Below are 55,840 nucleotides of genomic sequence, written 5' to 3'. Positions count from 1 at the left end.
CGCTGAACCCGTCCTCGGGCACGGTCCAGCAGGGCGCCTCGGTCTCCACCACCGTCGCCACGACCGTCACCACCGGGGTCGCCCAGTCGGTGACGCTGACCGCGACCGGCCTGCCCGCCGGGGTGAGCGCCACCTTCAACCCGGCCACCGTGCAGTCCGGCCAGTCCTCGACGCTGACCCTGACCGCCACCGCGAACGCCGCGCCCGGCGCCTCCACCGTCGTCGTCAAGGGGCAGGGCACGACCCTCTCCCACACCGTCGACTACGCGCTGAACGTCGGCGGTACCCAGCCCGGCAACGACCCGCCGGACATCAGCGTCGCCAACGTCCAGGCGCACCTGACCCAGCTCAACACCATCGCCTCGCAGAACGGCGGCAACCGCCGGGCCGGCAGCGCCGGCTACACCCAGTCGCTGGCGTACGTGAAGGGCAAGCTGCAGGCCGCCGGCTACACCGTGACCGAGCAGAACTGCTCCTCCTGCACCTACCCGTCGAACAACCTGATCGCCGACTGGCCGGGCGGTCCCGCCGACCAGGTCGTCATGTTCGGCGCGCACCTCGACAGCGTCTCGGCCGGCCCCGGCATCAACGACAACGGATCGGGCTCCGCGACCCTGCTGGAGAACGCCCTCGTCCTCGCCCAGAAGAACCCCACCATGACCAAGCACGTCCGCTTCGCCTGGTGGACGGACGAGGAGCAGGGTCTCAACGGTTCGGAGTTCTACGTCGGCCGCCTCGGCAGCGCCGACAAGGCCGCCATCAAGGGCTACTACAACTTCGACATGGTCGGCTCCCCCAACGGCGGCTACTTCATCAACAACCTCAACTCCGCCACCGCCGCCCCGCTGAAGGCGTACTGGACCTCCCTGAACCTCGCGCCCGAGGAGAACACCGAGGGCCAGGGCCGCAGCGACGACTACTCCTTCCAGCAGGCCGGCATCCCCACCTCCGGCTACGCGGCCGGTGCCAGCGCCCGCAAGACCTCGGCGCAGGCGGCGAAGTGGGGCGGCACCGCGAACGCCGCCTACGACGCCTGCTACCACAGCGCCTGCGACACCACCAACAACATCAACGCCACGGTCCTGGACCGCAGCGCCGACGGCGTCGCCTACGCCGTCTGGAAGCAGGCCGTCGGCGGTGAGACGCCCGCCCAGGACTTCTCGATCGGCGTCAGCCCGTCCGCGGGCACCGCGGCACCCGGCGGCTCCACCAGCGCCACCGTCAACACCGCCACCGTCAGCGGCGCCGCCCAGACCGTGGCGCTGTCCGTCTCCGGCGCCCCGGCCGGCGTGAGCGCAACCCTCAGCCCCGCCTCCGTCCAGTCCGGCAGCTCCTCCACCCTCTCCGTGCAGGTGGGCGCGAGCACCGTCCCGGGCACCTACACCCTGACGGTCACGGGCTCCGGCACCGTCAGCCACACCACCACCTACACGCTGACCGTCACCGGCAGCGGCGGCTGCACCCCGCGCCAGCTCGTGGCCAACGGCGGCTTCGAGAACGGCTCCAGCCCCTGGAGCGCGACGGCGGGCGTCATCACCAACCAGTCCGGCCAGGTCGCGCACGGCGGCAGCTACATGGCATGGCTGAACGGCTACGGATCGACCCACACCGACAGCGCCTCGCAGTCGCTGTCCATCCCGGCGGGCTGCTCCTCGTACCAGCTCGCCTTCTTCCTCCACATCGACACGGACGAGACGGAGAGCGTCGTCTACGACCGGTTCACCGTCTCGGTGGGCGGCCAGACCCTGGCGAACCTGTCCAACCTGGACGCGAACTCCGGCTACACGCAGAAGACCTACGACCTGTCCCGGTTCGCCGGACAGACCGTCACCCTGAAGTTCGCCGGCACGGAGGACCAGTCCCTGCAGACCTCCTTCGTCGTGGACGACGTCACGGTCCAGGTGAGCTGAGGCTCCCCGGACGCCCGGAAGGGCCTGGCCCGGTTCCCGCTGCGCGGGGCCGGGCCGGGCGCTTTCCTACGCCGGCGACTGGGGGGCGACGAGGGCCGTCAGCCCCGGGTCCAGCTCGGAGCCGTCGACGAGCAGTTTCTCGACCGTACGGGTGGCCGGGTCGATGTCGGCCTCCATGCCCTGCCCGACGTAGCGGGGATAGCCGGAGACGCCCGTCTCGCCGGTGGCCTCGACCACGGCCGACCGCAGGGGGCGGTCAGGCCCGGGAGCACCGGTCCGGTCCTTGACGTGCTCGGGCACCAGCAGGATCTCGAAGCGCTGTGGGTCGGTGGTCATGTCCCGACGCTGACACCGTCGCTCCGGCCGTGCAACTCGCGCCAAAGAGCCTCCCGCCGTCCACCAGGACGGAACGGGAGGCTCTGTGACGTGAGGACCGGTGCCCGATCCGCCGGCCTCGCGGCCGGCTTCGTACGCCTGCGGTGCGGACGGATCCGTGGATCCGGGGAGAACAAGCCGGGGCCCCGTGGGCACTCGCGCAGGCGTCGGAGGCCCCGGCTCGCGGAGGGATCTGCCTCAGCTGCCGGCCGAGACGTTGCCCGACAGGATCGGGATGTTGCTGAGGATGTGCGAGAGCGTCTCGTCACCCTTGGCCTGGGTGGAGTTCTCGGTGCACTGCTGGTTCTGCGGGTTCGACGCGATCGGGATGTCCTGGACACCGACGTTGATGAGGGCAAGGACCGACTGGACGTTGACCTTGGCCGGCAGGCCGATGCAGGGCTTGTTGAGGGTGCCCTGGACAAGGCCGAGCTGGGGGCTCAGGTCGCCGTGGGTCTTCTGGTTGCCGTAGATCTGCTGGGAACCGTTGCCGTTGACGGTGGTGACGCCGTTGTCGTTCCCGATGGCCATGGCCGGGGAGGCAAGGGCGGCACCCGCACCGAGAACGGCGGCGGTGGCGGCGGCGGTGGCCATCATCTTCTTGATCATCATTGGTCCTTCTGTTGCACGAGTGCACGGTGGTAAGCGCCTTGATCAACGGCCGGATCGCCGCCAGGTTCCGCCGCTTCACCCGATCAGCCCTGCGCGGGGGACCGCGCCGCCCGGTCAGTGCGCGGCCGCGTAGGTCCAGAACTCCCGCATGAGGGCCGGCGGGGTCGGGCCGCTCAGCTCCCGCTGGGTGAGGAGGACGGTGACCGAGCCGGTGGCGGGGACCACGTGGGCGGCGGTGCCAGTGCCGCCGATCCAGCCGTAGCGGCCCGGTAGGTTCCAGGGGTCGGTGCGGTCGATGTCGACCGAGCCGCCGAATCCCCATCCCTGGCCTTCCAGGAAGAGCGCGCCGTCCTCGCGCTGTGCCGCGGTGAGGTGGTCGGTGGTCATCTGCCGTACGGAGGCGGGCGCGAGCAGGCGGCCGCCCTCGTACGCGCCTTCCGCGAGCAGCATCCGGCCGAAGGCGAGCAGGTCGTCGGCGGTGGAGACCAGTCCGCCTGCTGCGGAGGGGAAGGCGGGCAGGGTGGCCCACTGGCCGTCGGGTGCGTCGACGAGTTCCAGGGCCCCGTCGTCCTGGGCGGCCCGGTAGTAGCTGCTGAAGCGGTGGAGTTGGGACCGCGGTGCGGCGAAGCCGGTGTCCTTCATGCCGAGCGGCTCGAAGACGCGCTCGGCCAGCAGGTCGGGGAGCGGCCGGCCGGCGGCGCGGGCGATGAGGACTCCGAGGATGTCGGAGCAGGTGTTGTACAGCCAGGCACGGCCGGGCTGGTGGAGGAGCGGGATGCGGGCCAGGGCCGCCATCCACGCGTCGGGCGCCGCGACCTGCCCGGGCTGCGGCGGGCCCTGCTTGAGCTCGCTGAAGAGCGGGCCCACGGCGGGCAGCGAGAAGTCGGAGGGGAAGCCGTATCCGGCCCGGAAGGTGAGGAGGTCCTCGACGGTGATCGGGCGGTCGGCCGGAACCACGTCGTCGACGGGTGCGGACGGGGTGCGGACGACCATCGGCGCGGCGAGTTCGGGAAGCCAGCGCGCCACCGGGGAGTCGAGGGAGAGCAGGCCGTCCTCGATCAGCGTCATCGTGGCCGCCGCGGTCACCGGCTTGGTGAGGGACGCGACGCGGAAGAGGGAGTCGCGTGCCATGGGGGCGGTGCGGGCGGTGTCGTGGGAGCCGGCGACGGCCACCTCGACGTCCTCGCCGCGGGCCACGAGGCCCACCGCTCCGGGCACGGACCCGTCCTCGACATGGGCGTTCAGGAGGCTGTGCAGGTCGCTCATGGTCCACCTTCCGGTACGTGCGGCGCGCCGGGAGGAAGGGGCCGGCGCGGTTGCCCGTAAGGAAGACTGCCGCCGACTCGCGGATTCATCGGTCCGACACGACTCGGTACGAAGGTGTGCGACCCAGGTCGGGACCGCCGCCGCGGCCCCGCACGGCGCGGGAGGCGCGGCCGCTACGCGGCGGGGACCACCGAGGCCCTTATCGCCGCGGCCCACTCCTCCAGGAGCGCCGCGTGCCGGACGCGCTCCGCGTCCGACAGGCGTCCTTCGGCGCGGGCGAAGAGGCCGCGGATGTCGGCGTTGATCTCTGCGAGGGGACGGTCCGGAGTGTCGCTGTCCGGGGTTTCGAGGATGTCAGGGGTCGAACTCACGTGATCAAGAGTAAGCGGGGGGTCCGACAACCGTGACCGGTGTCCGTCATGCGGACGGCGGACGGGGGTCGGTCCTGCGCCTACTGAGGGGTGAGTTTGCCCCGCTTGAGCCGCAGGACCTCGTCGGAGGCCGCGGCGACCTGCGGGGAGTGGGTGACGACGATGACGCACTTGCCCTCGTCGTGAGCCAGTGTGCGGAACACCTCGATGATGCCGGCGGCGGCCTCGTGGTCGAGGGCGCCCGTGGGTTCGTCGGCGAAGAGGACGTCCACCTCGCAGGCGAGCGCGCGGGCGATGGCGACGCGCTGCTGCTGGCCGCCGGAGAGCTGCAGGGTGCGGCGGTTGCGGTCGGCCCGGTCGATGCCGAGGAGGTCCAGCAGTTCTGCCGCGCGCCGCTTGTGGCGGCGGCCCTTCACCCGGGTGATCTCCATGGCGGAGGTGATGTTCTGTACCGCCGTCATGTAGGTCAGCAGGTTCAGGGACTGGAAGACGGTCGCCGCGTGCCGGTTGCGGTAGGTGCCGAGGCCGAGCTCCCGTACGTCGCGGCCGTTGAAGCGGACGGTTCCGGCGGTGGGCGTGTCCAGGCCGCTGGCCAGCGACAGCAGGGTGGTCTTGCCGCTGCCCGAGGGGCCGACCACCGCGTACATCCGGCCGGCTTCGAATCCGTGGTCGATGTCTTTGAGGACCGTGCGCCGGCTGGTTCCGGAGCGGTAGGTGTGGCTCACGCCGGCCAGTTCGAGGATCGCCGCCATGGTCAGTTGCCCTTCGAGAGGATGTCGCGCGGGGTGAGGCGCAGGACGCGGATTCCGGGGATGAGGGTGGCCAGTGCGGCGATCCCGAGACCGGTCGCGCCGATCCGGCCGACGTCGGCCGGTCCGACGCGGATGTCCATCCGGTCGATGGGCTCGGCCTCCTCCCCTTCTGCGCCCGGGGACTTCGGGCCGCCCGTGGTGTTGCCGTGGTCCGGTCCCTGCCGGTCGGCGGCGGCCTGCTCCCTGGCCGAGGAGACCTCGCCCGCGAGCAGCGCGTCGCCGACGGCCCGGGACACGGCCCCGCTGCCCGCCGCCGCCAGGCCGATGGCGACCACCGCGCAGGCCGCGACCTCCACGAGGTGCTGGCCGAGGAGCCTCGGCTTCTTCTCGCCGAGGGACATCAGGATGCCGAGCTCCTGGCGGCGCTCGCGCAGGTTCGAGGCCACGATCAGCGCGAGGATGGCGGTGCCGGCGAGGGCGACGAGCCATACGGTGACGGTGGCGAAGGAGGCCGTCTTGGTGATCGGGCCGACCAGCGTCTTGTACGCCTTGTCGTTGACGGTCAGGGGGAAGACGTTCAGATCGGCGCCGGTCGCCTCGGCGGCGGCCTTGAGCCGGTCGAGGTCCGCCGGGCTGCGCAGGGTAAAAGTGGCGGACTTGACGACGCCGCCGCCGGCCCCGGTTTCCTTGCCCAGCAGCCGGCTGCCGCCCTCGGGGGTGACGTAGATCCGGTTGGCGGGATCCATCATCGCGGGGACGTACCGGCCGGAGTCGGGGGTGGCGCTCCGGTAGATGCCCGAGACCACGAACTCGAACTGCCGCGTGTCCCGTTCCTCGCCCGGAGCGGGGGCGTTGCCGACCTGGAGGCTGATCCGGTCGCCGACCGCGAGGTGGTTCGCGGTGGCGAGGCGTTCCTCGATGACGACCATGTCGCCCGCGCTGTCCGGCTTGATGCCCTTCCCGGAGACGAGCTTGTCGTCGCCGTTGCGGAAGGAGGGCAGGGCGTCGAGGTCGCGGATGCCGTCGGCCTTGAAGAAGTCGAGGCCGTCGTCCTTCTGTCCGGCGGGCAGCGGGACCGGCTTGTAAAGCTTCATCCGGTCGGTGGGCGCGGCGCCGGAATCGGTGCTGTAGTTGCACTGCGCGACGACGGAGGAGCGGCATATCCGGTCGACCAGATCGCGGTGGAGGTCTCCGCCGGGGCCGATGAGTCCGGGGCTCGCGCCGTCGTTCCCGGTCCCCTTGCCGGAATTGAGCAGGGCATTGAGATCGAGCTGCATGGTGGCGACCGCGCCCACGCTCTGCTTGGCGCTCTCGGCGGCGCGCGCGGCCGCGGCCCGGATGAGGAACCCGGACAGGACGAGGGTGCAGATCACGAAGAAGAGCCCGGTCAGCATGACGGTCCTGCCGAGCCGGGACGCCAGCCGCCACCATGCCCGTTTCAAGAAATTCATCGCTTTCTCATCCTTCCCATAACTGCCCGAATTCGTTTCGCGCAGCGGAGAACCACGCTAGATTCCCGGGGATTTGAACCGCATTTCGGCTGGCGGAGGCGACCGGGCCGCAATCAAACACCGCTCATATCCGTGCTCTGATATCCAGATCGGCGACGGAGTCGAGGACGAAGACGGACCGGGGACGGACGGGGACGGGGGCGCGGGCACGTGCGCGTACTGGTGGTGGAGGACGAGGAGTTCATGGCCCGGGTCCTGGAGATCGGGCTGCGCCGCGAGGCCATGACCGTCGACGTCGTGCACGACGGGCGGGCCGCCCTGGACCACCTGGCCGTCCACGACTACGACGTGGTGGTGCTGGACCGGGACCTGCCGGAGGTGCACGGGGACGAGGTGTGCCGGCGCCTGCAGACCCTCGATCCCGGCTGCCGGATCCTCATGCTGACGGCGGCGGGCCGGCTGGGGGACAAGGTCGCCGGGCTGTCGCTCGGAGCCGACGACTACCTGGCCAAGCCGTTCGACTTCCCCGAACTGGTGGCGAGGCTGCGGGCGCTGTACCGGCGCAGCCCGGTCGCGTACGCGACCGTTCTGCGCTTCGCGGACGTCACCTTCGACACCCACCGGAGGCGGGTCGCGCGGGCGGGCTGCGACATCCGGCTGACGCCGAAGGAACTCGCCGTGCTGGAGCTCCTGATGCGGGCCGAGGGCGGGGTGGTGAGCGCCGAGCACCTGCTGGAGAAGGCGTGGGACGCGCATGCCGACCCCTTCACCAACGCCGTACGCCTGGTGGTGCACACGCTGCGCAGGAAGCTGGGCGAGCCGCAGCTCGTCCGGACCGCCGTGGGCGTCGGCTACTACCTCGGCGAAGCGTGAACCGCCGGCCCGGGGCTCGGATCCGGTGGCGGTGCCGGCGGAGCCGGTGGCGCTCGCCGCGGGGGCACCGACTGGGCATCCGCGGGCGGCTGTTCACCGGTTTCGCGGGCGCCCTCACCGTGTGCGCGGCGCTGATGGTGGCCGTGATCTACGCCGGAATCCGCTACCTCCCCACCTACGACCTCGCCCCCGTGCAGCGGGTACCGGCGGGCGCGCCGGCGGCCGCCCCGCAGGAGCTTCGGAACCTCACCCAGGGCACCCCGTTCGACGACGTGGCCACCACCAAGCCGGTCCGTACGAAACAGGACGTGTGGGCGGCGGTGCTCGGCATCTCCACCGCCGGGGTGCTGGTCATCATGGCGGTGGGCCTGGGCGCCGGCTGGATCGTCACCCGCCGCCTGCTGGCCCCGCTGCACGAGGTGAGCCGGGCGGCCGCGAAGGCCCGCGACGGCGACCTCGCCTACCGCATCGCCGCCACCGGCCCCGACGACGAACTGCGGCAGCTGGCCGACACCTTCGACGCCATGCTGGAGCGGCTGGAGGAGTCGTTCGCGGCGCACCGGCGGTTCGCGGCGAACGCCTCGCACGAGCTCCTCACGCCGCTGGCCACCACCCGGGCGATCCTCCAGATCGCCGCCGAGGACAGCAGCGGCGCGGAACTGGCCGAACTCGCCCCGATGCTGCGCGAGACCAACGAGCGCAACATCGGACTGGTCAAGGCCCTGCTCGACCTCGCGGGAGCCGAGCACGCCGACTTCGATCCCGATCCGGTGGACCTGGCCGCGCTGGTCCGGCAGGTCGCGCGGGAGGCCGAGGCCCCGGCCGCGGAGCGCGGGGTGACCGTACGGACCCACGCACCGGCGGGCGCCCTGCTGTCCGGGAACGCGGTGCTGCTGCGCCGGCTGGTGACGAACCTGCTCGACAACGCGACGGGCCACAACCTGCCGGGCGGGGAGGTCCGGCTGGCCGTCCGCCGGGACGAGGACGGCGACGGTCACGTGCTGGAGGTCGAGAACACCGGCCCACGGGTGGACGCGGCTGCCGTCGGCCGGCTCTTCGAGCCCTTCTACCGGGCGCGGCCGCGGGTCGGTGCCGGGCACGGCCTGGGCCTGGCGATCGTCCGCTCGATCGCGGTGGCCCACCACGGCACGGTGACGGCGCAAGCCCGTCCGGAGGGCGGCCTGAGGGTGCGGGCCCGGTTCCCGGCCGGCCGCGGCCGCCCCGCCGGGCCGGCGCTTCCCGCGCAGGGGACGCCCGTAGGCTGGCCCCATGAAGATCATCGACTTTGAGCCGGGCGACCCGCGGCTGACCGAGGACCTCCTCCCCGTACTGACCGAGCTGCGCCCCCACCTCACCGAGGAGCTGTTCCTCTCCGTCCTGGCGGAGGGGCAGGGCCAGGGGCTGCGCTTCACCGCCGCCTACGACGCGGACGGTGCGTGCGTGGGCGCGGCGGGCTGGCGCCTCGTCGCCAACACCTCCCTGGTACGCCACCTCTACGTGGACGACCTGGTCACGTCCGCCACCGCCCGGTCCGGCGGAGTCGGCCACGCGCTGCTCGCCCACCTGGAGGAGCACGCCAGGGCCGCGGGCTGCACCGCGCTGACCCTGGACTCCGGCACCCAGCGCACCGACGCGCACCGCTTCTACTTCCGCGAGCGGATGGCCGTGACGGCCTTCAACTTCCAGAAGGCCCTGGCCTGACCGACCGGCAGGCCACTTTCGGGGAATTGGCCTTCCCTGACGTGTGATTGGCCCGGCTACGTTCGCGGCATGCGCATCCAGATCGTAGACGCCTTCACCACCCGCCCCTTCTCCGGAAACCCTGCCGGAGTCTGCCTGCTCCCGGCCGGGGAGTGGCCGGACGACCTGTGGCTCCGGCGGATCGCCGCCGAGGTGAACCACTCGGAGACGGCCTTCGCCCTGCCCCTCGCGGCCGGTGGCGGGGCCGACTGGGAGATCCGCTGGTTCACCCCGCTCGTCGAGACCAATCTGTGCGGCCATGCCACTTTGGCCACCGTTCACACGATGCGCCGGGAAGGGCTGCCGACCGGCCGGGTGCGGTTCCGCAGCCGCTTCAGCGGCCTGCTCTCCGCTCGCGCCGGGGCGGACGGGAGCATCACGCTGGACTTCCCGGCCGCTCCGGGCACGGAGGTTCCGGTCCCGGCGGGGCTGGCCGAGGCCCTGGGGGTACGGCCCGAGGCCACGCTGCGTACGGGCGCGCTGGGCGATCTGCTCACCGTGCTGCCCGACGAGGCCGCCGTCCGCGCGGTACGTCCCGACCTGGCGGCCCTCGCCGACCTGACCCGGCGCGAGGAACTGCGCGGGGTCATCGTCACCGCGGCGGCGGCCTCGGCGGACCTGGGGTACGACTTCGTCTCCCGCTTCTTCTCCCCCGCCGAGGGCATCCCCGAGGACCCCGTCACCGGCAGCGCACACACCGCGCTGGCCCCGTACTGGTCGGCGCGGCTGGGCCGCCGCGACGGCCTGACCGGCCTCCAGGCCTCCGCGCGGACGGGCCTGGTCCGGACGGCGCTGCAGGGTGACCGCGTCCACCTGACCGGGCACGCGGTCACGGTCCTGGAGGCCACTCTGAACGTCTGAGCCGCGCGCCGGGGTCGCACGGCCGAGCGGCACGGCCGAGCCGTACGCCGGCGACGCGGCGGGCCCGGCCGTGACCGAACCGTCGCCGCCCCGAGGCCCGAACGGGCTCGTCGGGCGGCGTCCGCGGTTGCTAGGTTCCTCGCTCAGCCGCCATCGGAGGGAACCGTTCTCATGCCCGTACCCGCCTCGCCCCGCCGGGCGCTGTCGGCCGCCGCCGCGGCCGCCGTCCTGCTGGCGGGCCTGACCGGATGCGGCGACGAGGACGGCACGAAGGGGGCGGCCGTCTCCGCTTCGGCGTCCCCGTCGGCCACCGCGTCCCCGTCGCCGTCCGCCCCGGCTTCCGTCTCCCCCTCCGCTCCGGTCGCGCCGTCCACCGAGCCCTCGTCACCGACGGCCCCGCCCACCAGCCGGGCCGCGACACCGCCTCCCGCCCCGACCCGGCTGACGGCCTCGGTCGACACCCGGGGCGGCGCCCTCGCCCTCGTACGCGGCGGGACGGCGCAGGAGTTCACCGTCACGCTGCGGAACGGGAACTCCGCCGCGTACGGGCATCTGCTGGTCGCCTTCCAGATGGAGATCCTCGTCGGCGAACCGGGCGACCGGCCTGCCGGCGGACCGGAGTTCGTACTGGAGCGCTTCGACCAGGCGTCGGGCGGCTGGCGCGCCGCGCCCCTGCGCATCGCCAACGACCGCATGCCGGAGTCGATGTACACCGGTGGCGGTCCGCTCGCCCGCGACACCGTGCGCGTCGAGCGCTACCGGCTGCGCGCCACCGCGGGCGGCCCGACGGGCAGCACCCCGCTGGTGGTGTCCTTCATCGACACCGACGCCGACCGCGAGGTCGCAGCCCACACGGCCCTCCCGCACAGCACGCGCTAGCGGCGCCCCAGGGGGACCCTTCTACACGGGGCAGCACAGCCCCGGGGTGCCGGTCGAGGCGTTGCAGGCGCTGCACCGGCCCTGATCTGCCGGTGCCGGCTCGCCGAGGGCCAGGGCGGCGGTCCGCCAGGCGGCGGTGACGGCTTCACGGGCCCGGTCCGTCGCCTCCGCCACCCCGTCGGGGAGCCGGAGGGGGGCGCCGATGTGCACGTGGAGGCCGGGCCTGCGCAGGGGGGCGGTGGCGGCCCCGGCGAGTTGCTTGGCACGGCTGCCGGAGCACAGCCGGCGGGCGCCGGCCTGGCCCACGGGCACGACGGGGGCTCCCGTCGCGGCGGCGAGCCGGGCCAGGCCGCTGCGGAAGGGCCCCGGGGCGGACTCCCCCGCGTCGCGCCGGCCCGGCAGCCGGCCCTCGCCGTAGAGCAGGACACTGCGGCCGGAGGCGAGGGCGACGGCTGCGGCGTCGAGGGAAGCGGCGGCGCGGTGGGTGCCCCGGTGGACGGCGATGTGGCCTTCGCGGCGCAGGGCGGCCCCGAGCAGCGGCACCCGCCACAGGCCGCTGGTGGCCAGGATGACGGGCTCGACCCCGTACCGCCGCAGGGCGGCGACCACCACGGCCGGGTCGGCGAGGGACGTGTGGTTGGCGACGAAGATGCTGCCGGCGGCGGGCCGCGCCCCGGGATCGGCGGTGACCCGCAGCCGCCCGCAGGCGGGGACGACGGCGGCGGCGATTCGGCTGAGCATGGACTTCCCCATTCGGGCGGCGCGGTGTGGGTGGTGCCCATGGTCGACCGGCCGTGACCGCCGGGCATGAGTAGCGGTACTCACCGCCCGGGCGGCGCCGTGCTCAACGCCGGGGGCACGGCGTTGAGTCCGGCCACCGAGGCACCCGGAACGCGGGCCGGCCGCCGCCCCCGCGTGCGCGGTCGGAGACCGGAGTATGACCGAACGGTCACAGGATCCCGCCGGGGGCAACGGTCGGGGCACGTCGGACATCTAGGAATCCGGGGTCTCCACGGGGGGCGTCACGGACGTAATCGGGAAGACCGGCAGGCCGCCCGCACCGCATGACGGGCGGGCGGCCGCCGGGTGCGAGCGGCAAGGCGGGGCTGGGATGAAGGCAGTATCGACGGCGGGCGGTTCCTCGGACACCCCGGAGACGGAACCCGAAACGGTGTCCGCTCCCCCTCGGCGCAACCCGACGGAACCCGTCCGCCCGACAGAGACGGAAACCCCTACGGGGACCGAGCCCGGTGCCGATACCGAGGCCGGGACCGGGGCCGAAACCGAGGCTGGTAGCGGTGCCGGTGCTGGGGTCGAGGCCGAGGCCGAGGGCGAGGCCGGCGACCAGGCCCGTGCCGGTGTCGGGACCGACGCGGCGGGTGCCGAGAACAAGGCCGGTTCTGGGGCCGAACGCGACAGTGCGGCCGACGCGGAGGGTGCGGAGCACACCGTACCGGCGGACACGAACGTGACCGGAACACCAGCGGCCGGAGCCGAGCCGGAGGCCGAGGGTGAGGGCGCAGCGGACCGCGAGATCCCTGGCTCGGACAGCAGCGGGCCGTGCGACGCGGCGGAGGCCCAGGCCCCCGAAGAGGCCCGGTTCGCCGGTCCCGACGGCTCCGACGCCCCGGCGGAGATGGCCGACACCACCTCCGAGGCCGCGCACGGCGGCGAGACAGCAGCGGCAGAGGGGTCGCGGGAGACGGGTGCAGCCACCGCCGCGACCGAAGTCGGAACGGCGGCGGACACCGCGCCGGAGGCTCCCGGCAGTGACCCGCGGGCGGCGTCCGGACCGGGGGACACCGTGGAGGCAGAGGGCGGCGACGCCGAGGAGACCCCCGACGGCACCCCTCAGGTGGGCGTCGAGCGTGACGAGGAAGGCAGCGCCGGCGCGCAGGCGCCCGACCCGGCCGGCGGCGGCCGGAAGCTGCCGTCCTGGGCGCGGGGCGTCGAGAGCGATACCGAACGGACGAGTGAGTTCGTAGCGCTGAAGGACCCGGACACCCCGGCTCCGCGCACGGCCGCCCCCACACCTGCCGCAACCCCGGCGGCAACGGCGTCCCTTACGGCCGCCGAAACCCCGGCAGCCCCCGCAGCCGGGAGAGCTCCTGCAACTCCCACCGCTCCCCCGGCCCCCGCGGCTCCCACCACCCCTGAGCCCCCCGCAGCCCGGACCATCGCCGCGCCCAAGACGCCCGCACCGGCGCCCGCGGGGCGGCCTGTCGCACGGCCGGCCCCAGGGCCCACCGCCCCCGCCCGGCCCGCGCCGGCGACGCAGGCGGCGCCCCTGGAGTTGCTCGCCGAGCTCACCAACACCGCTCCCCCGCCCGAGACGTCCCGGCGGACCGCGGTGCGGCGCGTCAAGGTGTGGACGCCGATCCTGCTCCTCCTCGCCGGGGCCTTCGCGGGCGCCCAGTTGCTGCGGCCGCTGCCGGCCCCGACGCTCGTCGGCGCGGAGCCCGCGCACACCATCCCCGGGCAGTTCGGCATCCCCTGGCCCGCCAAGGGCCAGGGGGCCGTCCGCGTGCCGGGCTCCGGCGACATCGGTACGTTCGGCGAGCAGCGGCCGGTCCCGACCGCCAGCGTCGCCAAGGTGATGACGGCCTACGTCGTCCTCAAGGACCACCCCCTGCGCAAGGGCGACCCCGGCCCCGACATCACGGTCGACGCGAAGGCCGTGGCGGACGGCACCTCCGAGCACGAGTCCCGGATCAAGGGGCTGACCGCCGGGACGAAGTTCAGCCAGCAGGACATGCTCAAGATGCTGATGATCCCGTCCGGCAACAACGTGGCCCGGCTCCTCGCCCGTTGGGACACGGGGAGCGACAACGAAGCCGCCTTCGTCGAGAAGATGAACGCCGCCGCCCGGGAGCTCGGCATGAAGGACACGACCTACACCGATCCCAGCGGACTCGACGCCGCCACCGTCAGCACCGCGGCCGACCAGCTCCGGCTCGCCGAGGCCGTCATGAAGGACGAGGCGTTCCGCACCATCGTCGCCATGCCCAACGCCACGATCAAGGGGCTGCCCGAGCCGATCTACAACAACAACGACACCTTGCTCACGGCGAGCGGCCTGAACATCCGGGGCATCAAGACCGGCTCCAGCACGCCCGCCGGCGGCGCCCTCATGTGGGCGGCAAACAAGTCGGTCGGCGACGAGACCACGCTGATCCTGGGCACGCTGATGGACCAGCACGTGGACGGTCCGGACCCGAACGCGGCGAACAGCCTGCTCCTGGTGAAGGCGAACAGCAAGAAGATCATCGAGGCCGTACGGGAGGCCCTCACCTCCGCCCCGGTCGTCCGCAAGGGACAGACGGTCGGGTACGTCGACGACGGGCTCGGCGGGCGTACGCCGCTGGTGGCCACGAAGGACCTGAACGTGGTCGGCGTACCGGGCCAGCGGCTGCGGCTCTCGCTGAGTACGGGCGCCTCAAGGGTGCCGCACACCGCCCGGGCCGGTTCGGAGGTCGCCGTGCTGACGGTGGGCGACGGGGAGGGGGCGAAGAGCGTGCCGGTGGCGGTGCGCGGGGAGCTGGCGGAACCGTCGTTCGGCACCAGGCTCACCCGCCTCGGCTGATGCGGTGACCGCGGGAGGGGGGCGGCCCGGATACGCCGCTCCCCGGCCCGCTCCTCGAGCCCGCCCCTCAGTCCTTGCGCGCTGCGCCGCGCCAGACCGTCACGTCCAGGGTCACGTACTTGCTCGGTTCGCTCTTCGACGAGCTTCCCTTGTAGACGACCAGCGCGATGCTGCCCTCCGGGGTCCGCACGCACATCCCGTCCCCCTTGTTGAGGGCCCCGACGGGGATCCGTTGGGCGAACCGGGTCTCCTGGCGGCAGGCTTGGAGGGAGCCCTCGGTTCCGCTGTCCAGCCGTGCGAGCTTGGCCTCGTAGGCGCCGAAGTGGCAGTCCTGGGAGGCGCAGGAGTAGTAGAGGTCGTCCTTGCTGTTGTCGTGGGGCTCCAGCGGGTCGTCGGCGAACTCCAGGTGGTAGCCCGAGGTGAGCTTGAAGTCGTGGTACGTGGCGGGCTTGGGGTCGGGGCGCGGCTGTCCCTTGGCCGTGCCCGTGGGCGTGGCCCCGGCCGTACTGCCGGTCCTGGAGGTGGAATCGCCGATGGCCTTGAGCATGGCGCCGCAGCCGGCGAGGAGCAGGAACAGCCCGCCGAAGACCGAGACCAGGATGATCGCGGTCCGGTTGCGCTGCTTGGGGGGCGGCGGCATCGGCATGGGCATGGGAACCGGCATGGGCGCGGGCCGTGGGACGTACGTGGGCTGCGGCGGCCCGAAGGCTCCCGGCGGGCCGTATCCCCCGGGGCGGCCCGGGGTGACCGGCCGGCCGGGAGCCGTGACGTGGCGGTCCGGTCCGGGCACGCCCGCGGGAGTGGCGGCGGGGTGTGCCGGGGCCGAGGGGGCCGCAGCCGGCGCGGCAGCGGCCGCGGTCGCCGTCGCCACCGGCGCCGTCGGGACCGGCGCGGGCACCTCCTGGCGGTTCGAGATGCCCGCCGCGACCCCTCCCGGCAGCCAGTCCTCCGGCCGGCGCAGCTGCGTCTGGTCGGCGGCGGCCCGGCACAGGTCGAGGATCTCGGTCAGCGAGGCCCGCCCGGCCGGGTCCTTGACGAGGCAGCGGGTGACCAGCGGCCGCAGCTCGGCGGGGAGGCCGGAAAGGTCGGGCTCCTCGTGGACGATGCGGTACAGCACGCCGTGCGAGGGGCCTTCCCCGTACGCGGGCGCGCCCAGCGCGGCGTAGGCGGCCACCTGGCCGAGGGCGAAGATGTCCGTGGCGGCGCTGATCTCGCGCCCGGCGGCCTGTTCGGGGGCCATGAAGGCGGGGGTGCCGACGGCGACTCCGCTCGCGGTGAGCGAGGTGGCGTCGGCGGCGCGTGCGATGCCGAAGTCGATGACGCGGGGGCCGTCGGCGGCGAGCAGCACGTTGGAGGGCTTGAGGTCCCGGTGCACGATGCCCGCGCCGTGGATGACCTGAAGGGCCTCGGCGATCCCGGCCACGAGCATCAGGATGGTGCGGCCGGGGAGCGGGCCGTGCTCGGCCACCGCCGCGGAGAGGGTGGGGCCCGGTACGTAGGCCGTGGCGAGCCAGGGGTTCGGGCCGTCGGTGTCGCTGTCGATGACCGGGGCGGTGTAGAGGCCCTGGACCCGCTGGGCGGACTGCACTTCCTGGCGGAAGCGCCGCCGGAACTCGGGGTCCTCGGCGAACTCGGGGCGGATCACCTTGATGGCGACCGGCCTGCCTCCCGGTGTGTGCGACAGGTAGACCTTGCCCATGCCGCCGGAGCCGAGCCGGGCGGCGATGCGGTATCCCGCGACCATCGGCGGATCGTCCGCCTCCAACGGCTGGAAGACTCCGGCCCCCACGTCCCCGTTCATCGATTCCCCTTGCTTTCCGTGGTGTTGCGCCCACCGTAGACGTACGTGATGCGGCCGCGGCCGTACGGGAGTCCGTACGGCCGCGGCCTCGGCCCGTTCAGGCGCGCGGCGGTATCCGGGACGGGCGGCCCGATCCGCGCGTCAGGGAGTACCCGAAGACGCCCGCGAGGGCGGCGAGCACTCCGCCGGCCGCGGTCCAGAGCCAGCGGTCCGACCACCAGCCGCCGGACCAGCCGTCCTCCGGTTCGCGCAGCGGTCCGGTGACGGTGGCGGGGACCAGCGGTGCGGAGAGGGAGCCGTCGACGGCGTGGGCGCCGCCGGTCTCCTTCACCGCGGCGTCGACGGCGACGCGTACCGGGAGGCCGAGGTCCTCCTCGGGGAGGTCGACGACCGTCAGGCGGACGTAGTAGCTGCCGGGCAGCGGGTCGTTGGCCCACGGCTCGGCCGCTGCGCGGACGGTGCGCAGGGTGCAGGACAGTTCGACCGAGGCGGCTTCCCTGGCCGCGGCCCGGTTCTGCGTGCCGTAGGTGCACGGCTGCCGGCGGCGCAGTCCGTCGTACACGTCGAGCCGCCAGGTCGCGGCGCCGTGCCGGGAGGCGGATTCGGGCAGCGTGACCTTGGCGTTGACCGTGACGCGCTGCTGCGCGTCGATGGGCAGCACCCAGTACAGGTAGTCGCCGGTGGACGCGCCGGCCGTGGCCTGCTGGCCGGGGCGGAAGGGCGTGGCGGTGCGGAAGCCGGTGCCCGCCTCGGTCGGAGCGGGCTCACCCTTGCCGGAGGCGCTCGGGGTGGGGGTGGAGCCCGCCGCCGGGGCTGCCGCCGCGGCCGTGCCCGCCACCGTGAGGGTGGCGGTCGCGGCGAGCAGGGCGGCGGTCAGTGTGCGTACGGTACGCATCAGTTGGTCCTCCAGACGGAGACGCGCCAGCGCGAGATCCAGCCCCACACCAGGCCGGCCAGCAGCCCGACGAGCGCCAGGGCGGCCAGGAGCCACCAGCCGCGTCCGAGGCCGAAGGCGGCGGCGTCGGAGGCCTCGTCGGGGCCGTCCACCAGCTCGATGGTCAGCTCGACGGGCATGCCCGGGGTGGTCTTGACGGACGCGGGCGCGGAGAAGGAGTTGCTGACCTGGATGCAGACGGTCTCCGCGGCCGGCTTCGCGTCGGCGCCCTCCTCCGCGCCGTCGATCTCGGCCTTGGGGTAGCGCAGGCCGGTGGAGAGGACGTCGGTACGTCCGTCACCGGCCTCCGAGCCGCGGACGATCTCGCGGCCGTGGAGGGTGGTGGCGCGCAGCAGAACGCCGTAGTCGTTGTTGACGGCGCGGTCGGCGGCGATGCTGACGGAGGCGCGCAGTTCCTGGCCGGGGAGGACGTCCACGCGGTACCAGCGGTGTTCGCCGAAGGTCTCGCGGTCGTTGTAGAGGCCGGCCTTCAGCAGCGGGGCGTTCGCGCACTGCTTCGCGCCCTCGGTGGCCACGGGGTTGACGACGGGATCGGCGGCCCGGTCGACCAGTTGGCGGACTCTGCTGGAGAGCTGGTCCTTGTGCTGCACCGAGGTGTACGTGCCGCCGGTGGCCTCGGCGATGCAGGTGAGCTGGGCGCGGGTCTTGGCGTCCGGGACCAGGCCGAGGGTGTCGATCACGAGGTGGATGCCCTTGGCGGCGATGTCGCGGGCCACTTCGCAGGGGTCGAGCGGGGCGCAGGTGTCCTCGCCGTCGGTGATGAGCACGATCCGCTTGGTGGCGTCGCCGCCGTCGAGGTCCTGGGCCGCGGCGAGCAGCGCGGGACCGATCGGCGTCCAGCCGGTGGGGGCGAGGGTGGCGACGGCGGTCTTCGCCTCGGTCCGGTTCAACGGCCCGACGGGGTACAGCTGCTTGGTGTCCTTGCAGCCGAGCGCCTTGTCCTCGCCCGGGTAGGTGGCGCCGAGGGTCCGTATGCCGAGCCGCACCTCGTCGGGCACCGCGTCGATGACCTCGTTGAAGGCCTGCTTCGCGGCCGCCATCCGGGACTGGCCGTCGATGTCGGTGGCCCGCATGGAGCCGCTGACGTCGAGGACGAGATCGACCTTCGGGGGTTCCTTCGCCGCGGGTCCGTCGGCGGCGGCGGCGCTCGCCGGGAAGAGCCCGACGGCCAGGGCGGCGAGCAGGCCGCACGCCCCGGTCGCCAGCCGTTTTCTTGTGATCATCGCCGGATCGTATTGAGGATCGTGCGCCAATCCAAAACGGGCTCGGGGCACCGGCTTTCGGACGGCCGGACGCGCTTCCTCCGCCGTCCGGGCCTGCGGGCCCGCGGGCACGGGCGCCGGATATCCCGGTGCGGGGACGAAGCGTGCGATCTAGGGTGCGGGGATGAGTTCCCGTACTTTTCGCATCACCGTCCGTGGTTCCTTCGACGGGCTCACGCCCGATCAGCGGGCCGAGCTGCTCGCCGCCGCGCCCGAACACGACATGCTGCACGCGCGCTTCACCGCCGAGGGGCACCTGACCTACGACCTCGCGGCCCGGCCCTTCTTCACCTTCCGCTTCCTGGACTCGGGCGAGGCCGAGGAGGACATCCTCGACGCGACGGCCCGCGCCGAGCTCGCGGCGGAGGGCTGGCTGACCGAGCGCGGGTACGGCTTCAAGGCGCTCACCTCCCAGGCCGAGGACCTCTCCCTGGCCCCGCTGGGCAAGCGGCAGCGCAGGGAGCAGGCCGCCAAGGCCGCACGGGCCGGGGGCGACGCCTGAGGGGCCGGCGGTCAGCCCAGAGCGGGCGCGGCGAAGGTGCGCCCGAGGTGGGCGCGCAGGGCCTGCGGGGTGGGCGGGGCGAGGCGGGCGCCGAGGTAGCCGTCCGGGCGGATGACGAAGGCGGTGGGCTGCCGGGCGGCGTAGATACGGGCGAACTCGCCGGCGCTGTCACGGTGGACCGCGATCCCGTCGGAGACTGACGGGGCGTCGGCGGCCAGGAGGCTGAAGACCTCCATCCGGCCTCCGGAGGACTCGCCGGCCGCCAGGGCGAGTTCGTCGAGGCCCCGGCCGTCCCCGTAGAGCAGCAGCACGTGTCCGCGCTCGCGCAGCAGGTCGTACAGGCGCAGCGGGTAGGTGGTGATCTGCCCGGTGAGGCCGGCGCAGTCGGGTGCGCGGTCGCCCGGCCGGGGTCCGGGGCCCTCGCCGGCCGGATCCGTGATCGGGCCGGTCCGGTAGCCGAGGAGCAGCTGGGCCTCGCGCATCGTCACCGTCGCCGGGTCGTCCGGGTCGGCCTGGATCCCCTGGGCGGCGTGGCGCACGGTGCGGCCGACGACCTCCTCGCCGACGGGCCGGCGTTCGGCGTCGTAGCTGGCGAGCAGGGCCGGATGGGCGGCCCCCTGGACTGCCAGAGCGAGCTTCCAGGCCAGGTTCCAGGCGTCCTGGATGCCGGTGTTCATGCCCTGGGCGCCCGTCGGAGGGTGGATGTGGGCCGCGTCTCCGGCAACGAAGACCCGCCCGTCCCCGTACCGGTCGACGATGCGGTGGCTGATGCGGAACACGGAGGCCCAGCGGATGCCGGAGGCGGTGGTGGGCCGCGGCGACAGCCGGTCCAGGACGGTCTGGACGTCGGGCAGTTCGGGGGCGCGCCCGGTCTGCAGCCCGTGCGTGATGCCGCCGGCAGCCGATTCGGCCCGGCGGGCGGTGGAGAGTTCGGGCGGCACCATCATCGACATCCGGTAGCGTCCCGGCCCGGGGAGCGGAATGCACACCAGCACGTCGTCGACGGCGCCGGAGTCATCGCGGTGCATGGAGCGCACGGCGTACTCGTGCGGCAGGTCCCAGTCGACCCGCACGTCGGCGAGCATGAACTCGTCGGGGAAGGCCCCGCCTTCGAAGGCGAGCCCGAGCCCCTTGCGGACGAGGCTGTGAGCGCCGTCGCAACCGACGAGGAACCGGGTCCGTACCTCCTCCTCCGCTCCGGAAGGGGTACGGACCCGGCTGGTCACGCCGTCCGCGTCCTGGGCGAACGACATCAGCTCGGTGCCCCGTTCGACCTCGGTCCCGAGGCGGGTCAGGAACTCGTCGAGGATGCGCTCGGTTTCGTACTGCGGCAGGGCCGCGAACCCGTACGGGATCTCGGGCGGCAGGGCCAGTTCGTGGCGGGGCTGCTCGGCGCCGTTGACGTACGTCAGTTGGCCCCGCATCGGGACGGCCGCGTCGAGGGCGGCGCGGACCAGTCCCATGCGGTCCCACAGCTCCAGGGTGCGCGGCTGGATGCCCACGGCCTTCGCGAACGGAAGCCGGGCGGGCAGGCGGTCGACGATCCGGCAGGAGACGCCGCGCCTGCGCAGCTCCGCGGCCGCGGTCAGCCCGACCGGGCCGGCCCCGACGACCAGTACGTCCGTTGCGTAGGCGTGCGCCATGGGCGCCTCCCGGCGTGCGGCCCCCGTCCGGTGTGCGGCCCCTGTACGAGGCCCTGCCCCTCCATGGTGGCCGCCCGTACCGGCTCCGGCATCCCCGGCCGATCACACGCCCCGATCACGGAGCGCGCTCCGCGCGGCGGGGTCCTACTCGATCACGAGGTCCACGTCGATGTTGCCGCGCGTGGCGCGGGAGTACGGGCAGACCTCGTGCGCCTGCTTCACCAGCAGCGCGCCCGTCTCGCCCGCCAGGGACTCGGGGAGCTCGACGCGCAGGGTCACGGCCAGGCCGAAGCCGGCGCCGTCCTTGCCGATGGAGACCTCCGCCGTGACCGAGACCTCGCTGGTGTCGGCCTTGGCCTGGCGGCCGACGAGGCCGAGCGCGCTGGCGAAGCAGGCGGCGTAGCCGGCGGCGAAGAGCTGCTCGGGGTTGGTGCCCTGTCCGTTGCCGCCGAGGGCCGGCGGCATGGCGAGGGCGAGGTCGAGCTGCCCGTCGGAGCTGACGGTGCGGCCCTCGCGGCCGTTGGCGGTGGCGACAGCGGTGTACAGCGCGTCCATGGGAGGTCCTCTCGCAGAAATGAACCGTGCGGCGGCCGGTGGTCGACCGCGCTCCACCAGTAGAGCACGCAATTCAGTTGTGCACAACTAAATGACTCGCAAGACGACCCCGGGTACACTGGCCCCATGACCGAGCAGCCGAGCGCCACCCACCCCGACCAGGACTTCCTCCGCCTGGACGGCCAGATCTGCTTCGCGCTCAACGCCGCGAGCCGGGCCTTCGGCGGCCTCTACCGCGTCATCCTCAAGGACCTCGGTCTCACCTACCCGCAGTACCTGGTGATGCTGGTGCTCTGGGAACACGGCGAGCTGCCGGTCAAGGAGATCGGGCAGCACCTGCGCCTGGACTCCGGAACGCTGTCCCCGCTGCTCAAGCGACTGGAGGCGGCCGGCCTGGTGCGGCGCGAGCGCAGCGCCGAGGACGAGCGGTCCGTACACGCCCACCTCACCGAGGAGGGGGCCGCGCTGCGCGCCCGCGCGGTGGAGGTGCCGCGGCGGATCGCCACCGCGACGGGCTTCGACCTGGCGGAGATCCTGGACCTGCAGGCCCGCCTGAACCGTCTCACCGCCGCCCTGGACGCCGCCGTCCCCCAGGACGCCGTCTGACGGGCTCCGCCCCGACCGGACGCGGACCGACCGGCCCCCAAAGCTCCGCCCTGACAGGACGCGGCGTGGCTCCCTTGCCACACTGGCACCAGGAGGTACGCGATGGACCCGGTTGCGGCGCTGGACCGGATCGCCTTCCTGCTGGAGCGCGCACAGGCACCCACCTACCGGGTGCGGGCCTTCCGGACAGCGGCGGCCGCCCTCGCACGGATGGGTGAGCGCGAGACCGCCGAACGGGCCGCGGCCGGCTCCCTGGAGGCCGTCAAGGGCATCGGCCCCAAGACCGCCCAGGTGGTGCGGGAGGCGCTGTCCGGAGAGGTCCCGGGCTACCTGGGGAAACTGGAGGACGAGGCCGCGGCCCACCCCCACGGCCCGCGGGCCACCCCCGCCGCCATCGCCCTGCGGGGGGCGCTGCGCGGGGACTGCCACGTGCACTCCGACTGGTCGGACGGGGGAAGCCCGATCGACGCGATGGGGCGTGCCGCGGCCGCGCTGGGCCACGAGTACGCCGTCCTGACCGACCACTCGCCGAGGCTGACGGTCGCCCGGGGGCTCTCCCCCGAGCGGCTGCGCGAACAGCTGCAGGTGGTGGCCGCGCTCAACGAGACCTGGGCGCCCTTCCGGCTCCTGACCGGCATCGAGTGCGACATCCTGGAGGACGGGTCGCTGGACCAGGAGCCGGAACTGCTGGAGCAGCTCGACCTCGTCGTGGCCTCCGTCCATTCGAAGCTGCGGATGGACTCCCGCGCGATGACCCGCCGGATGCTGGCGGCCGTGCGCAATCCGCTGATGGACGTACTGGGCCACTGCACGGGGCGGCTGGTGACCGGACGGGGCCGCCCCGTGTCGGAGTTCGACGCCGAGGCCGTCTTCGCGGCGTGCGCGGAGGCCGGCACCGCGGTGGAGGTCAACAGCCGGCCGGAGCGGCTGGACCCGCCGCGGCGGCTGCTGCGCCTCGCCGTGGCGGCCGGCGCCCTGTTCTCCATCGACACGGACGCCCACGCCCCCGGCCAGCTGGACTGGCAGATCCTGGGCTGCGAACGGGCCGTGGAGTGCGGCGTCCCGCCCGAGCGGATCGTCAACACCTGGCCGGCGGACCAGCTCCTGACCTGGACCCGCACCCGGCGCGCACCCTAGGGGGTGTGGCCGCGCAACTGGACCACCAGCAGCAGGACATCGGCGCCGGCGATGGCCAGGACGGCCAGGAACGGGACCCGGCCCGCCGGGCGGCGGGACGCGAGGAGCACCGTCAGCGTCGTCGCCCCCAGGAGGGTCCAGCCGTACGCCGTCACCGGCCCCGGCGGCCCCACGACCAGGGCGGCGCCCGAGGCGAGGACGAGGAACCCGGCCGACGCGGCCGCGTACCGGGGGCCGAGCCGCTGCGGGAGGCCCCTGACCCCGCCGGCCAGGTCGTCCGCGATGTCGGGCAGTACGTTCGCGAAGTGCGCGCCGGCGCCGAGCAGGGCCGCCGCGGCCGTCAGCCACGGCGGCGGCCAGGGCGCTCCGGGCAGGCCGAGCGTGACGAAGGCGGGCAGCAGGCCGAAGGCCAGCGCGTACGGGAGCCAGGAGGCGGCCGTGCCCTTCAGGCGCAGGTTGTACGCCCAGGCGGCCGCCACCCCCGTGAGGTGCACGGCGCCGGCGAGGAGCCCGCCGGCCACCGAGAGCGGGACGCAGACCAGCAGGGCCAGGGCCGCCGCGCGGGACACGGCGGCGGGTGACACCGTACCGGCCACCAGGGGTTTGTCCCGGCGGCCGGTGGCCAGGTCGCGGCGCAGGTCGGCCCGGTCGTTGCACCAGCCCACCGAGAGCTGCCCGGCGGCCACCGCGGCCACGACGACCGCGGCTCCCCCCGGGTCCCGCCCGGCGGCGGCCGCGAGCGCCGCGGTCAGGAGGGTCACGGCGGCCGCCGGAACCGGGTGGCACGCCGCCGCCAGGCCCATGGCCGTACCGCGGCTGCGGCGACCGGCTGCGGGAGGGCACGGCCGGCCGGTCTCTGCGGTGTCTCGGGTCGCTGCGGGCCCTTGGGGCCCTTGTGTCTCCGGGGTCTCTGGGGTCTCTTGGGTCTCTGGGGTCTCTTGGGTCTCTGCGGGCTCTGAGGTTCTCGCGGGCACGATGTCACGCTATGTTGCGCCGCGCCCGGTGCGCCTGATTCATAACGTTGTGTCAGTTGTTTCCTATGGTGAATCAATGACACGTGTCCTGGCAGTGAGCAGCGTGTTCCCGCCCCATCGCCACCGGCAGTCCGAGATCACGGCGGCGCTGGCCCGCTTCCTGCCGCCCGGCTCCGACCGGGCCCTGCTGCACCGGGTCCATGCCTCCGTCCGCGTGGACTTCCGGCATCTCGCCCTCCCCCTGGATCGGTACGGACCCTCGAACGACTTCGGTACGACGAACACGCTCTTCGCCGAGAGGGCCCTGGACCTCGGCGAACGCGCCCTCACGCTCGCCCTGGCCGCCGGCGGCGTGCCCGCCCCGGAGCTGGACCTCGTCATGTCGACCACGGTGACGGGTCTCGCGACGCCCTCGCTCGAGGCCCGGCTCGCCGGCCGCACCGGTCTGCGCCCGGACGTGAAGCGGGTGCCGCTCTTCGGCCTCGGCTGCGCGGCCGGGGCCGCCGGTGTCGGCCACGTCCACGACTACCTGACGGGCCTGCCCGGCCACGCGGCGCTGCTCCTGTCGACCGAGCTCTGCTCGCTCACCCTCCAGCCCACGGACACCTCGATGGCGAACCTGGTGGCCGGGGCCCTCTTCGGGGACGGGGCGGGCGCCCTGCTGGCGGTGGGCCGCGACCACCCCCTGTACGCCGCCGGAGCCGGACCTGAGGTGGTGGCCGCGCGCAGCCGCCTCTACCCGGGCACCGCGCACCTGCTCGGCTGGGACATCGGCCACTGGGGCATGCGCATGGTCCTCGGCCGCGAACTCCCGGAGCTGGTCCGGCTGCACGTCGCCGAGGAGGTCGAGACCTTCCTCGCCGCGCACGACCTCAAGCCCGCGGACGTCGACGCGTGGATCTGCCATCCCGGCGGCCCGAAGATCCTCGACGCGCTCGCGGACGCCCTGGGGCTGCCCGAGGCGGCCTTCGCGGCGAGCCGGCGCTCGCTGGCGGCCGTCGGCAACCTCTCCTCTGCCTCGGTCCTGCACATCCTGGGCGGCATCCAAACCGCGGGACCGCCGCCGCCCCGCTCGGTCGGGCTGATGCTCGCCTTCGGGCCGGGCTTCGCCTCCGAACTCGTCCTGCTCCGCTGGTGACCGACGACTGGTGATCGCATGCCCCTGTTCATGTCCGTACCCCTCTCCCCCCTGGCCCTCTCCGTGCCCCTGCCCCTCTCCGCGCCCGTGTCCCTGTCCGGGCTCGAGGCCATGCCCCCGTCCATGACCCTGTACCTGCTGCTCATCGGCCTCGTCGCGATCGAGCGGCTCGCCGAGCTGTCCACCGCCCGCCGCCACCGGGCGTGGAGCCTGGCCCAGGGCGGCCGCGAGTACGGCCGCGGCCACTACCCCGCCATGGTGGCCCTGCACGCCGCGCTGCTCGTGGGCTGCGTGGTGGAACCCCTGGCCGCCGACCGGCCGTTCGTGCCCGTGCTCGGCTGGTCGGCCCTCGTCCTGGCCGTGGCGGCCCAGGCCCTGCGCTGGTGGTGCATCGCCACGCTCGGCCCGCGCTGGAACACCCGGGTGCTCATCGTGCCCGGGCTGCCGCTCGTGCAGGCGGGGCCCTACCGGCTGCTGCGCCACCCCAACTACGTGGCGGTCGTCGTGGAGGGCTGCGCGCTGCCGCTCGTGCACAGCGCCTGGCTGACCGCGCTCGGCTTCACCGTGCTCAACCTGGTGCTGCTGCGCGTCCGGATCGGCTGCGAGGAGGCCGCGCTCACGGACGGCGGGCGCCTGCGGGCCCCCGCTTCCCGGCCCGCGGCGGACTCCCGGCGGTGATCGACCTGCTGATCGCGGGCGGCGGGCCGGCCGGGCTGGCCACCGCCATCCACGGCGCGCTGGCCGGTCTGGAGGTCGTGGTCGTGGAGCCGCGGCCCACCCCGATCGACAAGGCCTGCGGCGAAGGCCTGATGCCGGGCGCGGTACGCCGCCTGCTGGAGCTCGGCGTGCCCGTGTCCGGACAGCCCTTCCACGGCATCCGCTACGTCGACGGGACGGGCGGGCGGCGGGCGGAAGGGCTGTTCCGCTCCGGCCCGGGGCTCGGCGCCCGGCGGACCGCACTCCAGGCCGCGCTCGCCGGCCGGGCCGCCGGGCTGGGCGTACGGGTGGTCCGCCGGCGCGTCGAGGAGGTCCGCCAGGACGAACGGCGCGTCAGCGCCGCCGGCCTGACGGCGCGCTACCTCGTCGCCGCGGACGGACTGCACTCCCCCGTGCGGCGCGGTCTCGGCCTGTGCGCGCCGCCCCGGCCCGGCCGGCCGGCGCGCTACGGCCTGCGGCGCCACTACACCGTCGAGCCGTGGAGCGACCTGGTCGAGGTCCACTGGTCGGCCCGTTCCGAGGCCTACGTCACCCCGCTCGGGCCCGACCGGATCGGGGTGGCCGTCCTCACCACGGATCGCGCCCCCTTCGACGTACAGCTCGCCCGCTTCCCGCTGCTGGCGGCCCGCCTGCCCCCGTCGCCGGGCGCGGCGGTGCGCGGGGCCGGCCCGCTGCGCCAGGGGGCACGCGTACGGGTGGCGGGGCGGGTGCTGTTCGTCGGGGACGCGGCGGGATACGTGGACGCGCTGACCGGGGAGGGTCTGACCCTGGCCGTGACGGCGGCCGGCGAACTGGTGCGCTGCGTGCGGGCGGGCCGGCCGGAGGCCTACGAGCGTGCCTGGCGCGAGCTGTCGCGCAGCTACCGGACGATCACCGCGTCCCTGCTGTGGGCGCGTCACCGGCCCCGGCTCGCCCGGCGGATCGTGCCGGTGGCGGCCGGGCTCCCGCGGGTGTTCACGGGGGCGGTGAACGTCCTCGCCGGAACGTGAAGCGGCACCTCGCGCCCAAGGCGCGGGTGCCGCTTCGCTTCACTGCTCGATCAGGCCGGTTCCTCCTGGCGGTCCCGCAGGGCCAGGCCCGCGAGGACGGCGCCGACCGCCGCGCACAGCACCGCGATCACGCCGGCCCAGGCCCGTGACCCGCCCACCGCACCGGCCAGGGGGTCAAAGCCCACCGCGCCGCCCAGCACGTGCAGGGCGACCACCCCCACGGCGGCGGCGGCCCCGGCCCGCCACACCGTCGTGGTGTCCCGGACCGCCAGCAGCGTGCCGAGCCCCAGGCACAGCACGGTGGTGAGGAGGGGCAGGAGGTGGGCGGGCGCCGCGGTCGGCGGGACCGTCAGATGCCGGGGCAGGTGCAGGGCGCCACTGACCAGCAGCGCCAGCACCACCGACCAGCGCAGGACCTGCCGCAGCGGTCTGCCGGCCGGTGCCGCGGGGAGGCCGGGGCGCCCGCGCGGTTCCTCGTACGGGGCGGTGTACAGCTCCAGGTACGGGCGCTCGTACGGCTCTTCGGGCATCCGGGGCTCCTCCTCCGCCGTGTGTCGCGGCGTGCGCTCGGCCGTCCGCCCCTGCGGGTGGTCCTGCCGCTGCTGCGGCCGCTGCTCCTCGGTGCCCAGGATGGTCACCAGCCGGGCCACGTCCTCGATGGGGCGTCCGACGGCTGCCGCGCGCAGGGTGATGTCCGTCTCGACCACCTCGTGCGGTGGCTCGCCCAGGAGGGCGACCATCCGCTGCACTTCGTGCAGGGGCCGGGTCACGGCTGCGGCGCGCAGCGCCTCGTGCCCGAGGTTGGGCTGTTGGCCGGACTCCGCGAGGAGGCTGACCAGCGCGGTGACCTCTTCGACCGGGCGGCAGGTGGCCGCCTCTTCCAGCAGGGTGCGTACGGGCCGGGTGTCCGGAGCGCCGGATACGCCCGGTTCGGGGGTTTCGGGGGTCCCTTGGCGGTCGACGGGTGGGGTCGCCGGGAGGGTGATGGGGTCATTCATGAAAAGCTCCGTTCGCCGACACGCGGGGTCTGCACATCGCGCGCCGGTCATCGTGCGTCATGGGAAGCGCACGCTTTGTTACATTTAGGCCCAGTTTCGCCCACTGCGCCATTCGGGCGGGCAAACGGGGCCGCCCCGGCTCCCCGGCGAAAGGGCGTCACCCGTGCCCGACCTGCGTACGTCCGGCCGCCGTTGGATGCTGTCGCTGACCGTCGTACCGCTGCTCGTGGCCGGGGCGGCCGGCCCGACCCGGCCCGTCGTGGACACCGAGGCCGGGCGGGTACGCGGCCGGGACCACGGTGCGTACAGCACCTTCGAGGGCATTCCGTACGCCGCTCCCCCGGTCGGCGCCCGCCGCTGGAAGCTGCCGGAGCCGGCGCCGCGCTGGGAGGGCGTCCGCGACGCCGGGGCCCCCGGCGCGCAGTGCGTGCAACTGCCCGCGATCGGGCCCGGCGCGCCGAGCGGCTCGGAGGACTGCCTCCACCTCAACGTCACGGCGCCCTCGGGCGGTGTCGGCCGGAGCGGGGCCCGGCCGGTCATGGTCTGGTTCCACGGCGGGGGCTTCGTCAACGGCTCGGGGGATCAGTACCGGCCCGAGCGGCCGGCCGCCGGGGGCGACGCCGTGGTCGTGACCGTCAACTACCGGCTGGGCGTCTTCGGCCTCTTCGGCCATCCGGAACTCGGCGGAGCCCCCGACTTCGCCCTGGCCGACCAGCAGGCGGCGCTGCGCTGGGTGCGGGCGAACGCGGGCCGGTTCGGCGGGGATCCGCGCAACGTCACCGTGTTCGGCGAGTCGGCGGGCGCCCTCAGCGTCTGCGCGCACCTCACCTCGCCGGCGTCGGCGGGCCTGTTCCACCGGGCGATCGTGCAGAGCGGATCGTGCTCGACGACGATGCCCCCGCGCTCCCTGCTGCCCGGCCAGGGGGCCTACGAGCCCTTCGCGCCGCAGTCGCGCACCGTCGCCGACGGCGTCGCGGCGGCGGCCCGGCTCGGCTGCGGCGACACTGCCGGGGTTCTGGACTGCCTGCGCCGGCTGGACGCGCGGACGCTGGCCACCCCGGAGCTGACGCAGACGTTCTCCACCGTCTCCCACGGCAACGCCCTGCTGCCGCTGGATCCCCGGCGGGCGCTGGAGGCCGGCCGGTTCCACCGGGTGCCGGTGGTGCAGGGCACGACCCGTGACGAGATGCGGATCTTTGTCGCGCAGACGCTTGCCGCGGAGCCGATCGGCGACGAGCGGGCCTACCGGGCCCGCCTGGAGCGGTCCTTCGGGACCGGCGCCGCGCGGGCCGTCGAGGCGGCCTACCCGGTGTCCCGGTACCCGACGCCGGCGGCCGCGTGGGCGGCCGTACTGTCCGACGCCTCGTTCACCTGCCCTTCGCTGCGGGACAGCGGCGCGCTGGCCCGGCACGTGCCGACGTACGCCTACCTGTTCAGCGACGGCGGCGCGCCCAACTTCACCGGCCTGCCGGAGGTACCGGAGCTGCCGTACGGCGCCTCGCACGGCTTCGAACTGCCCTACCTGTTCACGCTGGCGCCCCTGACGGACGCGCAGCGCGGGCTCGCGGACCGGATGACCGGCTACTGGACGCGCTTCGCCCGGACCGGCGTGCCGGGGGCCGCGGGCGCGCCCGAGTGGCCGCGCTACGGGGCGCCCGGCTCGGTGCTGTCCCTGGCGCCGGGACCGGACGGGGTCCGGACGGTGGACGCGCGGGCCGCACACCACTGCGGCCTGTGGGACGCGCGGTGGCCGGGAGTCACCACGGGCGGCTGACGAGCACCGAGCCGTTCGTGGTCCGGATCGTCAGCGTGCCCCCGTCCCCGTAGACCTCGTGCCGCCAGGCGGTGAACAACTCGGCCAGCCGGCGGGCCGCCTGCCCGTGGGCCTCGTCGGTGAGGTTGGCGGCGGAGAAGGTGACCTTCGCTTCGCCGGCCGCGCTCACCTTGCGGACACGTACCTCCTTGACGGCGTTCCGGTGGAGGAGACCGTCGTCGCCCTTGGTGAGGTGGCCGTCGAGGTAGGCCTTGAAGTCCCGGGTCATGTCGAACCAGTCCGCCGACCCGCAGGGGCCTCCGCCGTTGGCCATCTCCCCGTCGGTGGCCGGCCCGACGTAACCGCCGGACTCCTCATCGGTGGGCGGCCCGGCGTACCCACCCGTCTCCTCATCGGTGGGCGGACCCGCGTACCCACCCGTCTCCTCATCGGTAGGCGGCCCGGCATACCCCCCGGTCTCCTCATCGGTGGGCGGACCCGCGTACCCACCCGTCTCCTGATCGGTGGGCGGTCCGGCGTCGCCCCCACTGCCCTCGTCCGTCGTCTCGTCCGTCGTGTGGCCGAGCCCGCAATCCGTCGGGGTGAGGGCGGGCACCGGGGCCGGGCCCGCCGACTGCCCCCCGGACGTCGTCGTCCCGCACGCCCCCAGCAGGACGCACAGGAGCCCCGCCACCACCGCTCGCCCGGCCGTCCCGGAAACCGCTGCCTTCGTCATGGTCATCCCCCTCGGCCAGGAAGAGGCAATCGCACCGCTCCCGGTTCCCCTTCGCGGGCTACGGTGGCGTCATGACCGGTTTCGCGGCCCGCCCGCTCCTCTTCCTCGACGTCGATGGGCCTCTCATCCCGTTCGGCGCGGGCCCGTACCCCGCGGCCGGTGACGACCCCAATCCCCTGCTCGCCCGGGTGGATCCGGCTCTCGGCCCACGGCTGGCGGCGCTGCCGTGCGAGCTGGTGTGGGCGACGACCTGGATGGACGAGGCGAACGAGTGCATCGCGCCCCGCCTCGGCCTGCCCGAGCTGCCCGTGGTGGCCTGGCCGGAGCCCTCCTCCGGCGAGGACGGGACGGGCGGGATCCACTGGAAGACCCCCGCCCTGCTGGCGCACGCCGCAGGACGGGACTTCGTATGGGTGGACGACGAGATCAGCGCCGCCGACCGGGCCTGGGTGGCCGCCCGGCATCCCGGACGGTCGCTCCTCCACCGGGTGGATCCCGGCCGGGGGCTCGCGGAGGCGGACTTCGGTGTGCTGCGGGCCTGGTTCGGTCAGCCCGACCAGGAGGCGGCCACCAAGGAGCGTTCCGCCGCTGCGAGGTGGGTGGCCGAGGCCAGCCAGGCCCAGGCGTAGGCGTCGGCCGAGGGGTCGGCGAGGCGGCCGAAGGCGTCGCGGGGGCGGCGGTCGGCCTCGGAGGCCAGGGCGGCGGAGAGGTCCGCGGCCGCCGTGAGCCCGGCGCGGCGCAGCGGGCCGTGCGTGGCGGCGGGTTCGGTGCCGCGTGCCGCTTCGGCCAGGGCGCGCCGGCCGCCCGCGACGCCGGTCTCCAGGAGGCGGCGTACGCGCCACAGCGGGGAGTCGGCGAGCGGGTCCGGGGCGGCCGGTGCCCCCTCGGGGGCCGGGTCGGTCTGCCGGGGCGGGAAGTGGGCGCCCTGGAGACGGTCGTAGCCGAGGTCGGCGCGTTCCAGCCACTCCTCGGGGAGCCGCAGGGTGTACTCCGCATCCGGTACGGGTCCCACCGCGAGGGGGCGCAGGGTGGCGGCCCGGTCCAGGTCGGGGCGGCCGAGGACGCGCAGCCGCAGTCCGGGGTAGGTGGCGAGGCGGCGCAGGTTCTCGGTGTGCGCAAGCTCCGGGTGGGGGTGCGCGGGTCGCAGCCGCAGCAGGGGGGCGCCGGGCCGTTCCTCGCGGGCCAGGAGGTGTTCGCCGGCGGCGCCGACGACCGTGACCTCGCAGCCGAGCAGGCCGGGGTCGGCGCCCTCCGGGTCGGCCTGGAGGCGGGCGAGGGCTTCGGCGACCGCCTCGGAGGCCGGGCGGGAGAAGAGGGCCGCGGCGGGCCCTGCGGTCCAGGGCGTGCCGCGCAGCGGGGTGGCCCTGACCTCGCGTCCGGCCCCGATCCGGCCTTCCGCGGAGACGGTCGCGCCGACGATGCGCAGGCCCCCGCGGGCGAGTCCGGCGTGGTCGAGGGTGGCTCCGCCAAGGGCCACCGAGGCCGTAGCGGCCCCGCGGGCGCGGGCGAGGCCGCCGGGGCGCACGTCGGAGACCGAGTAGCGGGAGCCGTCCGGAGCGAGGAGGTGGGTGACCACTCCCCCGTATCCGGTGGCGGAGAGCACCGGTTCGCGGCACAGGCCGTACACCTCGAGGCTGCCGCCGGCCGCGTAGGCGCGGCGGGCGGTTCCGGTGAGCGCGGGTCCGGCGGAACCGGTGGCCAACAGACCGGCGGTGTGGAGGAGTTCGCGGAACGCCGCGGTGAGGTCGCCGAGCCGCTGGGCGGCCAGCCGGTCCCGGGCGGCGCGCAGGCCCCGTACCACCCGTAGCGCGGCGGCCTCGGCGCGGTGCAGTCCGGCGAGCCGGGCGGTGTGGGCGGCCCGCAGCAACTCGGCCTGGACCACGGCCCCGCCGGCGGTGACTCCGGCGGCGAGGGCCTCGGCCGCCGCCTGCCAGAGCGCAGCCGCGGCGGCCAGCTGGGCTTCGGTGAGAACGGCGGCAACGGCTTGTGCGGCGGGCTCGGCCGACACCGGTTCAGCCGTCACCGGTGGCGCCCCCTCCGCGAGCGGGGCCGCGCCCAGAGCCGCGGCCCGGTGCAGGCAGCGCGGCGCCAGCAGGCAGGTGCACACGGCCTGTTCGGCCCCCCTGATGGCTCCCTCGGGCCCCGGCGTGAGGGTGACGACGGCGTCCTCGCCGAAGCGGAGGGTGACGCTGCCGTCCTCCGCGCGGACGGCGTTCGCCGCGCAGCTCTCGGTGGCGGCGTCGAGCTTCTTGCGCAGCCGGGCGCTGAGGTTCTCCACCGCCTCGGCGAGCACCTCGGGCGCCACCGGCGGCAGGTGCGGGTGCATCGGGCTCAACGGGGCTCTCCACGGAGACGGTCGCCCACCCAGCGGGCGAGGGCGAGGGGGCTGAGGGCGGCCACCGGCATGCCCGCCGCGACGAGTTGCCGTGCGACGGGTACCGAGTAGCGGGGCGTTCCCGCGTCGTCGAGGGCGGCACAGCCCAGCAGGTGGGCGCCCGAGGCGGCGAGTGCGCGGACCTCGCCGAGGAGGCAGCCGATCGGGGCGCCCTCCTCGAAGTCGCTGACCACGACGACGAGGGTGCGGCTGGGGACGGTGACGAGGGAGCGGGCGTGGGCGAGGCCGGCGGCGATGTGCGTGCCGCCGCCGACGCGGACCTCCAGGAGGAGGGAGAGCGGGTCGTCGACGCGGTCGGTGAGGTCCACGACCTGGGTGGAGAAGGCGAGGAAGTGCGTGGACAGGGTCGGTACGCCGCCCAGCACGGCCGCGGTCAGGGCCGACCAGATGACGGAGGCCTCCATGGAGCCGGAGACGTCGACGACCAGGATCAGCCGCCAGTCGGCCTCGCGGCTCGCCCGGGTGCTGAAGACGGGGCGCTCCGGGACCACGACCACGCTGCCGTCGGGCCGGCGCCGGGTGTGCGCGAGGTTGGCGCGCAGGGTGCGGGCCAGGTCGAGGCGGCCTCCGGGGCGGCGGGTGGGGCGCGGAGTGGCGAGGCCGGAGAGGGCGGGGCGCAGCCGGGTCGCGAGTTCCTTGGCCAGTTCGTCGACCAGCCGCCTGACCAGGGGGCGCAGGCGGGCGAGACGGGCCTCCGGCATGCCGCCGGCCAGGGACAGGACGGAGCCGAGCAGTTCCACGGAGGGCCGTACGGCCGCCGGGTCGAGCTGGGCCAGTACGTCGGTGCGGCCCGCTTCGGCCGCTCCGGCCAGCACCTCTTCCCGGACGTCGGTACCGAAGAGGGCTTCCAGCTCCTCGGACCACTCGCGGGCGGTGGGGAAGGAGGCCTCCTGGCCGCCGCCCTGCCCGGGCCCCCCGCCGCCGTCGAGGTCGCAGGCGCCCTCGCCGCGTCCGGCGCCGTACAGCTCGTCGAGGGCGTGGGCGTAGCGGCGTGCGCCGGCGGGGAGCCGGTCGCGTTCGCGACCGAGGAGGAGCCGCCAGCGGTCGGCGGGCGCCAGTCGCCGCCCCGCGGGGGCGGAGGGCCGCCCCGGGGCGTCGGGGGCTTCCGGCTCCGGAACCGGTGCCGGAGCCGGAGCCGGTACCCGTGCCGGTGCCGGAGCCCCGGGCAGCGGGAGGTCCTTGAGCGCGGCGAGCCCGGCCGCGTCGGCGGCGGTCCACAGGGCGAGCAGCGCGGCCGGTGCGTCGAGCGCGAGGTCGATGCGGTCGCCGAGCCGCTCGGTGACGGTGTCGAGCAGCCGGCCGCGGGCGGCGGGGGCAAGGGCGTCGAAGCCGCCGCGCAGGGCGGGGAGGCGGTGAAGGAAGTCCTCGTCGGTGAGGTGCTCGACGCGGTCGAGGAGCGGGGTGAGGGCGGCCGGGGAGGAGTGGAGGAGCGGTCCGGCGGCGGTGAGGAGCCCGCCGAGCCGGCGGGCCAGGGCACGCCGGGTGTCGGGGGCGGTGGCGCCGTCGATCCATCCGGCGGCGCGCTCGCCGAGGCGGGTGGCGGGGTCGAGGTCGAGGAGGACCCGTACGGCCAGGGCAGCGCCCTGCATCAACGGCGAGCCGGAGGAGGCCAGTTCGGCGAGGGCCTCGTCGGTGCGCAGGCCGAGGTGGCGGGCGGCGGCCCGGTCGGCGAGGGCCACGAGGGCGCCGGCGTCGGCGGGGTCGTCGCTGCCGGCGAGGCCGGGCAGGGTGCGTACGGCGGCTTCGAGCAGGTCGCCGGTGAGCGTGGCGGCCGTGGTCCGTGCGGCGGGCGAGGCCCCGGGGAGGTGTCCGCGGCGCAGGGCCTCCAACAGGTCGAGGGCGTCGAGGAGTTCGGGCAGGGTGGCGGTCTGCGGAAGGGTGGTGGTCGCCTCGTGGAGTCGTACGTCGACCAGCGCGGGCAGATCGCACCGTGCGGCCGCGGCCAGCCCGGCGAGGATCTGCGCCGGGGTCGGACCCCCTTCGGCGGCGGCGCGGCGCGCGGTGTCGCGGAGGGTTCCGGCGGCCGCCTGTTCGACGGTGACGCCGCGGACCCCGGCCAGGTCCAGCCGGGCGGGGACGGAAGGCGTCCAGGACAGGCGCCACTTGGTGCCGAGGGCGGTGGCGTCGCCGGTCGCGGACACCTCGAGGGGTTCCCCGTAGGACGCGCCGCAGACGAGGAGCCGCTGGAGCAGCACCTCGCGTCGGGCGTCGAGCGCGGAGCGCAGCGGGTCGAGGCGGACCTCGCGGGAGGCGGGGTCGTCGGGGCCGGGCAGGCGCAGTGCCGCCAGCTCGGCCTCGACGGAGGGGCCGAGGCCGGAGCGGGGCGCGTGCGGGGTGATCCGCCCGCGTGCGGTGCCGACGAGGACGGCTTCCAGGGCGCGGGCCAGGGCCCGGCCCCGGCCGAGCGGTTCGCCCTGGCCGAGGACGGTGGTGACGGCCTCGATGAGCTCGCCGCGGCCGGGCGCGGGGAGCCCGCGCAGGACGGCGAGGTCACAGGCGAGCCGCAGGGTCTCGGCGGCCTCGCCGGTGCCGGCGGTGTGCCCGGCGCGGCGCAGCTCCCGGCACACGCCGGTGACGGCGACGGAGGCCGCCTCGCGCAGCCGCCCGGGATCACCGCCGGCCTGCAGCACGGCCTGCTGCCACAGCGGATCCCGAATCCCGGCGGGATACCCGGAACGGGCATCGAGCAGGTCGAAGGAGTACGGCACGAACGAGGTGACGGCCTCGCCTCCGGCGGGCACCGGACCCGACCCACCGGTGCCCCCTGCGGGGGTTATTCCGTGAAGGGCCACGGCCGCGTCGGCACCGGCCGCCCTCTCCGCACCACCCGCCGCGAGCGCGCCGTCCTCGGCCTGGGCCGGAACGGAAGGGGCGGGCGCGGTGAGGGCCGGGGCGTGGAACGCCCCGATCACCGCCGCCACGCGGTGGCCCGCGGCGGAGGCGGTCGCGATCACCTCCCGCATGTGGGCCTCGCGGGCCAGGTCCCGTGCCCCGACGGCCGGGGCGTCCGCGCGCAGGGCCCAGCCGACGCCGAGCGCCGCCCGGCGTACCGCTTCCGGGGAGCAGCCCGGTGCGAGGACCTCGACCGCGCGGTCCCACAGGTCGTCGCCGTCACGCCCGGTGCCGGCGGCGGTGAGTGCGTCCGCGAAGGAGCCGCCGCCCCTCGGGCCCAGGTCTGCGCCGGAGACCGGGCCGGAGCCCGGCTCCGAGCCGGCGTCCGCACCCGGGGCCGCCACCGACGCGTCATCTCCGGCCGGAGCCGGAGCCGGAGCCCGAGCCGGAGCCGGGCCCGGCACGTGGTCCGGAGGCTGGGTCGGCGGCGCGTGCGCCGGGGTGCTCCAGCCGGGGGCGGACAGGGGGAGGTCGCAGCAGACGACGGACGCGCCGGTCCGGTGGGCCCAGCGGATGGCGGCCAGTTCCGGGGAGAAGTCCGCGAACGGGTAGAACGCCAGTCGGCCGTCCGCGCCCTCGCCGGCCAGGGCGACCGGGGCGACGGTTTCGGGGTCGGCCAGGTGCTCGATCCACGGCTGGAAGTCGGCCGGCAGCTCGACGCAGACCACCTCCGCCCCGCAGGCATCGAGGAGCGCCGGGACCACCGCGGCCAGCGCGGGGCTGTGATGGCGTACCCCGAGCAGGTACGGCGTGCGGGACGACGCGAGCGCGTCGACGGCCACCCGCGGATCGGCCACCCGCGGATTGGCCGCCCGCGGATCGGCGGCGCGCGGACCGGTCGCCGGCGTCACCGCAGGCTCCCGCGCAGGTCCCACAGGCGGCGCCACATCGCCGAGCCGTCCTCGGCCCGGCGGCGGACCGGGCCGTCCCAGTAGCCGAGCAGCCGCCCGTGGTCGGCCGGGTCGTCCTTCCGTACGACACCCAGCAGGTGCCCCGGCAGCAGGTCGAGCACGTCCCCGCCCGGCAGGTAGGCGGCCGAGACCCCCAGCGAGGCCGCCACCTGCACGGCCTCGGCGGTGGACATGACCGTACCCGGGCGTTCGACGTCCCAGCCCTCGGCGGAGCGCCCCGAGCGCAGGTCCCGGAAGACGGTGACGAGCGCGTCGAGCACGGCGTCGTCGACCCCGAAGGCCGCTCCCGCCCGCTCCACGGCGGCGACCGCCTGGCGGCGGATCAGCGTGGCCTCGGCGTCCGCGTCGGCGATCGGGGCGACGGTCTCGAAGTTGAAGCGCCGCTTGAGGGCGGCGGACATCTCGGAGACCCCGCGGTCGCGCAGGTTGGCGGTGGCGATGACGGTGAAACCGGGGGCCGCGGAGACCACCGCGTCCTCGGTGGCGGTCAGTTCGGGGACGCTGACGCGCCGGTCGGACAGGATGGACACGAGCGCGTCCTGGACCTCGGGGAGGCAGCGGGTGATCTCCTCGACGCGGGCGACCCGCCCGGCGCGCATGGCGGAGAGCACCGGGGAATCGACCAGCGCCTGACTCGTGGGGCCCTGCGCGAGCAGCAGCGCGTAGTTCCAGCCGTAGCGGAAGGCGTCCTCCGTCGTGCCCGCCGTGCCCTGCACGGTCAGCGCGCTGGTACCGCAGACGGCGGCGGCCAGGAGTTCGGAGAGCATCGACTTGGCCGTGCCGGGCTCGCCGGTGAGCAGCAGGCCGCGCTCTCCGGCGAGGGTGACCACGCACCGCTCGACGAGGGCGCGTTCGCCGACGAACTTGGGCGCGATGGCCAGTCTGGCCGGCAGCCCGGCCCGGCGGCGTCCCGGGAGGGCGAGCTCGGTGCCGTCGCTGCCGCACACGAAGGTGACGACGGCGCGCGGGGTGAGGGCCCAGCCGGGCGGGCGGGGGCCGGTGTCCTGGGCGGCGAGGAAGGCGAGTTCGGCGGCGTACCGCTCCTCGGCCGGGAGCACCTGCCGGGCCGCGGGGGCGGGGGCGGCGGTTGCTGGTTCGGTGACGGTCATGACGGGTCCTTTGCGCTACGGGTACGGGGGGCGGTGATCAGCGGCGGCGCGGCCGCGTGCGCTTCACCTTGAGCTCTTCGAAGCGGGGCCGGTCGCCCTCGCGGACCCGCTGCCAGGCCCGGCGGTAGAGGTCCGCGGCCGGTTCGCCCGGGAGCAGCACCCCGCAGACCGGTCCGGCGCCCGCGACGAGCCCGTACATGGGGAGCTTCCACTGCTCCACCGGGAGGGCGGGGGCGGACATGTCGGCCCAGGCGCCCGGCAGGAACAGCGAGCGTCCGGCCCGGCTCCGGTCGGCGCTCACCACGAGGTCGGTGGCGGCCAGTTCGGCTCGCGCGGCCTTGAGGCGGGCCGGCTTCCAGCCGGTCCAGCGGGCGGTGTTGCGGTCGGTGGGGTCGGGCATGGCGAGCAGGGCGAGGTAGAGGGCGGCCGCGTCGGAGCCCAGGCCGTGGGCGGCGGCGGCCTCCGCCACCAGCTCGGGGACCGAGCGGGTCGGGTCCTGCGGCCACCAGGTGCCTTCGGCGTCGGTGGTGCCGGCCGCCGGGGCGCCGGGGTCGGCGAGGAGGGCGGCGAAGCGCGGGTCGTGGGCGGCCCGCAGCGCCGCTTCCAGGCCGCTGAGCCCCTGGTCGGTGGAGCGCAGCAGCGGCAGGTAGGGGTCGGAGCCGGTGGAGTCGAGCAGGGCCGGGCGCAGGGCGGGCCGGGGGCTGTTGTCGTGGGTGGGCAGCACGACCGCGCCGTACCGCTCGTAGGTCCCGGTGGTCTCGGTCGGCGTGCCGGCGGCCTTGCGGAAGTCGGGCAGGCTCACCCAGTTCCCGGAGCTCAGGAGGAGTTCGGGCGCGGCGAGCCGCTGGCGTACGGCGGTCAGCGCGGGCGGCAGGGCCGCTCGTACGGGGTCGCCGGCGGGCAGCCGGTGCGCCAGCCACGCGGCGGTGGCCAGGGCCGTGCACAGGACGGTGGCGGTGAAGGGTTCCTCTGCGGGCCCGGCCGTTTCCGCGTGGTCGCCGTTGACGGTCCACGCCACGTCGGTGGAGAGGGTGCGCGAGGCGGCGGGGTCGAGCAGGGCGGGGAGGGCCCGGTGGGCGGGCCAGCCGCCGCGGACGGCGCGCGTCGCCTCGGAGGCCAGCCAGTCGGGTACCGGGGTGCGGCGGCCCACACGGCGGTTCCACTCCTGGGCGGCGGCCGCCGCGTCGGGGCCGTCGCTCCACAGCCGGGCCGGGTCGGCGGGCAGCAGGGCGGCGATGACGGCGCGCCGGGCCTCGGGGGCGAGGAGCCGGAGCTCGTCGCGGGCGGACGCCGCCTCGGCGGCCTTGAGCCCGAGGGTGGTGCGCAGCTCGGTCGGCAGGAAGTTGCGCTGCCAGGCGTCGAGGTACGGAAGTCCGGCGACGACGAGCCGGGCGAGGGCGCCGGAGACCCCGGTGAGCCGGGCGAACTCCTCGGCGGCTTCGGGGTGGAAGGGCACCGGGCCGCGTGCGGCGGCCTCGCCGAGGAAGGCGGCGAGCCAGCCGGGGCCGCGGTCGCGGTCGCCGAGCGGGGCGTTGCCGCGCGCCGTGTAGGGGCCGGGGACGGCGAAGCGGCCTTCGGGGTCGTGGAGCAGGGCGCCGAACTCGTGCCCGTCGGGGACGGACTCGCTGTGCTCGGTCAGGGCGAGGGCCGCGCCGCCGCCGAGCGGCAGGACGCAGCGGTGGGCGAGGTTGCGGTCGTGGCCGTCCGGGGTGACCAGGTGGCGCTGGTCGAGGTGGAGGGTGACTCGGCGCCAGCGGGCTGCGGATCCTTCGGCGGAGTCCAGGCCGAGGGCGTCCACCGTGCCGAGCAGGGTGAGCAGGGCCGCCCGCTGCTCGTCGGTGACGCCGGTGGTGACGGCGCGGTAGGCGACGGCGGCGGGCTGGTCGAGCAGGGGTGTCCACGGCACGCTGGTGTACGGCGCGAGGGGGAGGTCGAAGTGGAGCCGGCCGGGCACGGCGGCGGCGCCGGTGTCCGCGCAGGCGGCCGCGAGGTCGCGCAGGGTGCGGTGGGTGGCGTCGCTGTCTCCGCCCCAGCGGTAGTAGCCGGCGTCGAGGATGCCGCTCAGGGCGTCGGCGATCAGACGGTCGCTGGGGCCCTGTTCGGCCTCCTCGACGGGGCCGTCGGAAGGCCGCAGGCGGGCGGCGACCGCGTCGAGGGCCTTGCGCTGGGTGAGGGTGAAGCGGAGCACCTCGACGATGCCGCCGATCAGCTTCGGGTCGGTGACCCGGGGCAGGGCCGCGCGCACGAGGTCGGGCAGGTCGGCGGCCTTGTCGGCGGCGGCGGCCGCGGTGAGCAGTGCGGCGACGGTGTCCCGGTCGGCGGCGCGCAGGGCGGCGGAGCCTTCGGGGTCGCGCGGGCGCAGGGCGTACCAGTGGGAGAGCGGCGGGAGGTCGACACTGCCGGTGGCGAAGGTCTCCCGGCGGTGGTCGCCGTGGGTCTGGGTGGTGACCACGCCGTCGGGGTCGGAGAGGCTCAGGGTCCGCCAGTGCTGGGTGAGGACGCGGGGGCGGTCGTCGCCGGGGAAGGCCAGGGCCGCGAGGGGCATGTTCCCGCCCTCGGGCACGGTGACGGAGCGCCCGGCGGTGTCGGAGCCGTGCCAGCCGCTGCCGGGGAGGCGTACAGGGCGCCAGCCGAGCAGCCCGTCGGCCGGGGTGCCGAGGACGGAGCCGGCGACCGCGGGGACCGGCCGCAGTGCGCAGCTGTGCGCGGCGAGCCGGGCGTTCTCCGGGTGGCCCCGCAGGGCGTCGGCCAGGAAGGCGGGCTGCGAGAGCCGGCCGTACGTGGAGCTCGCGGGGTCGTACTCGCACCAGCCGCGCTCGGTGTCCGCGTCCCGCTGCTGCCACACCCAGTACGAGGTGCCGTCGCACAGCATGGCCCGCTCCGCCGGCAGCTGGGTGTCGCCGCGGTGCAGGACGCCGGCGCCGGTGGCGCGGCCGCCGTCCGGCAGCGGCAGGGTGGCGTGCTCGGAGCGCAGCGACCAGTGGTTGCGGTCGGTGTCCAGGGTGAGCACGGTGCCCGGTGAGGTGTGCCAGTAGCCCTGGACCTCGCCGGTGTTCCAGACGGACCAGAAGACGAGCAGTTCGCCGTCGACGTAGTGGAATCCGAGGCGGTGCCCGGAGCCGGCCGGCACGCGCAGGTCGTGGGTGAGGACGGTGGAGTCGGCGTCGATGACCCTGACCTCGGCCTGGTTGGCGACGATCAGGTACGGCCAGGACTCGGCCACGGTCAGGCCCTGGCGGCCCTGACCGGGGGTCAGTTCGGCGACGGCGCTCTCCCAGGCCGGCCAGGACAGTTCCTCGAAGAGGCCGCCGCGCAGCGTACGGGCGAGGGTTTCGGCGAGGTCGAGGGCGGTCGCGGCGGCCACGTCCTCGGGGGCGAGGACGAGAGCCTCGGCCGGCAGCCAGGTGAGCCGCCGGATGGCGTCGGGAATTCCCGGCAGCCCGGCGGCCCGGGAGGCGCGGGCGACCCCGCGCATCCACTCGGTCAGCAGGGGGCGCCCGCCGGCCGAGGCGGCGACGGCCTGGACGATGTCGGTACCGGTGGTGGCGTCCCCGAGGGCGTTCAGCGCGCGGTGGAACGCGGGGTGGAAGCGCTCGTCGGCGGCGAGGGCGAGCAGCTCGCGCCGCTGGTCGGCGCGGGCCCAGTCGCGCAGGTTCAGCTGGTCGTGCCGGTGGCGCCGGTCCGTCGGATCGGGGTCGGCGACGGGGATGTCCAGGGTGAGCAGAAGGTCGAGGAGGTCGGCGTCCTCGACGCCCACGCGCAGGCCCGCTTCGCGGCCGGGGCGGGCGAGTTCGGCACGCAGCCGGGGCGCGCAGCGGGTGACGAGGTCGAGCAGGACCTGCGGGGTGGGGTGCAGGCCCCAGCCGGCGTGGCGGGCGGCGTGGAAGCGTTCGAGCCAGCCGGCGGCGCCGTCGGAGCACTGCTGCTCGGGGGGCAGGTCCTCGGAGACGAGCCCGGCGGTGGCGCCGGATTCCTCCAGGAGTTCCAGCCACAGGCCGGTGAGCGCGACGCTGTCGCCGCCCCCGGGCGGGGTCAGGGTGAGGAGCGTGCCGCGTACGGCGGGAACCCGCCGGGCGAGCGCGACGAGTGCGCCGCGGTGGGCCTTCCACCAGCCGGTCGCGGCGCGCAGGGTGGCGGGCAGCGGCAGCAGTTCGGCGAGGTAGTCCTGCTCGGGTTTGGTGCCGGTGAGGCCCGCGGCCCGGGCGAGGCGGCGCAGCTCGGTGGTGGCCTGCGCGGAGGGCGGCAGCCCGCCGGCGGTACGGCGGATGCACAGGCGGCGGAAGCGCGCGTGGGCCTCGGCGGGGGTGACGCGCAGGGCCAGCTGCTTCCCGTAGCCGGTGAGCACCTTCACCGGCAGGGCGCCGGCGAGGGCGAATTCGAGGAAGACGGCGTCGAGGCGGTCCTCGTCGACGGCCAGCCCGTGCTGGGCTTCGGCGGTCCGGGCGCGGCCGAACAGCTGGGCCGCGTAGGTGGTGTTGTCGACGGCGAGGAAGGTGCGGGCGGCCTGCTCCAGGAAGACGGGCAGGAAGTGCGGGACGGAGGCGGCCAGCCGGCCGGCCAGTTCGAGACAGGCGTCGAGGGCGGCCTTCGGCTTGGTCTTGGCCTGGAGGGCGATCCGGTCGAGTTCGGGGACCACGGCGAGTGCGTGGTGGCCGTCCTCGGGGTGGTGCACGAGGACCCATTCGGGGAAACCGAGGGCCTGGCGCTGCCCGAGGCCGACCACGGGCGGCTCCCCCTCCTCGAGGACGAGTCCGAGGAAGCCTGCGGCGAGCTCCTCGGCGGGGCCCAGTTCGGCGGCGGCGAGCCGGACGACGACGCGGTCGTCGCCGAGGGCGGGGTGGCGGTAGGCGCGGGCGGTGAGCGCGACGGCGGACGGGCCCGCGTCCTCGGTGCCGTGCGGCAGCACGGCGCCGGCCTTGAGCAGCAGTTCGGCCTCGCTCACGCGTGCACCGTTCTTTCCGGTAGGGGTGGTGGTCTCGGCGGAAGTGGTCGTGGCGGTCATGCGTCCTTGCCCTCCTCGATCGTGCGCCCGGCGTACAGCGCCGCGGCCATCCGCATGCCCTCGGACCAGGCCACCGGTCCGACCTCGGCCAGGCGTACCGCCCGGCCTTCCTCGTCGTGCCAGTTGAGGGCGCCGGTGGAGGTTTCCTCGTCGTAGTAGGGTTCGCCGATCCACACCGCTGCCTCCGTACCGCGGCCGCCGTCGCGGACCTTGCAGGTGGCGTAGCCGCCGGAGACCCGGTAGCCCAGTGCCGTCGCCCGGGCCGCGAGGCTGAAGCGGGTGGGGAAGGCCCCGCCCGCGTAGTCGCGTACCTCGGTGGCGGTGGCGGCGAGCTCCGCGGGCTTGTGCCAGGTGGCGCGGTGGATCTGCTCGACGCGCTGCGCGATGCCCAGTTCGGCCGCGAACTCCCGTACGTCGTCCAGGTCGGGCAGCAGCACCGGGTGGGGCAGGGTCACGGTGCGCGGGGAGAGCCGTACGGTCTCTCCGTCGAGGTTCACCACCTTCAGCTCACCGGAGTCGGTGGCGTCCCGCAGGAAGCCCACCTCGTCCGGGTCCTCGCCGACGACGGCCAGGTCTCGCAGGGCGTCCTGCCAGGCCGCGTCGGGCCAGAGCCGGGCGAGCAGCGCCGTCGGCACCGGCAGTGAGGAGACCATCCAGGTGTCCACCTGGGCGATGCAGGCCGCCGCGTGCCGGTCGAGCCATTCGGCGAGCCTGCGCAGCCGGTCCACCTCGGGATGGTCCTTCAGTGCGCGGGGCAGGGTCTTCAACTGCCTTCCCGCCGCCCGGCCGGTGGTGGACCGCGCCGCCACCCGCCCCTCGATCAGGGCGATCTCGTACCCCTCGCCCGCCGCCAGCCATGCCATCAGCGCGTACCCTTCCCCGTGTCCCGACCGTTTCCGCGCAGCCCTGACAGCGGGGTCAAAGCCCCCCTGAGCTGCGGTATGCCGGGAGACTAGCGAGGGGCACTGACAACGCCGTGCGGAGGGTGGCCGTCCGGTTGAATGTCCTGTTCTGGGTAGTGTTCAGGGGACGTTGACGGCGCGGATCGGTAGTGGGGTGGGGTCATGGGGCGTCAGATACGGGTGCCGGGTGCGGTTCTGGGGGCGGCGCTGCTGCTGGCGGTGGCCGGCTGTTCCGGTCCGAACGCGCCCGGTGGGAGCCCGGACCCCGATGCGAAGCCGTCCGCTTCCCGGTCCTCGCCGCCGGCCGGCGACGCCAAGCCCGCCGGCGGGGACGTGCTGCCCGGCATGGTCAGCGCCGCGGAGGCGCGCAGCCGGCTGGCCGGGCTGAAGGTCGCGCCGGCCGGCACGATGGCCGGGTACAGCCGCGACAAGTTCACGCACTGGGCGCAGCAGGGCGACAAGTGCGACACGCGCGAGGTGGTCCTCAAGCGCGACGGAACCGATGTCGCGCAGGACGCCGAGTGCCGGGCGGTGTCCGGCAGGTGGAAGAGCCTGTACGACGGGGTGGTGGTCAGCGAAGCCGCCGCGATGGACATCGACCACATGGTGCCGCTGGCCGAGGGCTGGCGGTCCGGCGCGTCCGGCTGGGACGCCGCGAAGCGCAAGGCGTTCGCCAACGACCTGACCCGTCCTCAGCTGCTGGCCGTGACCGCTGCCTCGAACCGCTCCAAGGGCGACCAGAGCCCCGACCTGTGGCAGCCGCCGGACAGGGCGAGCTGGTGCCAGTACGGACGGGCCTGGACCACCGTCAAATCCTCCTACGGACTGACCGTCACCGAACCGGAGAAGAAGATGCTCACCACGATGCTGGACACCTGTACGTCATGACCGGCCCGAAGCAGTGGCAGGACGAGGTCTTGGCCGGGCCGGGAGGCGCCATGACCGACGAGGTCGGCGTGATCACCGGCCCGCTCACCCTGCGCACCACGGCGGTGGCCGGGGACCTGGTCCGCTTCGACGTCCAGTACAAGGACGCCGACGAGTGGTACACCCTCACCGGCAGCCCCCTCCCCCACCACGGCGACCCGGCCGCCCTGCACACCGCCGCCGTCGCGGCGATCCGCGCCGGGGGCGGCGCCCACGCCCCGGGCGGCCCGGCTTCCTGAGACCGGGGGCGGGGAGGGCCCGTGTCCGCCCTCCCGCGACCCCGGGCGGCCGGATCAGGCCTCGTACTCCGTGAGGTCGATGCAGTGGATCTGCAGCAGGTGTCCGTACCGGGGGTCCGTGGTGTCGCGCTCCTGCACCATGCCCAGCTTGCGGATCACGTTCTCGGAGGCTTCGTCACCCGCCCGGTTGACGGCGACGACCCGGTCCAGGCCCCGGTCCTGGAGGGCGAACTCCAGGGTGGCCTGGGCGGCCTCGGAGGCGTAGCCCTGGCCCCAGTACTGGCGTCCGAGCCGCCAGCTGACCTCGACGTCGTTCGCCACCTCGGGCAGGTACTCCGGGACCGAGAGACCGACGGCTCCGATCAGCTCGCCCGAGCCCAGGAGTTCGACTGCGAAGATCCCGAAGCCCTCCTCGTCCCACTCTTCCTCCCAGCGCTCGATGTCCTCGGCGGTCCGGTCCAGGTCGAGGACGGAGCCGTCGCCGATCCAGCGCATCACCTCCGGGTCGGCGTTGATCTCCGACAGGGGGACGAGGTCGTCGTCGGTCCAGCGGCGGAGGAGGAGTCGGGGGGTACGGATCTCGGTCATGGCCCACATCCTGCCGAAGTTCCCCGGACCAGCGGTAATCGGCCCACCCCACGCGGGGCCGCCCCGTCGGCGCGGTCGTGCGCCACCCGGTGGGGTGGGGTCCGGGGAGCGGTTCAGGGGGTGTGGAAACGGACCTCCGGTGCGTCGGGGGACGGGCCGTCGAGCAGGGGCTGCGGCCTGCCCTTCAGGTGCTGGTCGAAGAAGGCCGCGACGTAGCGCCGGGTCAGCTCCACGGAGCGGCCGCCGGGCAGCGGGGCTTCCTGGTCGGGGAGGCCGAGCTGCTCGGCCATCGCCGGGAAGTCGGTGAAGGTGAAGTGGCCCGAGTCCGCGAAGGTGATCCAGCGCTTCCAGCCGTCGAGGCCGGGCCAGCCGAGGTCCCAGGACCGCATGCCGCCGGGGGCGCTGCTCTGGGCGCCGAGCAGCATGAAGGGGCGGCCTGCGAGCCCGGTCTCGGGGACCGGTGTGTGCAGGCCGCCGTCCATGTTGATCCCTGCCCCGATCCGGGAGTCCGCGGCCATCGCGGCGACCGCCGAGGCACCTCCGATGGAATGCCCGGCCATCGCGATGCGGGCGCGGTCGATGACGCCCGCGTGGCGCCACGCGGGGTGGCGTCCCGTGAGGCGGTCGAGGAGGAAGGACACGTCCAGGGCCCGGGTGTCGGTGACCTTCCGGTAGCCCGCCTCGCTTCCGGTCTGCTCACAGGCCAGGCACCGCAGCACGCGGCCGCCGGGGAACTCGGTTCCGACGCTCTCGTAGGCGTGATCGACGGCGGCGACGACGTATCCGCGCGAGGCGAGGTCCTCGGCCAGCGAGGTGAGGGTGGCGCGCGGGACGCTGAAGCCCGGGGACAGGACGACCAGCGGATGGCGTCCCCCTGCGGGGCGGGCCCCGGGCCGGGAGTACGTCTTGGTACCGGTGAGGGTCTCCACCGGGATCACCTGGTCAAGCCCGCGGTCGATCAGCAGCAGCCGGGCCTCCTCGTCGGTGAGGTAGCGGGCCGGCCCGTCGCCCGTGCCGCGCTGCGCCGGATAGCGCAGGGTCACCATCAGCTCGCGCGGCCCGGACTTCGCCCAGGGGTCGGTGCGGCTGCGGTCCACGAGGTGGAGGGTGTCCTGTCCGACGGGGAAACGTCCGGTGGGGCGCGGTAGCTCCAGCGCGGTACGGCTGTCCTCGGCTACGGATACGGAAGCGGGTGCGGATGCGGAAGCGGGCGGCGGCGGGTCCGCCGCGGCGGCGGTGCCCGCGGCGGCGAGCGGGAGGGGCAGGAGCAGGGCGAATAACGCGGCTGCGGCCGCTGTTCGGCGTCGGGTCATGAATGCGACCGTATGCAGCGCCGCCCCGCCGGTCGTCAGCTCTCGGCATGATCCGGCCGTCCGTCCCGGGGAGGGACCGGGTCACCCGGAAGTCGTACGGCCCGCCGGGACGCTGATGGCGCGGAGCTTGTCCCGCAGGTACGCGTGGGAGTCGACCGGGTCGTGCACCACCCGCCCCACGGGGGCAGGCAGGGACTCCACGCGGGTGTGGGCGTCGCACTCGTAGAAGTAGACCAGCGAGATCAGCTCCTCGGCGGGCGGTGGCAGTACCCGGTGCCGGCCCGCGCGCCAGCGGTCCCCCGTCCAGCGGGCCATCAGGTCACCGATGTTCACGGTGAGGGCGGCCGGGTCGTAGGGCGCGTCCTCCCAGCCGCCGGAGTCGGTGTGGATCTGGAGTCCGCCGGAGCCGGGCTGCCGGTCGAGGACCGTGACCGTGCCGAAGTCGGTGTGCGGGCCGATGCGGAACTGTCCGGGCAGCGGCGGTCCGACGACCTCGGTGCCCGGGTACCAGTTGAGGTTGAATCCCCAGGTGGGGTGGGAGGTGTGCCGGGTGAAGTGGTCCTCGTCGAGGCCGAGGGCGGTGGCGAGCAGTTCCAGCAGTTCGTCGCAGAGGGCCCGCATCAGGCCCAGGTACTGCGACACCAGGGCCCGCAGTTCGGGTACCTCCGCCGGCCACGCGTTGGGGCGGAACCACTCGGCGTCCACGGCGGCGTCGCCCGTGGGGTCGTCCGCCGCGCAGGACCACGATTCCTTCAGGTCGGGCGGCGAGGCCGTCCCCTCGGCGTAGCTGTTGGCCTCGGCACCGGGGCCGAGCCAGCCGCGGCCACCGACGGTGACGGCGTACGGCTCCTTCGCAGCGGCCGGCAGCCGGAAGAACGCGCGCGCCGCCTCCCGGATCCGGGCAGCCGGCGCGGGATCCACCCCGTGCCCGGTGACCAGGAGGAATCCGGCCTCCCGCAAGGCCTCGTCGACGCGTGCCGCCGTACGGGCCCGGGCATCACGGTCGCCGGACCGCCACGGCCCGAGATCGATCACGGGAATGCTTGATCCGGCCATGGAAGACCTGCCTTCCGGGCGTGCGCGGGCGTCCGGCTTCCGAGCGTAGGGGGTGCGCGGCCGCTGAGGGCGGGCTTCGCTCGAAGAGCGTCCCGAAAAGGACCAGAATGAGACGGGGACCCCCGAGGGACGGAGCGACCGGTGAAGCTTTCTACGCGGGAGGTTTTCGGGGCTCCGTGCTGGGTGAGTCTGATGGCCCGCGACCTGGGGACGTCACAGCGCTTCTACGGGGCGGTCGCGGGCTGGACCTTCCGGCCGGCCCGGCTGGGCGAGGCCTTCTCGGTCGCCGAGATGGACGAGGTCCCCGTCGCGGGCATCGGGGCCCTGGCGAGCGACCTGGGGGTCGCCGTGGCCTGGACCCCGTACTTCGCGGTCGAGGACGCCGACGTGGCCGTGGACCGCATCCGGGAGCGCACCGGCACCATCGCGGTGGGCCCGGTCTCCTTCCCCACCGGCGGCCGCGCGGCGCTGGTCGCCGATCCGGACGGCGCGGTCTTCGGCATCTGGGAGGGCGCCGTGTCCCGCGACTGGCGGGTGGGCCGGGGCCGGGCCCCCGCCTGGCTGGAGCTGCGCACCAGGAACGCCTTCGACGCGGCGATGTTCTACGGGGCGGTACTGGAGTGGGCCACCGGCCGGACCGGCTGCTGCGAGGTCTCCTACGAGGAGGACCAGGTGGTCCTGAGGCAGGGCGGCGAGCCCGTGGCCCGCCTCAACAGCGGACCGGTCGAGCTCGCCTCCTACTCCCCGCACACCCGGCCGCGCTGGCACGTCCACTTCCGCGTGCCCCGGCTGAAGCCGGCCATCGAGGCCGCCGTGTCGCTGGGCGGCCGCACCGTCTCGGACATCACGTCGAACGCCACGGAACGGTGGGTGGCGCTGCGCGACCCGGACGGAGCCCTGTTCACCCTCACCACGTCCCTCGCGGCGGACATCCCCTAGGCGTGTTCATTCAGCCTGATCCGTGGCCACCCCCTAATGCGGGCTCCAGGTGAACTTGCCGCCGCCCACCCAGCGGACCGCCTCCGGGTCGTCGAGGTCGTGGACGGTGACGCCCGCGGCCGCGGCGACGAAGAGCACGTCGGTCATCGAGGTGGCCCTGCCGACGACTTCGCCGTCGACTTCCACGATGCGAAAGGGCGGGGTGCCGGGGTGCACTCCCAGGACGGTGACCCGGGCCGCCGAGATGTACGGGGTCGAACTTTCGGTCATGCGCAGACGGTTCCAGGTCGGGACCGCCGGTGGGCGCGGCGACACGGAGGGAACGCCGATCGCTTCCGCCGATCGGGGAGGTCCGGTACCGGACCGGGCGGGGCGGTCACCCCCGCGACGCCGCAACGCGAGGCCGGGTCAGGGCGGCTCCGGGACGAAAGGGAGGTAGTCCTCCCCGGGGGCCGCGGGGATCACCGTGTAGCTCGCCTCGGGCAGCTCGTTCCACATTCCGTGGAGGTCTCCCAGCGGCTCGGAGACCACGAGCCGCGTGGCGTCCGAGACCTCGGCGAGGAAGGCCAGCTCGGGGTGGAGGTGGCGTACGGTCTCGGCCTTGCTGCTGTAGAACAGCGACCGGGACCTGCCCTGCGTGGAGTACCGGAAGGCCCAGACGCGCTCCCCGTCGCTCACCGCCACCGTCATCTGGAGCGGGTCCGCCACCCCGTGCTCCTTGCCGAGCCGCTCCACCAGGCCCGCCATCCGCGCGACCGCGCCGGGTACGTCCTGGTCGAGGCCGTAGGTGACCGCGAGGTAGAACATCACCTCGGAGTCGGTGGAGCCCTCGATGCAGGAGAAGAGGGCCGGGTCGACGGCCATGCACAGGTCCCGCTGGAGCCGGCTGAAGTCGGTGATCGCCCCGTTGTGCATCCACAGCCAGCGCCCGTGCCGGAAGGGATGGCAGTTGGTCTGCTGGATCGCCGAGCCGGTGGAGGCCCGTACGTGCGCGAAGAACAGCGGCGAGCGGACGTGGCCGGCCAGCTCGCGCAAGTTGCGGTTGTTCCACGCCGGCGCGATGTCGCGGAAGACGGCGGGAGTCCCGTCGCCGCTTCCGTCCGCGCTGTACCAGCCGATGCCGAACCCGTCGCCGTTGGTGGACTCCACGCCCATCCGGGCATGCAGGCTCTGGTTGATGAGGGAATGCTCCGGACGGTAGAGCACGGCGTCGAGGAGCAAGGGCGACCCGGAGTAGGCCAGCCAGCGACACATGAGAACCATCCCCTTCTCGCGCCTGGTCCGAGCCTAAGCCAGGCCAGGAGGTCGGGCGCGCCCGGAGAGCCGGACGGGTCACGCTCGGTGACCCTTCGAGATGCGGGCTCCGTGCCCTGCTGGTTCGCTGAATCCGCCCGCTCTCCCCCAGATCAAGGAGTGATCATGAGCGTTTCAGGCGAATCCCGCGGCCGGTCCCAGCAGATGCGCGCGAAGGCCCAGGAGCTGAACGATGCGGCCGCCCGCTCGACCGACCCGGAGGAGCGCCGGCGGCTCCAGGAGAAGGCCCGCCGCCTCCAGGAGCAGAGCGAGCAGGAGAGCGGAATGATGGACGACAGGGGCATGGACGCGCTGTAGCCCCTTCGGCCTGCCCCCGTGTGACACCGGCCGGTGCCCGCCGCGATCCCCCGACGCCGCGGTCACCGGCCGGTGGGCTCTCAGCCGGCGACCGCCGGCACGTGCTGGGTCACGCAGTGGACGCCGCCACCACCCCAGGCCAGGACGCGCGCCCGGGTGCCGACGACCTCACGGCCGGGGAAGAGGGTGGCGAACTGGGCGAGGGCGAGGGCGTCGGCCGGCTCCCCGGAGGTGGGTACGACCACGCTGCCGCTGGTCAGGTAGAAGTTCGTGTAGCTGAAGGTCTCGACGTTGAGCCCGCTCTGGCGGAAGTGCGGCTGGTGGTGCATCTCCACCACCTGGAAGGGCCGGCCGCAGGCGTCGGTCGCGGCGGCGAGGACCGCCTTGTTGGCGGCCATCCTGGCGTGGTTGGGACTGGTCGTGTCGGGCTGGGTGTGGAGCAGGACCTTGCCGGGGCCCAGGTAGGCGGCGACGAGGTCGACGTGTCCGTTGGTGATGTCGTCGTGGTAGAGCCCGTACGGCAGCCAGATGAGCTTGCTCGCTCCGAACGAGGCGAGCAGCTTGGCCTCGATCTGCGCGCGGGTCATGCCGGGGTTGCGGTTGGGGTTGAGCAGACATTCCTCGGTGGTGATGAGGGTGCCCTGCCCGTCGGTGATGACGGCCCCGCCTTCGAGGATCATGTCGACGGACCGGCGGGTGTCACCCAGGTAGGAGCACACGCCGACGGGGAGGAAGTCGTCCTTGTCGTACGGGTACTTGTTGCCCCAGCCGTTGAAGCCGAAGTCGAGGCCGATCCGGTCGGTCTTGCCGGCGTTGACCGCGAAGATGGGGCCGGTGTCCCGGGTCCAGCAGTCGTTGATCGGGTATTCGGTGACCGTGACGGTGCTGCCGCACTGCTGGCGTGCCTGCGCCGCCTGGCCCGGTTCGGCGACCATGATCACCGGCTCGAAGCGCGCGATGGCGCGGGCGATGCCGGCGATCTCGGCCTGGACGTCGGCGAGCAGCCCGCCCCAGCCGACCTGCCGGTCCCACGGCCAGGCCATCACGCAGGCGGCGTGCGGCTCCCATTCGGCGGGCGCGTGGTACGCGTCCTCGCTCGGCGAGGCGAAGGCGGTACGGCCGAGCAGGGGGACGGCGGCGGCCGCGAGGGCGGCGGCGCCGAAGCCGCGACGCGTCATTCGTGGCAGGTCCATGACACTACTCCTTCGATGGGGGTTTTCTTGAGGACAGGGCCGGACGGCCCTGGGTCTGGGGACGGCGGTTGTGAGACCGGGAGGGGCTAGGGGGTGTCCGCGGCGAGCACGTCCGCCGGCCCGCCCTCTGCCCGGTCGGCCCGGGCGTCTTCGCCGGCCCGGTCGCCCGGAGCGCTCTCCTCGCGGGCCTGGGCGGCGCGCAGCGCGTTCTGCGGCTTCTTCACCACCAGGTAGAGCAGCCCGGCCGTGATCACCACACCGGTTCCGAGCAGGCCGGCCCAGATCTGGTACCAGGGGGCTCCCGGCGGAGCGAGGACGGCCCGCGGCCAGCAGACGTTGGCGACCTCGAAGGCGGTCCACAGGACGGCCAGCACGTTCAGGAAGGTGCCCTTGCGGCCCAGCCGGATGTGGCCGGAGGGCACCCACGTGCCGCGCAGGCGGGCGATCAGGGCGGCCAGGCTGACCAGGAAGAACGGCAGGAAGGTGGCGGCGGTGCCGAAGGCGATCAGGCTGCCGATCGCGGTGGCGTTCAGGCCGAGCAGCAGCCCCGTACAGCTGACGAGGGTCGAGGCGACGAGCCCGCCGATGGGCGCCTGGCGGCTGTTGACCTTGCGCACCTGGCGGGAGAAGGGGAAGACGCCGTCGCGAGCCAGCGAGTAGACCCCGCGCGCGGCGCCGCCCTGGGAGGCCATGGCGCAGGCGAGGAATCCGACGAGGACCACGGCCACGAAGGGCTTGTCGGACCAGGACCCGAAGGCCGTGGTCACGGCGGTGGTCACCGGGTCGAGGTCCTCGCCGGCGACGACGGACTGCGGCGCGGGGTGGGCCAGGGCCACCGCCATCGCGTTCAGGATGACCACCAGGCCGACGCTGAGCAGCGCCCACCACATGGCGCGGGGCACCTGCCGGCCCGCGTCCTTGGTCTCCTCGGCGGTCGAGACGCAGGCGTCGAATCCGATGAAGCCCCAGCCGGCCACGGCCAGGACGGCGAGGAAGGCCACGACGGTCGATCCGCCGGACAGTTCCTCGGCCCCCAGGGTCTCGGTGAACAGCGAGAAGCCGTGCTCGCGGAAGAACAGCAGGAGGGCGAAGCCGACGAGCACCGAGGCGATGGCTTCGGCGGCGATGCCGAGCGAGACGAACCAGCTCAGGATCCTGATCCCGTACGCGTTGACCAGCATGCACGCCAGCAGGATCCCGGCGGCCACCGCGACCAGGGAGCCCGGGGTGGGCGTGGCGCCTACGAGGGCGAAGGCCCAGGGGGCCGCGAGGTAGGCGACGGTGGTGTTGCCGAACATCACGGCGAACTGCCACACCCAGCCGCTCATCCAGCCGAAGGACGGTCCGAGCAGCCGGCGGCCCCACTGGTACGGCCCGCCGGCGAGCGGCCACTGGGAGGCCAGCTCGGAGTAGACGTTCACGACCAGGCACTGGCCGAGGAGCACGATCGGCAGCGCCCAGATCCAGGCGGGCCCGGCGATCATCGTGCCGACCATCGAGACGGCGTACAGGGCGACGACGGGCGATACGACGGCGAAGCCCATGGCGATGTTGCCCAGGATGCCGAGGCTGCGGCTGAGCTCCTGGGTGTAGCCGAGGTCGGCGAGGCGGGCGGCGTCGCTGTCGGTACCGGGGGCGGCACCGGGGCCGCCCGGTCCAGGGCGTGCGGGGGCAAGGTCGGGCATGGTCGCACCTCTCGCAGGCGGGACGCACCGGTCGGCCGACGCGTCCCGGAAGCTAAATCTAACGTTGTTAGGTTGCGGGAATGCGGGGACCTTAACCCGACGCGGACCCCTTGGGAAGCCCTCCGTGCGGGTAACCTGGCGGCCGATGACGAGGGGGATCACACCGTGGGCCGACCGAACCAGCCGCTGCTCAGCCGTGGGAACATCGCGCGCGCGGCCCTCGAGCTCCTCGACGAGGAAGGCCCCCAGGCGCTGAAGATGCGTACGCTCGCGGACCGGCTCGGGGTCAGGGGCGCTTCCCTGTACCACCACGTCGCATCGAAGGACGATGTCCTCGACGCGGTCTCGGAGCTGATCAACGAGGAGATCGATCTGAGCCCGCTCGAGGCGCCCGACTGGCGGGAGGGGATCGCGGCCTACGCGCGCGGCTACCGCCAGGTGTACCTGCGCCACCCGAACGCGATCGCCCCGGCGGCGCGGCGCGGGGTCGAGGCCGCTCCGGCCCTGCGCGGCTACGACGCGCTGCTCGCCGCCCTGATCCGGGCGGGCTGCACGCCGGCGCGCGCCGCGGAGGCCGCCGCCGCCATCGACTACCTGGTCCTCGGCTCGGCGCTGGAGACCTTCACCGCGGGCTTCACCCGCCCGGCCGGGGAGTACCGGCCCGACTACCCGGCGCTGGCCGACTCGCTGAGCGGGGCCGCGGCCACCGGCGCGGGGCTGGCCGGACTGGACGACCGCGGCTTCGAACTGGGCCTCGGACTGGTCCTCGACGGCCTCGCCGCGTGGTCGTCCCGCGGGCATGGAGCCGTCCAGCCCGGGTAGCCGCGTGGCATGACGAGCGGCGAAGCGGCACGTGAGGGGACACGCGAGGGCGTGAGGACCGCGTCGGCGGGCGGCACGGGCCGGGAGGTGGTGGCCCGGTCCGGACTGGTGGCGCGCGGAGTGCTGTACGTGATCGTCGGCGTGCTGGCCGTCCGCGTGGCGTTCGGCGACGGCGAGCAGGAGGCGGACCGCAAGGGCGCGCTGCAGGAGCTCATGGAGAAGCCCTTCGGCGGTTTCCTCGTATGGGCCGTCGGCATCGGCCTGGTGTGCATGATGCTGTGGCGGCTGTCGGAGGCGCTGTTCGGCGCGGACGGCCCCGACGGCCACAAGGCGAGCAAGCGGGTGGCGGCGGCGGCCCGGACCGTCTTCTACGCGCTCGTCGCGTTCTCCGTGCTGTCCTTCGCGGCCGGTTCGGGCGGCGGACAGTCCAGCGACGAACAGTCGCGTGACATGACGGCCAAGGCCCTCGAGCTGCCGGGCGGCCCGTGGTGGGTGGGCGCGGCGGGAGCGGCGATCGCCATCGGCGGCATCGTGATCGCCGTACAGGCGGTGCGGCGGACCTTCCGCAAGTCCCTGGCGATGTACGGCACGCCCCAAAGCGTCCGCAAAGCCGTCGAGTTCCTCGGTGTCACCGGCGGGGTGGCCCGCGGCGCCGTCTTCGCCACGGCCGGCGCCTTCGCCGTGTACGCCGCCGTGCGCTACGACCCGGCGGAGGCGAAGGGCGTCGACGACACCCTCCGCGCCTTCGCCCAGACCCCGGCGGGACCGTGGCTCCTCGTGCTGATCGCCGCCGGGCTCGTGCTGTTCGGGCTGTTCTCCTGCGCCATGGCCTGCTGGCGCCGGACCGAACCCGGGCCGTCCGCTAGAGCCTGACCGCCCAATCGGCCCTGGAGCGCAGGGAGTCGGCGATCTTCGGGTCGCGCACCGAGGGGGTGCGGTCCTCCGCCGTCACGGACAGCCGGTGCGTGCGCAGGTCGAACAGCCACAGCTCCGCCACGGCCACCTCCGTCCGGCCCGCGAACCTCTTCAGCTCCCGCCCGTCGAGGTACCAGCGGACCACCAGCTGCCGGCCGTCAGCGCCGGCCAGCCTCGGCACGGCCACCCTGGCCGTGTGGCGCGCCCGCAGGGTGCGGTCGGTGGGGGTCAGCGGGGTGACCGTCCTGGCGTGCCGGTGGAACCCGGCGATCATCGCCTCGACACCGGGGAGGTTGAAGGGCTTGCCCAGCACCCGCATGATCGAGTTGTCCGTGGGGCGGTAGAGCCCGGTGGCGAAGTAGCCGCCGCCCTCGTACGCGCCGACGGTTCCGCCGTCGGGTGACTGCTCGCCGAGCCAGCGGTACCACTTGGCCCGCTCCGCGGCCATCCGGTCGGCGGGCAGGGTGGAGCTGTTGGACTCGGCGGGCTCGGGGCCGGTGTACTTCTCGTAGTCCGGCAGGCCCGGGTAGAGGTACTCGTCGGCGAGCTTGCCGAGCGAGTGGCCGGTCTCGTGGATGGCGACCTGCCCGGACTTCGCGTGACCCGCCGAGGCCGTGGAGATCCCCTCGTAACCGAGCGTGGCGCTGCGCTCGTTGTAGCCCGCGCCGCCGTACTTCGCGCTGTTGGCCAGCACGATGACGAGGTCCGCCGCCGGGGCCTTGGCCACGTAGGCGTCGACCTTGGGCTGGTCGATGCACAGCAGCCGTTCGATCTCCTCGCACCAGAAGTACGAGCCGAGGGCGGTGTCCCGGACGGCGGCCCGGTCGGGGTCTCCGGAGACACCCGAGTCGCGGGAAACCGCGTCGACGGTCCAGACGTTGAACAGGTCGCGGTAGGTGGTG

General features: G+C 74.5%; 49 protein-coding genes (2 of these 49 running past the window's edge). 21 read left to right on the top strand and 28 right to left on the bottom strand.

The window, feature by feature from the left end:
- Positions 1-1,910, top strand: partial view of a M28 family peptidase gene (locus ACIP5M_RS06465; protein WP_401192685.1) — the 3' portion only. Its footprint begins 1,573 nt before the window's first position; the window shows 1,910 of its 3,483 coding nt (coding positions 1,574-3,483); its start codon lies beyond the left edge, outside the window; it ends in the stop codon at positions 1,908-1,910.
- Between the two features lie 66 nt (positions 1,911-1,976).
- Here the strand turns inward: ACIP5M_RS06465 and ACIP5M_RS06460 are convergent, their stop codons facing one another.
- The 6 genes from ACIP5M_RS06460 to ACIP5M_RS06435 all read right to left on the bottom strand — a co-directional run bounded on the left by ACIP5M_RS06460 (position 1,977) and on the right by ACIP5M_RS06435 (position 6,737).
- Entirely contained in the window at positions 1,977-2,246 is a 270-nt protein-coding gene (locus ACIP5M_RS06460) for a hypothetical protein (RefSeq protein WP_401192682.1), read from the bottom strand.
- A 237-nt stretch (positions 2,247-2,483) separates the two neighbouring features.
- Positions 2,484-2,894: a rodlin gene (locus ACIP5M_RS06455; RefSeq protein ID WP_401193541.1), complete on the bottom strand. Its 411-nt coding sequence runs from the start codon at positions 2,892-2,894 to the stop codon at positions 2,484-2,486.
- Between the two features lie 117 nt (positions 2,895-3,011).
- On the bottom strand, positions 3,012-4,163 hold the full coding sequence (locus ACIP5M_RS06450) for a serine hydrolase domain-containing protein (protein ID WP_401192680.1): 1,152 nt from the start codon (positions 4,161-4,163) through the stop codon (positions 3,012-3,014).
- Between the two features lie 173 nt (positions 4,164-4,336).
- Entirely contained in the window at positions 4,337-4,534 is a 198-nt protein-coding gene (locus ACIP5M_RS06445) for a hypothetical protein (RefSeq protein ID WP_401192677.1), read from the bottom strand.
- A gap of 80 nt (positions 4,535-4,614) precedes the next feature.
- Positions 4,615-5,286 (bottom strand): ABC transporter ATP-binding protein, encoded by a 672-nt coding sequence (locus tag ACIP5M_RS06440; protein WP_401192675.1) that lies wholly within the window; start codon positions 5,284-5,286, stop codon positions 4,615-4,617.
- A 2-nt stretch (positions 5,287-5,288) separates the two neighbouring features.
- Positions 5,289-6,737 carry an ABC transporter permease gene (locus ACIP5M_RS06435; RefSeq protein WP_401192672.1) on the bottom strand — a complete coding sequence of 483 codons (1,449 nt, stop codon included), beginning with the start codon at positions 6,735-6,737 and terminating at the stop codon, positions 5,289-5,291.
- Between the two features lie 210 nt (positions 6,738-6,947).
- On the opposite strand from ACIP5M_RS06435, the gene ACIP5M_RS06430 reads away from it, so the two are divergent.
- The 5 genes from ACIP5M_RS06430 (at position 6,948) to ACIP5M_RS06410 (ending at position 11,090) form a co-directional block, all read left to right on the top strand.
- A complete protein-coding gene (locus ACIP5M_RS06430; protein WP_401192670.1) occupies positions 6,948-7,610 on the top strand; it encodes a response regulator transcription factor in 663 nt (220 codons plus the stop codon).
- Positions 7,607-8,899, top strand: a complete 1,293-nt coding sequence (locus ACIP5M_RS06425; RefSeq protein WP_401192667.1) for a sensor histidine kinase — start codon at positions 7,607-7,609, stop codon at positions 8,897-8,899. Before ACIP5M_RS06430 ends, ACIP5M_RS06425 begins: the two co-directional genes overlap by 4 nt.
- A complete protein-coding gene (locus ACIP5M_RS06420) occupies positions 8,880-9,311 on the top strand; it encodes a GNAT family N-acetyltransferase (RefSeq protein ID WP_401192664.1) in 432 nt (143 codons plus the stop codon). The genes ACIP5M_RS06425 and ACIP5M_RS06420 overlap by 20 nt, the downstream gene beginning before the upstream one ends.
- A gap of 69 nt (positions 9,312-9,380) precedes the next feature.
- On the top strand, positions 9,381-10,211 hold the full coding sequence (locus ACIP5M_RS06415; protein WP_401192662.1) for a PhzF family phenazine biosynthesis protein: 831 nt from the start codon (positions 9,381-9,383) through the stop codon (positions 10,209-10,211).
- A gap of 171 nt (positions 10,212-10,382) precedes the next feature.
- Positions 10,383-11,090 (top strand): hypothetical protein, encoded by a 708-nt coding sequence (locus ACIP5M_RS06410; RefSeq protein WP_401192660.1) that lies wholly within the window; start codon positions 10,383-10,385, stop codon positions 11,088-11,090.
- Positions 11,091-11,111: 21 nt separating this feature from the next.
- Here ACIP5M_RS06410 and ACIP5M_RS06405 read toward each other — a convergent pair whose 3' ends face one another.
- A complete protein-coding gene (locus tag ACIP5M_RS06405; protein WP_401192658.1) occupies positions 11,112-11,831 on the bottom strand; it encodes a lysophospholipid acyltransferase family protein in 720 nt (239 codons plus the stop codon).
- A gap of 370 nt (positions 11,832-12,201) precedes the next feature.
- On the opposite strand from ACIP5M_RS06405, the gene ACIP5M_RS06400 reads away from it, so the two are divergent.
- Positions 12,202-14,673: a serine hydrolase gene (locus ACIP5M_RS06400; RefSeq protein WP_401192655.1), complete on the top strand. Its 2,472-nt coding sequence runs from the start codon at positions 12,202-12,204 to the stop codon at positions 14,671-14,673.
- A 67-nt stretch (positions 14,674-14,740) separates the two neighbouring features.
- Here the strand turns inward: ACIP5M_RS06400 and ACIP5M_RS06395 are convergent, their stop codons facing one another.
- The 3 genes from ACIP5M_RS06395 to ACIP5M_RS06385 form a co-directional block, all read right to left on the bottom strand.
- Positions 14,741-16,474 (bottom strand): serine/threonine-protein kinase, encoded by a 1,734-nt coding sequence (locus ACIP5M_RS06395; protein WP_401192653.1) that lies wholly within the window; start codon positions 16,472-16,474, stop codon positions 14,741-14,743.
- Positions 16,475-16,571: 97 nt separating this feature from the next.
- Positions 16,572-17,369 (bottom strand): hypothetical protein, encoded by a 798-nt coding sequence (locus tag ACIP5M_RS06390; protein WP_401192651.1) that lies wholly within the window; start codon positions 17,367-17,369, stop codon positions 16,572-16,574.
- Complete coding sequence (locus ACIP5M_RS06385) at positions 17,369-18,652, bottom strand: VWA domain-containing protein (protein ID WP_401192649.1); 1,284 nt, start codon at positions 18,650-18,652, stop codon at positions 17,369-17,371. The genes ACIP5M_RS06390 and ACIP5M_RS06385 overlap by 1 nt, the downstream gene beginning before the upstream one ends.
- 163 nt (positions 18,653-18,815) lie before the next feature.
- On the opposite strand from ACIP5M_RS06385, the gene ACIP5M_RS06380 reads away from it, so the two are divergent.
- Positions 18,816-19,193 carry a DUF6204 family protein gene (locus ACIP5M_RS06380; protein ID WP_401192647.1) on the top strand — a complete coding sequence of 126 codons (378 nt, stop codon included), beginning with the start codon at positions 18,816-18,818 and terminating at the stop codon, positions 19,191-19,193.
- 11 nt (positions 19,194-19,204) lie between these two features.
- On the opposite strand, the gene ACIP5M_RS06375 is transcribed toward ACIP5M_RS06380, so the two are convergent.
- Positions 19,205-20,836: an FAD-dependent monooxygenase gene (locus ACIP5M_RS06375; protein WP_401192645.1), complete on the bottom strand. Its 1,632-nt coding sequence runs from the start codon at positions 20,834-20,836 to the stop codon at positions 19,205-19,207.
- Between the two features lie 144 nt (positions 20,837-20,980).
- Positions 20,981-21,391, bottom strand: coding sequence for an organic hydroperoxide resistance protein (locus tag ACIP5M_RS06370; RefSeq protein ID WP_109779506.1), 411 nt, complete (start codon positions 21,389-21,391; stop codon positions 20,981-20,983).
- 126 nt (positions 21,392-21,517) lie between these two features.
- On the opposite strand from ACIP5M_RS06370, the gene ACIP5M_RS06365 reads away from it, so the two are divergent.
- Positions 21,518-21,997, top strand: a complete 480-nt coding sequence (locus ACIP5M_RS06365; RefSeq protein WP_401192642.1) for a MarR family winged helix-turn-helix transcriptional regulator — start codon at positions 21,518-21,520, stop codon at positions 21,995-21,997.
- Positions 21,998-22,099: 102 nt separating this feature from the next.
- Positions 22,100-23,134, top strand: a complete 1,035-nt coding sequence (locus ACIP5M_RS06360; protein WP_401192639.1) for a PHP domain-containing protein — start codon at positions 22,100-22,102, stop codon at positions 23,132-23,134.
- Here ACIP5M_RS06360 and ACIP5M_RS06355 read toward each other — a convergent pair.
- Positions 23,131-23,895, bottom strand: a complete 765-nt coding sequence (locus tag ACIP5M_RS06355) for a UbiA family prenyltransferase (protein ID WP_401192637.1) — start codon at positions 23,893-23,895, stop codon at positions 23,131-23,133. The genes ACIP5M_RS06360 and ACIP5M_RS06355 overlap by 4 nt on opposite strands.
- 289 nt (positions 23,896-24,184) lie before the next feature.
- Between ACIP5M_RS06355 and ACIP5M_RS06350 the strand changes: the two genes are divergently transcribed.
- The 3 genes from ACIP5M_RS06350 (at position 24,185) to ACIP5M_RS06340 (ending at position 26,952) form a co-directional block, all read left to right on the top strand.
- On the top strand, positions 24,185-25,246 hold the full coding sequence (locus ACIP5M_RS06350) for a type III polyketide synthase (RefSeq protein ID WP_401192635.1): 1,062 nt from the start codon (positions 24,185-24,187) through the stop codon (positions 25,244-25,246).
- Between the two features lie 123 nt (positions 25,247-25,369).
- On the top strand, positions 25,370-25,924 hold the full coding sequence (locus ACIP5M_RS06345; RefSeq protein ID WP_401193538.1) for an isoprenylcysteine carboxyl methyltransferase family protein: 555 nt from the start codon (positions 25,370-25,372) through the stop codon (positions 25,922-25,924).
- A complete protein-coding gene (locus ACIP5M_RS06340) occupies positions 25,921-26,952 on the top strand; it encodes an NAD(P)/FAD-dependent oxidoreductase (protein ID WP_401192632.1) in 1,032 nt (343 codons plus the stop codon). Before ACIP5M_RS06345 ends, ACIP5M_RS06340 begins: the two co-directional genes overlap by 4 nt.
- Positions 26,953-27,002: 50 nt before the next feature.
- Here ACIP5M_RS06340 and ACIP5M_RS06335 read toward each other — a convergent pair whose 3' ends face one another.
- Complete coding sequence (locus tag ACIP5M_RS06335; protein ID WP_401192630.1) at positions 27,003-27,950, bottom strand: hypothetical protein; 948 nt, start codon at positions 27,948-27,950, stop codon at positions 27,003-27,005.
- A gap of 163 nt (positions 27,951-28,113) precedes the next feature.
- Between ACIP5M_RS06335 and ACIP5M_RS06330 the strand changes: the two genes are divergently transcribed.
- Positions 28,114-29,724: a carboxylesterase/lipase family protein gene (locus ACIP5M_RS06330; protein ID WP_401192627.1), complete on the top strand. Its 1,611-nt coding sequence runs from the start codon at positions 28,114-28,116 to the stop codon at positions 29,722-29,724.
- Here ACIP5M_RS06330 and ACIP5M_RS06325 read toward each other — a convergent pair.
- On the bottom strand, positions 29,708-30,439 hold the full coding sequence (locus tag ACIP5M_RS06325) for a hypothetical protein (RefSeq protein ID WP_401192624.1): 732 nt from the start codon (positions 30,437-30,439) through the stop codon (positions 29,708-29,710). The genes ACIP5M_RS06330 and ACIP5M_RS06325 overlap by 17 nt on opposite strands.
- Positions 30,440-30,510: 71 nt before the next feature.
- Between ACIP5M_RS06325 and ACIP5M_RS06320 the strand changes: the two genes are divergently transcribed.
- Positions 30,511-31,068: an HAD domain-containing protein gene (locus ACIP5M_RS06320; RefSeq protein WP_401192621.1), complete on the top strand. Its 558-nt coding sequence runs from the start codon at positions 30,511-30,513 to the stop codon at positions 31,066-31,068.
- On the opposite strand, the gene ACIP5M_RS06315 is transcribed toward ACIP5M_RS06320, so the two are convergent.
- Genes ACIP5M_RS06315 through ACIP5M_RS06295 form a run of 5 tightly spaced genes read right to left on the bottom strand, consistent with a single transcriptional unit; the run spans position 30,987 to position 43,611 of the window.
- Positions 30,987-32,765, bottom strand: a complete 1,779-nt coding sequence (locus ACIP5M_RS06315) for a hypothetical protein (protein WP_401193536.1) — start codon at positions 32,763-32,765, stop codon at positions 30,987-30,989. The genes ACIP5M_RS06320 and ACIP5M_RS06315 overlap by 82 nt on opposite strands.
- A 5-nt stretch (positions 32,766-32,770) precedes the next feature.
- A complete protein-coding gene (locus ACIP5M_RS06310) occupies positions 32,771-36,577 on the bottom strand; it encodes a DUF5682 family protein (protein WP_401192618.1) in 3,807 nt (1,268 codons plus the stop codon).
- A complete protein-coding gene (locus ACIP5M_RS06305) occupies positions 36,574-37,746 on the bottom strand; it encodes an AAA family ATPase (protein WP_401192615.1) in 1,173 nt (390 codons plus the stop codon). Before ACIP5M_RS06305 ends, ACIP5M_RS06310 begins: the two co-directional genes overlap by 4 nt.
- A 37-nt stretch (positions 37,747-37,783) precedes the next feature.
- On the bottom strand, positions 37,784-42,748 hold the full coding sequence (locus tag ACIP5M_RS06300) for a DNA-binding protein (RefSeq protein ID WP_401192612.1): 4,965 nt from the start codon (positions 42,746-42,748) through the stop codon (positions 37,784-37,786).
- A complete protein-coding gene (locus ACIP5M_RS06295; RefSeq protein WP_401192609.1) occupies positions 42,745-43,611 on the bottom strand; it encodes a DUF4132 domain-containing protein in 867 nt (288 codons plus the stop codon). Before ACIP5M_RS06295 ends, ACIP5M_RS06300 begins: the two co-directional genes overlap by 4 nt.
- 201 nt (positions 43,612-43,812) lie before the next feature.
- Between ACIP5M_RS06295 and ACIP5M_RS06290 the strand changes: the two genes are divergently transcribed.
- A complete protein-coding gene (locus tag ACIP5M_RS06290; protein ID WP_401192606.1) occupies positions 43,813-44,538 on the top strand; it encodes an HNH endonuclease family protein in 726 nt (241 codons plus the stop codon).
- The gene (locus tag ACIP5M_RS06285; protein ID WP_401192603.1) at positions 44,535-44,816 is read left to right on the top strand and encodes a hypothetical protein; all 282 of its coding nucleotides are present in this window, start codon (positions 44,535-44,537) and stop codon (positions 44,814-44,816) included. The genes ACIP5M_RS06290 and ACIP5M_RS06285 overlap by 4 nt, the downstream gene beginning before the upstream one ends.
- 54 nt (positions 44,817-44,870) lie before the next feature.
- On the opposite strand, the gene ACIP5M_RS06280 is transcribed toward ACIP5M_RS06285, so the two are convergent.
- The 3 genes from ACIP5M_RS06280 to ACIP5M_RS06270 form a co-directional block, all read right to left on the bottom strand.
- Entirely contained in the window at positions 44,871-45,404 is a 534-nt protein-coding gene (locus ACIP5M_RS06280) for a GNAT family N-acetyltransferase (protein ID WP_401192600.1), read from the bottom strand.
- Positions 45,405-45,517: 113 nt separating this feature from the next.
- Positions 45,518-46,717, bottom strand: coding sequence for an alpha/beta hydrolase family protein (locus ACIP5M_RS06275; protein WP_401192597.1), 1,200 nt, complete (start codon positions 46,715-46,717; stop codon positions 45,518-45,520).
- Positions 46,718-46,798: 81 nt separating this feature from the next.
- Positions 46,799-47,773 carry an isopenicillin N synthase family dioxygenase gene (locus tag ACIP5M_RS06270; protein ID WP_401192594.1) on the bottom strand — a complete coding sequence of 325 codons (975 nt, stop codon included), beginning with the start codon at positions 47,771-47,773 and terminating at the stop codon, positions 46,799-46,801.
- 192 nt (positions 47,774-47,965) lie between these two features.
- Here ACIP5M_RS06270 and ACIP5M_RS06265 point away from each other — a divergent pair, with 192 nt between their 5' ends.
- Positions 47,966-48,712 carry a VOC family protein gene (locus tag ACIP5M_RS06265; RefSeq protein WP_401192592.1) on the top strand — a complete coding sequence of 249 codons (747 nt, stop codon included), beginning with the start codon at positions 47,966-47,968 and terminating at the stop codon, positions 48,710-48,712.
- Between the two features lie 33 nt (positions 48,713-48,745).
- On the opposite strand, the gene ACIP5M_RS06260 is transcribed toward ACIP5M_RS06265, so the two are convergent.
- Both ACIP5M_RS06260 and ACIP5M_RS06255 read right to left on the bottom strand, forming a co-directional pair.
- Positions 48,746-48,982: a hypothetical protein gene (locus tag ACIP5M_RS06260; protein ID WP_401192589.1), complete on the bottom strand. Its 237-nt coding sequence runs from the start codon at positions 48,980-48,982 to the stop codon at positions 48,746-48,748.
- Between the two features lie 138 nt (positions 48,983-49,120).
- Positions 49,121-49,966 (bottom strand): class II glutamine amidotransferase, encoded by an 846-nt coding sequence (locus ACIP5M_RS06255; RefSeq protein ID WP_401192586.1) that lies wholly within the window; start codon positions 49,964-49,966, stop codon positions 49,121-49,123.
- Between the two features lie 165 nt (positions 49,967-50,131).
- Between ACIP5M_RS06255 and ACIP5M_RS06250 the strand changes: the two genes are divergently transcribed.
- Positions 50,132-50,323, top strand: coding sequence for a DUF6381 family protein (locus ACIP5M_RS06250; protein ID WP_401192583.1), 192 nt, complete (start codon positions 50,132-50,134; stop codon positions 50,321-50,323).
- Between the two features lie 80 nt (positions 50,324-50,403).
- Here the strand turns inward: ACIP5M_RS06250 and ACIP5M_RS06245 are convergent, their stop codons facing one another.
- Both ACIP5M_RS06245 and ACIP5M_RS06240 read right to left on the bottom strand, forming a co-directional pair.
- Positions 50,404-51,516 (bottom strand): agmatine deiminase family protein, encoded by a 1,113-nt coding sequence (locus ACIP5M_RS06245; protein ID WP_401192580.1) that lies wholly within the window; start codon positions 51,514-51,516, stop codon positions 50,404-50,406.
- A gap of 86 nt (positions 51,517-51,602) precedes the next feature.
- Complete coding sequence (locus ACIP5M_RS06240) at positions 51,603-53,201, bottom strand: APC family permease (RefSeq protein ID WP_401192577.1); 1,599 nt, start codon at positions 53,199-53,201, stop codon at positions 51,603-51,605.
- Between the two features lie 165 nt (positions 53,202-53,366).
- On the opposite strand from ACIP5M_RS06240, the gene ACIP5M_RS06235 reads away from it, so the two are divergent.
- Positions 53,367-54,023 (top strand): TetR/AcrR family transcriptional regulator, encoded by a 657-nt coding sequence (locus ACIP5M_RS06235; RefSeq protein ID WP_401192574.1) that lies wholly within the window; start codon positions 53,367-53,369, stop codon positions 54,021-54,023.
- Between the two features lie 9 nt (positions 54,024-54,032).
- Complete coding sequence (locus tag ACIP5M_RS06230; protein ID WP_401192571.1) at positions 54,033-54,896, top strand: DUF1206 domain-containing protein; 864 nt, start codon at positions 54,033-54,035, stop codon at positions 54,894-54,896.
- On the opposite strand, the gene ACIP5M_RS06225 is transcribed toward ACIP5M_RS06230, so the two are convergent.
- On the bottom strand, positions 54,886-55,840 hold the 3' portion of the coding sequence (locus ACIP5M_RS06225; RefSeq protein WP_401193534.1) for a M64 family metallopeptidase. It continues 329 nt past the right edge of the window; only the last 955 of its 1,284 coding nucleotides appear in the window; its start codon lies beyond the right edge, outside the window; it ends in the stop codon at positions 54,886-54,888. The two genes, ACIP5M_RS06230 and ACIP5M_RS06225, sit on opposite strands and share 11 nt — an antisense overlap.

The sequence above is a fragment of the Streptomyces sp. NPDC088762 genome, from assembly GCF_044750905.1.
Classification (GTDB): Bacteria; Actinomycetota; Actinomycetes; order Streptomycetales; family Streptomycetaceae; genus Streptomyces.
The sequence above is the reverse complement of the archived record's forward strand: the minus strand, read 5'-3'. Positions and strand labels throughout refer to the sequence as shown.

Coding starts and splice junctions, on each gene's coding strand:
- ACIP5M_RS06270 (WP_401192594.1), bottom strand. CDS start 47,773: ATGGCCGGATCAAGCATTCCCGTGATCGATCTCGGGCCGTGGCGGTCC.
- ACIP5M_RS06405 (WP_401192658.1), bottom strand. CDS start 11,831: ATGCTCAGCCGAATCGCCGCCGCCGTCGTCCCCGCCTGCGGGCGGCTG.
- ACIP5M_RS06450 (WP_401192680.1), bottom strand. CDS start 4,163: ATGAGCGACCTGCACAGCCTCCTGAACGCCCATGTCGAGGACGGGTCC.
- ACIP5M_RS06230 (WP_401192571.1), top strand. CDS start 54,033: ATGACGAGCGGCGAAGCGGCACGTGAGGGGACACGCGAGGGCGTGAGG.
- ACIP5M_RS06390 (WP_401192651.1), bottom strand. CDS start 17,369: ATGCGTACCGTACGCACACTGACCGCCGCCCTGCTCGCCGCGACCGCC.
- ACIP5M_RS06370 (WP_109779506.1), bottom strand. CDS start 21,391: ATGGACGCGCTGTACACCGCTGTCGCCACCGCCAACGGCCGCGAGGGC.
- ACIP5M_RS06395 (WP_401192653.1), bottom strand. CDS start 16,474: ATGAACGGGGACGTGGGGGCCGGAGTCTTCCAGCCGTTGGAGGCGGAC.
- ACIP5M_RS06460 (WP_401192682.1), bottom strand. CDS start 2,246: ATGACCACCGACCCACAGCGCTTCGAGATCCTGCTGGTGCCCGAGCAC.
- ACIP5M_RS06380 (WP_401192647.1), top strand. CDS start 18,816: ATGAGTTCCCGTACTTTTCGCATCACCGTCCGTGGTTCCTTCGACGGG.
- ACIP5M_RS06400 (WP_401192655.1), top strand. CDS start 12,202: ATGAAGGCAGTATCGACGGCGGGCGGTTCCTCGGACACCCCGGAGACG.
- ACIP5M_RS06420 (WP_401192664.1), top strand. CDS start 8,880: ATGAAGATCATCGACTTTGAGCCGGGCGACCCGCGGCTGACCGAGGAC.
- ACIP5M_RS06325 (WP_401192624.1), bottom strand. CDS start 30,439: ATGACGAAGGCAGCGGTTTCCGGGACGGCCGGGCGAGCGGTGGTGGCG.
- ACIP5M_RS06320 (WP_401192621.1), top strand. CDS start 30,511: ATGACCGGTTTCGCGGCCCGCCCGCTCCTCTTCCTCGACGTCGATGGG.
- ACIP5M_RS06410 (WP_401192660.1), top strand. CDS start 10,383: ATGCCCGTACCCGCCTCGCCCCGCCGGGCGCTGTCGGCCGCCGCCGCG.
- ACIP5M_RS06455 (WP_401193541.1), bottom strand. CDS start 2,894: ATGATCAAGAAGATGATGGCCACCGCCGCCGCCACCGCCGCCGTTCTC.
- ACIP5M_RS06260 (WP_401192589.1), bottom strand. CDS start 48,982: ATGACCGAAAGTTCGACCCCGTACATCTCGGCGGCCCGGGTCACCGTC.
- ACIP5M_RS06345 (WP_401193538.1), top strand. CDS start 25,370: ATGACCCTGTACCTGCTGCTCATCGGCCTCGTCGCGATCGAGCGGCTC.
- ACIP5M_RS06315 (WP_401193536.1), bottom strand. CDS start 32,765: ATGCACCCGCACCTGCCGCCGGTGGCGCCCGAGGTGCTCGCCGAGGCG.
- ACIP5M_RS06360 (WP_401192639.1), top strand. CDS start 22,100: ATGGACCCGGTTGCGGCGCTGGACCGGATCGCCTTCCTGCTGGAGCGC.
- ACIP5M_RS06440 (WP_401192675.1), bottom strand. CDS start 5,286: ATGGCGGCGATCCTCGAACTGGCCGGCGTGAGCCACACCTACCGCTCC.
- ACIP5M_RS06365 (WP_401192642.1), top strand. CDS start 21,518: ATGACCGAGCAGCCGAGCGCCACCCACCCCGACCAGGACTTCCTCCGC.
- ACIP5M_RS06295 (WP_401192609.1), bottom strand. CDS start 43,611: ATGGCATGGCTGGCGGCGGGCGAGGGGTACGAGATCGCCCTGATCGAG.
- ACIP5M_RS06375 (WP_401192645.1), bottom strand. CDS start 20,836: ATGGCGCACGCCTACGCAACGGACGTACTGGTCGTCGGGGCCGGCCCG.
- ACIP5M_RS06290 (WP_401192606.1), top strand. CDS start 43,813: ATGGGGCGTCAGATACGGGTGCCGGGTGCGGTTCTGGGGGCGGCGCTG.
- ACIP5M_RS06335 (WP_401192630.1), bottom strand. CDS start 27,950: ATGAATGACCCCATCACCCTCCCGGCGACCCCACCCGTCGACCGCCAA.
- ACIP5M_RS06435 (WP_401192672.1), bottom strand. CDS start 6,737: ATGAATTTCTTGAAACGGGCATGGTGGCGGCTGGCGTCCCGGCTCGGC.
- ACIP5M_RS06255 (WP_401192586.1), bottom strand. CDS start 49,966: ATGTGTCGCTGGCTGGCCTACTCCGGGTCGCCCTTGCTCCTCGACGCC.
- ACIP5M_RS06350 (WP_401192635.1), top strand. CDS start 24,185: ATGACACGTGTCCTGGCAGTGAGCAGCGTGTTCCCGCCCCATCGCCAC.
- ACIP5M_RS06385 (WP_401192649.1), bottom strand. CDS start 18,652: ATGATCACAAGAAAACGGCTGGCGACCGGGGCGTGCGGCCTGCTCGCC.
- ACIP5M_RS06245 (WP_401192580.1), bottom strand. CDS start 51,516: ATGGACCTGCCACGAATGACGCGTCGCGGCTTCGGCGCCGCCGCCCTC.
- ACIP5M_RS06250 (WP_401192583.1), top strand. CDS start 50,132: ATGAGCGTTTCAGGCGAATCCCGCGGCCGGTCCCAGCAGATGCGCGCG.
- ACIP5M_RS06280 (WP_401192600.1), bottom strand. CDS start 45,404: ATGACCGAGATCCGTACCCCCCGACTCCTCCTCCGCCGCTGGACCGAC.
- ACIP5M_RS06285 (WP_401192603.1), top strand. CDS start 44,535: ATGACCGGCCCGAAGCAGTGGCAGGACGAGGTCTTGGCCGGGCCGGGA.
- ACIP5M_RS06275 (WP_401192597.1), bottom strand. CDS start 46,717: ATGACCCGACGCCGAACAGCGGCCGCAGCCGCGTTATTCGCCCTGCTC.
- ACIP5M_RS06240 (WP_401192577.1), bottom strand. CDS start 53,201: ATGCCCGACCTTGCCCCCGCACGCCCTGGACCGGGCGGCCCCGGTGCC.
- ACIP5M_RS06415 (WP_401192662.1), top strand. CDS start 9,381: ATGCGCATCCAGATCGTAGACGCCTTCACCACCCGCCCCTTCTCCGGA.
- ACIP5M_RS06305 (WP_401192615.1), bottom strand. CDS start 37,746: ATGACCGTCACCGAACCAGCAACCGCCGCCCCCGCCCCCGCGGCCCGG.
- ACIP5M_RS06300 (WP_401192612.1), bottom strand. CDS start 42,748: ATGACCGCCACGACCACTTCCGCCGAGACCACCACCCCTACCGGAAAG.
- ACIP5M_RS06265 (WP_401192592.1), top strand. CDS start 47,966: ATGGCCCGCGACCTGGGGACGTCACAGCGCTTCTACGGGGCGGTCGCG.